The sequence below is a fragment of the Catenulispora sp. MAP12-49 genome (assembly GCF_041262705.1).
Classification (GTDB): Bacteria; Actinomycetota; Actinomycetes; order Streptomycetales; family Catenulisporaceae; genus Catenulispora.
The window spans coordinates 283793-340140 of the sequence record NZ_JBGCCP010000004.1; the positions used below are offsets into that span (position 1 = coordinate 283793).

Consider the following 56348-nt stretch of genomic DNA (forward strand, 5'->3'; position numbering starts at 1 on the left):
GAACCTGTCCTGGGCCTCGCAGCCGATACCGCCTGCCCTGTGGGGCCGACTGCGGGAGGAGGGTCTGCTGCCGACCGACGTCCCGGTGCCCTCGGCGGATCTGACGATTGTTTAGTTTGCAACAAGTCGATTACTAGTCGAACGGACTTGCTCGAAGCCGCGCTTCTCCCAGCATCAGGGGGCTAAATTAACTAAGAACTCTGCAACACAGCTCCAGCACCCACCCTGGCTCCGGCGCCACAGCCTCTCCCGGAGGACGGTTCTCGATGCGGACGCGGACAGGGCAGCCGCCCCAAGCGTTTCACCCCGCCCACATCGGGCCGTACGAGGTCTTGCGCCGCCTTGGCGCCGGGGCGATGGGCGAGGTGTTCCTCGCCCGTTCGGCCTCCTCGCGGCTCGTGGCGGTCAAGACCATCCGGTCCGGGCTGGCCGAGCACCCCGGCTACCGCCGCCGTTTCGCCCACGAGGTGGACGCGGCCAAGCGGGTCAGCGGCGCCTTCACCGCCGCGGTGGTGGGCGCCGATCCGCACGCCGACCTGCCGTGGCTGGCCACCGTCTACGTGCCCGCGCCCTCGCTGGAGGAGCTGGTCACCACCTGCGGGCCGATGGCCGTGTCGACGGTGCGCTGGCTGGCCGCCGGCTGCGCCGAGGCGCTGGAGTGCGTGCACCGGGCCGGGCTGGTCCACCGGGACTTCAAGCCGGCCAACGTGCTGGTCACCGCCGACGGCCCGCGCGTCATCGACTTCGGGCTGGCCCGCAGCGACGGGCTGCCGCAGGGCACCGCGGCCGGCATGGTGATGGGGACGCCGCTGTACATGGCGCCCGAGCAGGCGATGGGGGACCGGGCCGTCGGACCGGCCGCCGACGTGTTCGCCCTCGGCGCGACGCTGTACCACGCGGCCACCGGCGCGGCCCTGTATCAGGAGGAGAAGGCGGTCGGCGTCCTGCTGCAGAAGATGCGGCAGTCTGCGGACCTCACACCGGTGCCCAGGGAACTGCGCGGACTGATCGCCGGATGCCTGGCGCTGGAGCCGGACGACCGGCCCACGCCCGCCTCGCTGATCGCCGCCCTGGCGCCGCACCTGGCCGCGGCCGACACGGTGCACCCGCTGCCCGAGGCGGTGCTGGCGTACATCGAGGACTACCGCACCGCGCAGCTGGAGCTGACGCGGTCGCGGCGCTCCGCAGGGCCGGACGGGGCCGGCGCTGCCGCCGGGGCGGCGACGCATGTGACGGCGCGCGACGGCGATCTCGGCGATCCCGGCGACTCCGAGGAACTCGCCCTCGGGGGCGGCAGCGGGCGCGGTGACAGCGGGGATCGTGGCGGCGCCGCGGCTTTTGCCGGCGGCGCGCACTTCGCCCATGACGGGACCGTGGAGCAAGACCTGCGGCCCCGTCATCCGTCGCTGCCCCCGGACGAGGCATCGGCGAACCGCTCCACCGCCAACCGCCGGCGGTACCGGGCCCATTGGTGGGAGCGCGACCGCTTCGGGCGGCGCTCGCCGGTGGTGCCGACCGTGGTCGCGGTGTGCGTCCTGCTGGCCCTCGGCGGCGCGGCGATCAGCGGTCTGCTGCTGATCGGGTCGCTGAAGGACGGCAACAGCGGCGACTCGGCGCGTCCGGAGGCCGGCGGTCCCGCGGCCACGGTGACGACGACCGCGGGGCCGGGCCCCACGGGCTCGGCGCCCGGCTCGCCGCCCGGCTCCCCTCCTCCGACCAACTCCCCGCCGCCGCCGACCCGGGAGGGCGGGCCGCCGCTGGGTGGCGGGCCGCCGTTCGGCGGCGGTGGCGGCGGCCCGGCCAGCCCGCCGCCCGGCGCGGTCACCCAGGTCGGCGGCACCCAACTCGGGGTGCGGCCGCCGTTCGGCGACCCCCGGACCACCTACATCCTCAACGGCAACGGCTGGCCGGCCGGTCAGACCGTCACCATCACGTTCCTCGACGCCTCCGTGCCGCCGGTCAAGACCGTGGTGGACGGCAGCGGGATGTTCAGCGTCGCCCTGGACCAGGGCGCCGGCGCGGTGGTGCTGCCCGACGGGCGCTACCACGTGCGGGCCGCGCTGGGGAGCCGGTCGCTGGCGGTGTCGTTCGTGGTCGGGCCGCCGCTGGACTGAGGCTGGACTGAGGCTGGACTGATGGCGGGCCGGCGCAGGTCGGGAGGCTCTTGACTTCCCAAGACCACCGGATCAGATTCCTGATGCATCGTCAGGTTTCTGATTGGGAGGGTTCCGCATGCCTGAGCAGGGAACACCAGACCTCTCCCGCCGCCGTGTCCTCCAGGGCGCCGCCGCGGGGACCGCCGCTCTGATCGGCGCAGGGGCCTTCACCGCCGCCACCAGCGCCTACGCCGACGCCCCGGTGCTGGGCACGTACGACGTCGTCGTGGTCGGCTGCGGCGCCGCCGGGATGACCGCCGCCCTGACCGCCGCCGCCCGCGGGCTGTCCGTGGTCGTCGTGGAGAAGGCCCCGACCTTCGGCGGCTCGGCCGCGCGCTCCGGGGCCGGGATCTGGATCCCGAACAACTCGGTGATCCTGGCCGCCGGAGTCCCGGACACCCCGGCCCTGGCCGCCGAGTACCTGGCCGTCGTCGTCGGCGGCGGATCGACCCCGGCCCGGCAGAACGCCTTCCTGGCCAACGGCCCGGCGATGCTGTCGTTCGTCATGGCGCACAGCCCGTGCCGTTTCAAGTGGATGGACGGCTACTCCGACTACTATCCGGAACTGCCCGGCGGGATGCCGGGCGGCCGCTCCATCGAGCCGGACGTCATCGACGGCAACATCCTGGGCTCCGAACTCGCCAACCTCAACCCGGCCTACCTCCCGGTCCCGGCGGGCCTGGTGGTGTTCAGCCAGGACTACAAGTGGATCAACCTGGCCGCCGTCAACGCCAAGGGCACGGCCGTCGCCGCCGAGGCCGCCGCGCGCGGCGCCGCCGCGGCCCTGGCCGGCCAGAAGCCGCTGACCATGGGCCAGTCCCTGGCCACCGGGCTGCGGGCCGGGCTGATGCAGGCCGGCGTTCCGGTGCTGCTGAACACCCCGCTCACCGACCTGAACATCGTCAACGGCGCCGCGGCCGGCGTCGTGGTCACCCAGAACGGCAGCCCCGGCCTCATCAACGCCCGCCGCGGCGTGATCGTCGGCTCCGGCGGGTTCGAACACAACGCCGCGATGCGGGCCCAGTACCAGCAGCAGCCGATCGGCACGAGCTGGAGCGTCGGGGCCAAGGAGAACACCGGCGACGGCATCCTGGCCGGCCAGCGTGCCGGCGCCGCCCTGGCCCTGATGGACGACGCCTGGTGGGGTCCGACGATCCCCAGCGGCGACGGACCGTACTTCTGCCTGGCCGAGCGGACCCTGCCCGGCGGCCTGATCGTGAACCAGACCGGGCACCGGTTCGTCGACGAGGCGGCGCCGTACGTGGACGTGGTGCACACGATGTACCGGCAGAACGCCATCGCCCCGGACATCCCGGCCTGGCTGATCATCGACCAGAACTTCCGAGACCGCTACGTCTTCCGCGACATCCTGCCGACCCTGCCGTTCCCCGACTCCTGGTACCAGAACGGCTCGGTCTACAGGGACCTGACCCTGTGGGGCCTGGCCGGCCAGATCGGGGTCTCGCCGTCGGTCCTGACGAACACCGTCGCACACTTCAACGGCCTGGCGATCACCGGCAAGGACACGGACTTCGGCCGCGGGGTGAGCGTCTACGACCACTACTACACCGACCCCGCCATCATCCCGAACTCGTGCCTGGCACCGCTGTGGCTCGCCCCGTTCTACGCCCTGAGGATCGTCCCCGGCGACCTGGGCACCAAGGGCGGCATTGTCACCGACGAACGGGCCCGCGTCCTGCGCCCCGACGGCTCGGTCATCGGCGGCCTCTATGCCGCTGGAAACGCCAGTGCAGCCGTCATGGGACACAGTTACGCCGGCGCCGGGTCCACCATCGGCCCGGCGATGACGTTCGGCTACATCGCCGGCAACGACATCTGAGCGGCCAGCGCGGGCAACCTTTTCCCCGCCCAGCGAGTGTCAATGTCCACAAGCCGCGCGGCGACCGGACCGCGCGGGGCGGACCACGGCGAAGGCGGGGACGACAGATGGCGGGCAGCGAACCGGCCGGGTTCCGCGAGTACATCGCCGCCCGCAGGAAGGGGCTCCTGGCCACGGCCTACGTACTCACCGGTTCCCAGCACGGCGCCGAGGACCTGGTGCAGGCCACGCTGGTGAAGGTGTGGCCGCGCTGGAACCGGGTCGCCGCGGCCGGCGACCCGGACGCCTACGTCCGCAAGGCGCTGCTGAACACGTTCCTGTCCTGGCGGCGGCGCGACGGCGGCCGCGAGGTCCTGAGCCAGGACGTCGGTGCGGTCGCGGCGCCGCGAGCCGGCACCGGCGGTCTGGACGCCGATCCCGGCGCCGGCAACGCGCTCACCGGCGTGCTGGACCGGATGGTCGTCCGGGATCTGGTGCGTGCCTTGCCACGGCGCCAGCGCGCTGTCGTGGTGCTGCGTTACTTCGCCGACCTGTCCGAGGCGCAGATCGCCGAGACGCTGGACTGCTCGGTCGGCACCGTCAAGAGCCAGCACGCCAAAGCCCTGGCCACCCTCCGTCGCCGCACACCGGCCGAAGACCGATAGGAGCGGATCCGATGAAGCAGCAGAACGTGCCGGACTTCGACACCCGTCCGCTGGCCGAGGGCCTTCGCGAGCTGGCCGGCCAGGCCGCCGACACCCCGGGCCTGTTCGACGCCGTGGCCGCCGGCGCGCGCCGCCGGTCCGCCCGGCTGCGCGTGTCCGGCGCGGTCCTGGCGGTCGGCGGCGTGCTGGGGATCGCGGCGGGGGTGGCGGCGTGGCTGCCGGCGTCCGGGGCGGGCGACGCGATCTCCTCGGCGGCTGTCGCGCCGGCCCGGTGCCCGGAGCAGGCTCCCACCGGGGTCCGTTCCGACGGGCCCGCCAACCGTCTGTACTCCGGAACACCGGCCGCGGCGACCCTGTGCGTCTACGGGTACTCCGCCCGCCAAAGCGGAGCGTCGGTGCGAGCGGACCAGATCACCGGGTCCTCGTTCAAGACACTGATCCACGTTCTGACCCGCGCGCGGACACCCGGATCCCAGATGTGCACGGCCCAGGCCGTCAACCCCGAGCAGCTGTTGGTCGTCCAGTTCCCCGACGGCTCGTCGCAGGACCTGGTCATCAACCTGAGCGGATGCGGGACCGTGACGAACGGGGTTCGCACGGTCCTGCTTCCGAGGGAGCTGTTCGACCTGGTCAGGTACTGATCGTGGCGACGTTCTCCAGGCCGTAGGTCCGGGCGTAGCCGTTCTCGGTGCCGACCAGCAGGTCGACGACCTCGAAGTAGCGGTCCCAGAACGGGGTCTCGCGCAGGGCGTCGATGAGGAGCTGGTAGCCGTGGTGGTCCTCGGCCTCCCAGACCCAGACGTCGGTGACGCGCGCGGAGTAGAACTCCGTGTCGTAGAACCGTGACCGGACGCCGCTGGTCTTGGCCTGGATGGCCGGCAGGACCTGGGTGGTGAAGGCGTGCACGCGCTCGGCCACGGTCAGGGCCAGCCACTCGGGGGTGGTCTTCACCAGCATGAACGCGGTGACCGGCGGTTCGGTGCGAGTCTCAGTGCTCATCAGGACTCCACCGCCGGCTTGAGCGTCCGCGCGCACCACTGCTCGAAGGTGGTGGGGGAGGAGGTCTGCGGCGTGCGCTCGACGCCGGCGTCCAGGCCCTCGTCCTTGGCCCGCTTCATGTCCACGATGCCCTGGACGAACTCCGCGTTGAGGCCGTAGCCGACCAGCGTGGAGTGCGTCTCCTCCAACGGCTGGCGCTCGTAGCGGACCGGGCGGCCGAGCTGCTCGGTCATGATGCGCGCCAGGTCGTTGGCGGACAGGTCCTGCGGCCCGAGCACCGGCACGCTCCCGACGCCGGTCCACGACCGGTCCAGCAGCAGGCGCGCCGCGGCGGCCGCGATGTCGGCGACGGCGACCAGGGGCGCCTTGCGGTCGGGCTCGACGGTGTCGACGAAGACTCCCTTCTCGCGGATCGAATCGGCCTCCTCCAGGAAGTTCTCGAAGAAGGACGGGTTGGCCAGGGCCCGGTAGGCGACTCCGCTGTCGGCGATGAGGTCATCCATGGCCAGGGAGGCGGTGACCAGGCCGGCCCGGTCGGCCAGCGGGGTGCCGCGGCCGAGCGCGGAGACGCCGACGACGTGCCCGACGCCGTGCGCGGCGAGCGCCTTGGCGGCGGGGCGGGTGAACGCGGTCCAGGCCTCCAGCGGGGTCAGGGCGGAGTCCGGCGGCACGAGCCAGAACACCGCGTCGGCGCCCTCGAAGGCCCGGTCGACGACCTCGGCGTCGCCGTGCGAGCCGGTGACGATCTCGACGCGTCCGCGCGCCGCCTCCGCAAGCCTGGCCGGGTCGCGCACGATCACGCGCAGCGTCTCCTCGGCCGGGGCGGATTCCAGCAGAAGGCCGAGCAGCTGCCGGCCGATGTTCCCGGTGGGAGCAGTGATGACGATCATGAATTTCCCTGAAAGGTCGTCCGGTTGGGGTACGCCTCTCATCGTGCTGAGGAGCTCGGTGATGCCACAATGGGAACTTCGGCACGGAATACTTGACGGAAATGGAATAACCCAGGTGAGCAGTACAGGTCTGGCAAGCAGTACCGGTTTGGCAACCAGTACGGGTTTGGCAAGCAGTACCGGTTTGGCAAGCCGTACCGACCCGGCCACCATCGACGCCAATCTCGCCATCGCGCTGGACGCCCTGCTGGCCGAGAACAGCGTGACCCGGGCCGCCGCCCGGCTGCACACCTCGCCGGCGGCCATGAGCCGCACTCTGGCCCGCCTGCGCCGCATCCTGCAGGACCCGCTCCTGGTCCGGGCCGGGCAGACGATGGTCCCGACTCCGCGGGCCCAGGAGCTGCGTGAGGAGGCGGCTGGGGTGGTGCGCAGCCTCGGGGTGCTGCTGAGTCCCGGCGGGAGCGTCGATCTCGCGAGCCTGCGAAGCACCTTCACGCTCCAGGCCGCCGACCTGATCGGCGCGGCGCTGGCTCCCGGACTGTTGAACCTGGCGCGGCACGAGGCGCCGGGGGTCTCGTTCCGGATCCGCGCCGAGGACCTGGAGGCCGGCCCGGCTCTGCGCGACGGCCGGATCGACCTGGAGGTCGGCGCCATCGACCACGTGGACCCCGAGACGAAGGTCGAGGAACTGGTCTGGCTGCGCATGGTGCCGGCCGTGCGGCCCGGGCACCCGCTCGCGGACGGGGCGGTGACCCCGGCCCGGCTGGCCGCGGCCGAGCACGTCGTGGTCAGCCGCCGCGGCCGGTTCACCGGTCCGCTCGACGCCGCCCTGGCCCAGCGGGGTCTACAGCGGCGGGTGAACGTCGTGCTGCCCAGCCACCTGGCGGCGATGGCGCTGGCCGCGCACAGCGACGTGGTGTGCCTGGTCCCGGCGGCGCTGCCGGGCGCCGCGGCCTCGCCGCTGAGCCGGCAGGCCGTCGCGTTCGGACTGCGGCTGCTCGACATCCCGCTGGAGCTGCCGCCGTTGGCGATCGCGATGGCCTGGCATCCGCGGCATACGGCCGACGGCGCTCACCGCTGGCTGCGGGGCGCCGTCCGCCGGACGCTGGGTGCGACGGCTACTTGATGCCGTCCGCGGCGCACGCGGCCGCGAACTGGGGCGTGCAGACCTGGGCCTTGGTGACCGCGCCGGCCGTGATGACGTCCTCGATGTTGGACTTCACGATGGCCTCCGGGGTCAGCTCCACGGACTGCACCAGCTTGCCGGTGACGGTGTCGGCGACCATCGCGTTGGCCGCCGTCGCCGTCTGCCCCTTGGCGAGGTTGACGGCCAGTTCGGCGCCGGCCTGGGCCTCCTTCACGGAGTCCTTGAACACGGTCATGCACTGGTCGCCGGTCAGGACCGACTGCAGTCCCGCGACGGTCGCGTCCTGGCCGGTGACCGGGACCTTGCCGTTGAGGTGGTGCGCCTTCAGGACCGCGATGACCGCCTGGGCCATCCCGTCGTTGGCCACCAGGACGCCGCCGATGTTCGGGGCCTGGGCGAGCATCTTGGTGAAGTTCTTGCCGGCGGTGGTGTTGTCCCAGCCGTCCGTGGACTGGTTCGGGCCCCGCACGTAGGTGCCGTTGTTGTAGAGCTGGCCCAGGACCGAGTCGTAACCCTGCGCGAACAGGGTCGCGTTGTTGTCCGTGGGGGAGCCGTTCACCTCGGCCACGACCGGCTTGGTCTGGCCCTGCAGGCACTGCACCAGACCCTGGCCCTGGAGCTCGCCGACGTCCACGTTGTCGAAGCTGACGTAGTAGTCGGCGTGGCCGCCGAGAGTGAGGCGGTCGTAGTCGATGGTGGCCACGCCCTCCTGCCGGGCCTTGGTCAGCACCGCGATGCCCGAGGCGGCGTCGAGGTCCACGATCATCAGGACGTTGACGCCCTCTTTGAGCATGTGGTCCGCGATCGCGGCGAACTGAGCCTTGTCACCCTGGGCGTTCTGGATGTCGTACTTGACGCCCTTTGCCTTGAACGCCGCTTCCAGGGCGGGGTGGTCCTGGGTCTCCCAGCGGGCTGAGGACGTGGTGTCGGGCAGGATCACGCCGATGTACGGCGTCCGGCCCTTCGCCGACCCGTTGGAGGAGCTGCTGCTGCAACCCCCCAGGGCAAGGGTCGCGACGGTACCGGTCGCCATGGCGCGGATGATCAGTTGTCTCAACGTTGGTTCCTTTTAGTGTGCCGAAGGCGCACGCCGTTGTCTGTATGTCGTTCCGTTGGTTCCGTGACGGATTCCGCGGTTTGGCACGGGATCCGTACAGCAGGTGGCGTTGCGTACGGCGTTGACGCGGGACGGTCCTCACGCGTCACTGTCAGGGCGGCCAACGAAATGCTCTTTTGGAGAGTCGAAAACTATGGGGCGCGAAGGGGTCCGCGCCAGAGGGCTGTGGCCGGAATCTCGTCAAACCGCCGTAACGATTCGGACACACGAATTTGTTGTCTACGCACAAAGAGAAGGGGCCGCCCGAAGGCGGCCCCGGCGGGCTTCTCTCAGCTCGGTCTTCTCCATTAAGGGCTGGTCAGAAGTCGGAGTGCCGCTTCTGGTGGTGGTCGGTGGTGTCGCACGGCCGGGTTCGCAGGAGTGTGCCGTTCGCAACACTGTTTGTGATCAGGCACTGGGGGCGCACGGCCCCACGGCCACCGCGCCGTCGTCCCGGGCCGGCGCGCGCCGCCTTGCCCGGATCCACGATGGCCGGCAGCGCCATGACGGCCGAGGAGGTGAACAGGGCTGCGTGCTTGGTCGGGAATCGCACGGGTCTGCTCCGATCGGTGCTGGAATGCTTCGAAGGCAGTGCTTTCGAGGACCAGCGTGCTCGGAGAAGCCGTGGGTGTCGCGTTCCGTTCCGGTCACCGGAACGCAACGCGACACCCTTGGCCGGATCGGTGGTCGGTCTCAGTTCTTGGCGGGGTACGTGAACTCGTCGGCGGGGCTGGACGGGCTCGAGTATCCGTTCACGGCGACGGTGACGTTGAAGGTCTTGCCGTCGAGCCGCTGCTTGAGCACCTCGCCCGGGACCTCCACGGTGAGGTACGGCCCCTCGGGGTCCGTGAAGCCGAGCTTGACGCTCGGCGACGGGTGGGGGCCGAAGAACACCGCGGCGCCCTCCGCGAAGCCGTGGCCGTAGACCGAGATGGTCTCCCCGATGGCGGCGGTGGTCGGCGAGATGCTGGAGACCCACACCGGTTCCGGGCCGCCGACGGCGAACTTGGACAGCGGGGACGCGGCGGACGTCCCCAGCGGGGTGGTGACGCGGACGTCGACGACGCCGCAGACCGGCGGCATGCCGGTGATGGTGATCCGGGTGTCGTTCACGACGGTGATCGTCGAAGCCGGGCAGGCATAGGTGCCGAAGTCGACGCCGAGGTTCGTGGCGGGGTCGAAGCCCTTGAAGCCGGTGCCGGCGATCTCGACCGTCCCCGTGGTGGCCTGGATCGAGGTGGGGATCAGGCCGTCGACGGTGGGCGGGGTCAGGAGTTTCAGCGGCGAACCCAGCAGAGCCAGGTAGGTGGCGTTGTCGTGCTGGAACGCGATCTGGCCCATGAAGTCCTCGAGCGTGTTCGCCGTCAGTTTCTCGTCCCACAGGCCGTAGAGGGGGTTCAGGTTCAGGGTCTGCTGGTTGTTCGGTCCGGGCTGGTAGTAGGTGTTGTTCCCCGGGAGCGTCTCGATGATCTTGACGATGTCCGCCAACTCGCCGACCACCTGCGTGCCCTTCGGGTACCAGGGCGGGTTCTTGTTGTCGGAGCCCGGGTTGTTCGGGTCGCTCAGGACGTTGCCCAGCGTGGCCCAGGCCTGCGGCACGATGTCGTACACGTTCACGAAGAACTCGCACTGGACCAGTACCGATTTGCCGATCAAGGTGTCGGTGAAGTAGTCGGCGAAGTCCTTCAGCCCGGCGGTCGGCGCGGCGAAGGTCAGGATCCCGAACGACGGCGGCTTCGGCCATTTGTTCTGCGTGCACTGGGTGACCAGATACGGCGTGACCATGGTCGCTATACAGCCGCCGAGGCTGTGGCCGATCACGAAGACCGTCGCGTTCTCGGGCAGGGACGAGAGCGTGGCGACGAGCGCCTGCTCCATCGCTCCGCCGGCGAATCCGCCGACGGCGGCGGCCTCGGTGTTGACGAGTTCGGTGAACGCCGCCATGGCGCCGCTGGACACCGAGACCGTCGTCGTCGCCCCGCTCGCCGGGAACGGCACGGTCGTGCCGACGGCCAAGTCCTCCATCGTGTCGGTGACATTGGCGTTGGTGCCCCGCAGCACCACGGCGACCTGGTTCGAGGCGCTGTCGACCGCGATATAGGCCAGGTTCGCGTTGGTCGGGGTCATCAGGAGCCATGCGGCCTCCCACCCGGGTGCGTTGGCATCGAGCTGCAGCTTGATGCCGGCGGCGATCCGCTCGCACTGTTGCTGCTGGGTCTCCCCCGAGGGGCGCGTCGTCGCCCCCGTGGAGGCGGCCGCGGCCAGCACCATGGCCGTCGCTTTGTCGAGTTGTTGGGTGGCCGCCATCTCATGCTCCTCAGGTTTGGACGGGATTATGCGGTTTCGGACTGAGGTCCTCCGTCATCCTGGTTCTCGGCCTTCCGGTTTTCGCCCTTGGGACGCCGTTCGGGCGATGGGATAGCATCCAGCGCCGCTCAGGTCCGTCACCGACGGCGGCGTGTGGCTTCATCGGGCGATGGCGATGGCGATGGCGATGGCGATGGCGATGGCGAAGGCGATGGCGAAGGCGAAGGGCGGGGACGTGGCGGACCGGACGGCGACGTGGCGCCTGCTGGTGGTCGACGACGATGCCGCGCTGCGGCGCGGGCTGGGCCGGGCCCTGGGCCTGTCCGGCTTCGCCGTGGAGACCGCGGCCGATGGCGAGTCGGCGCTGGGGATCCTGGGCGGCGGCGGCATCGACGCGGTGGTCCTGGACGTCTCGATGCGCGGGATGTCAGGGGTCGATGTCGTGCGGCGGCTGCGGCAGCACGGCGACGACGTCCCGGTGCTGATGCTCTCGGCCCTGGACGACGTCACCGACCGGATCGCCGGCCTGGCCGCGGGAGCCGACGACTACGTGGTCAAGCCGTTCTCGACCGCCGAGCTGGAACTGCGGGTCCGGGCGCTGCTGCGGCGCGGGCGCCCGGTGCCGCACGGGGTGGTCGCGGCGTGCGGGATCGTGATGGACACCGACGCCCGCACGGTCACGGTCGCCGGCTGCCCGGTGGAGCTGACCCGGCGGGAGTTCGACGTGCTGGAGGTGCTGGCGCGCAACGCCGGGGCGGTGCTGACCCGCGACCAGCTGCTGGACCGGGTGTGGGGGTACGACTTCCAGGTGCGGTCCGACGCGGTGGACACCGTGGTCAGCTATCTGCGGCGCAAGCTGGAGGCCGACGGCCGGCCTCGGGTGCTGCACACGGTGCGCGGCGTCGGCTTCGCGGTGCGCGGGGGGCTGGAGGGCGGCGGCTTCGAGAGCGGCGGCTTGGGGAGCGGCTTGGAAGGCGGCGGCTTGGAGGGCGGCTTGGAGAGCGCTCCGGAGGAGGGTCGGCTGTGAGGCTCTCGACCCGCTTCGCCTGGGCCTCGGCGGCGCTGCTGCCGGTGCTGATCATCGCGGCCGGCGCCGCGCTGGTCCCGTGGGAGAGCGCGGACCTGCGCGCGGAGCGTGACACGTACCTCCGAACGCGCGCCGACACCCTTGCCCCGCAAGCGTCTTCGCTGGCCGCGCAGTCCTCGAACCCGGCGTCCCGGGTGCGGGAGGCGTTGCAGGCCCCGGACGACGCGGTCGTGCTCGCGGTGCGCGGCGCGGACGTCACGGTCGGCGACGCTCCCTCGGCCGGGCGGCTGCCGACGGTCGACGGCGCGTTCAGCGTGCACGAAGGACTGCGCCAGTGGCGCGGCTACTCGGCCTCGGACCAGGCGACCGGGGCGCGGGTATGGGTCGTGGAGCCGGAGTCGGTCCTGTCGGCCAAGGTGCGCCGGCTCCGGGGCCGGGTGTGGCTGATGGCCCTGATCGTCTCGCCGGTGGCGTTCGCGGTGGGCGGGCTGCTGGGGCGGCGCACCATCAGGCCCTTGACGGTGTTGCGGGAGCGGGCCCGCTTGGTGAGCTCGGGGACCGGGGCGCGGATCGCGCTGCGGACCGGCGTCGACGAGATCGACGACGTCGCCGGGATCCTGGACGCGGCCCTGGCCCACCGCGACGAGCAGGAGATGCGCATCGTCGAGGCCTGGCAGGCGGCGCGGTCGTTCGCGGCGACGGCGGCCCACGAGCTGCGCACGCCCCTGACCGGGATCCAGACGGCGCTGGACGTGCTGGAACACCCGGGCGCCGAGGCCGCGGACCGCCGTGAGGCGCTGGACGACCTGCGGGCGGCGCACACCCGGGTCCTGGGGCTGCTGGAGGTGCTGCGCGCGCTGTCGCGGGCCGAGCTGGCGCGTCCTGAGCAGTTCGCCGAGGTGGACGTCGCCGAGCTCGCCGAGACGGCGCTGTACGCGGCGCGCGGCCGGCATCCCGGCGTCCGGTACGACGCGCGCGTGGACGCCTCGGCCGAGGGCGGCGCGGGGGTGCTGGCGGGCTGGGCCGACGGGCTGCGGATGATCATGGACAATCTACTCGACAACGCTGCCGTCCACGGCGTTCCGGCACCCGGCCCAGGTTCGGGCCCGATAGTGCTCAGCCTCGCACGGGAGCCCGGGTCCCTCGTCCTGACGGTCGACGACCACGGTCCCGGAATCGCGCCGGAGCTGCGCGGACGTCTGTTCGACCGGTTCGTCGCCTCCGAGGCCAGCCCCGGTTTCGGCCTCGGGCTGACGATCGTGGCCCAGGTCGTCGGACTGCATCAGGGCACTGTCGAGGCGCTGTCGGGACCCGCCGGGCGCGGCACCCGGTTCCTGGTCCGGCTGCCGTCACCGTCGCCGTCACAAGGTTTTCCCAAAGAGCGCTTCTAACTTCGGTCACGAGCGGCCGCCGGACTCGGGCGGCCGCACCGACCGAAGGGGACACCCATGTCTCGCACGTCTCGCACCACCTGGGCGGCCGCGGTGCTGACCGCCGGACTGTTCGCGGGCTCGACCGGCGCGGCGTTCGCCGACAGCCCCACGTCCGCTCCCGGCTCGGGCAGCGGCGCGGCGGACCTCCGCACCGCGGCCACGCGGGATTGCGCGCTCATCAAGGACCTCGGGCCGACGGTCACCGACCTGCTGGCCATCGTCAACGGCGACGCCAGCACGCCGGGCTCGGTGGCGTGGCTCAACGCCGGGGCGGCGAAGGCGAAGGCCGCCGGTCGCGCGAACCTCGCCTCCTGGCTGACCACGCGTGCGACGCTGCGGCAGGAGCAGGGCGCGGTACTCCAGACGCGGCAGCAGCTGCTCACGACCGGGACGTCGTGGTGCCAGGCGCATGGGTTCGGGGCGGCGGCGTGAGGGGCGTGCGCGGTGTGCGGGCCATGAGCGGCATTGGCGGCGTTGGCGGCGTTGGCGCGCGGGGCGCGCGCTGGTGTGGTGTGCTGTGTGCGACGGTGGCCTTGGCCGCGGGCCTTTCCGGGTGCCGGCCGCGAGCGGTCGCCAACCAGAACATGCCGTCGATCCCACCATCGACGGCTGCGACCGATTCGGGCTCGGCAGCCGACTCGGGTACCGCGACCAGTTCTGGTCCCACTACCACCTCCGGAACAGGCCGGCTCGGCCAGCAGGACATCGACAGCCTCAACGGCATCATCGCCTCCGTCGGCGGCGCCGCGACCTCGGTCCGCTCGGCGCTCGGCGCCGACAGCCCGACCGCGAACGGGTGATGGAGCACCGTGAGAAGAGTCCCCTTCGCCACGGCCGTCGCCTCGATCTGCCTGATCCTGGCCACGGCCCTGTCCGGCTGCCAAAGCGACTCGGCGGCCTCGCCCGCCCCGTCCACCGCCCCGGTGGGCAAGTCCGCACAGAGCATCCAGATCGGCGGCGCCACCCGCACCTTCCACCTCTACCGGCCGCAGAACCTGCCGGCCCACGCACCCCTGGTCGTCATGCTCCACGGCGGCTTCGGCAGCGGCACCCAGGCCGAGCAGGCCTACGGATGGGACCAGGAAGCCGACCACAACGCCTTCGCCGTGGCCTACCCCGACGGCCTGAACCACGCCTGGAACACCGGAGGCGGCTGCTGCGGCACCCCGGCGAAACAGAACACCGACGACGTCGCCTTCATCAAGGCCATGCTGACGACCATCCAGGCCGAGATCCCGATCGACCCGGCCCGCATCTACGCCACCGGCATCTCCAACGGCGGCATCATGGCCTACCGCCTGGCCTGCGAAACCAACCTGTTCGCCGCCATCGGCCCCGACTCGGCAACCCTCCTGGGCACCTGCCCCACCCCGAAACCCCTGTCGGTCCTCCACATCCACGGCACCGCCGACACCCGCATCCCCTACGCAGGCGGCGAAGGCCAGGGCTACGCCCACATCAACGGCCCACCGGTCCAAACCGTGGTGGCGACCTGGCGCACCACCGACGCCTGCGCAGCACCGACACAGACCACCGCCGGCCCCCTCACCACCTCGACAGCATCCTGCCCGAACGGGCGCACCGTCGAGCTGATCAGCATCGCCGGCGCAGGCCACCAGTGGCCGGGAAGCGCGCAGAAGCCTGTGAAAGAGGCCTTGCTGGGGACCGATCCGCCCTCGAAGGCGCTGAACGCGACGGATGTGTTCTGGCAGTTCTTCGCGGCGCATCCGAAGGTGGGTTAGGGCGGCACTGCCGTGTATTCGCCGGACCGCCCCGGATCAGTGGCGGCTGAACGCTACGAACTTGCCGAAGTGATTGCCGCTGAAGGTGTTCCCGGACCCGCCGTCCCGGTCTGCGATGTCGGCGGGCTTGTTGCCGGTGATCTTGTTGCCGGTGACGGTGTTGTCGGTGTCGGGGCCGCCTTTGTAGCTGCGGAAGAGGACGACGCCGCCGGACATGGGGGAGGCGCCGACGTTGCCGTGGATGCGGTTGTGGGTCAGGACCGTCTTCTCCACGCCGGTGAGGACGATGCCGATGCCTTGCAGGTACGGCAGCCTGTCCTTCGGGGGGCAGTACTCGTTGTTCGTGCTCACCTGGTTGTTGCGGATGGTCAGGTCGCCGCCGCGGGGGACGCCGTCGTCGCCGACGACGAAGACCCCCGAGCAGTTGCCGGTGACGGTGTTGTTCTTGAACACCAGGTTGCGGGCCCGGCGCAGGTCCGCGCCGAACCGGTTCGCGGTCATCCGATTGCCGGCGATCACGGTGCCCTCCGTGTCGATCGCGCCGCCCTTGCCGTTGGCCATGTTCGTCACGAAGATCCCGGCCTGGCCGTTGCCGACGGCCTGGTTGCCGATCAGCCGGCCGCGTGTCGACTTCTCCTGGCTGATGCCTTCCGCGCCGTTGCCGTTGACCAGGACGTGGCGCACCGTCATCCGGTCGGTCCCGGAGCCCGAGACGCCGTTCTGGGGGAAGTCCGAGACGGTGAGGGACTCGATGCGTACGCCGGTCACCGGGTGGTCGGCCGTCCCGAGCACACAGATGCCGTTGCCGGGAGCCGAACAGTCGTCGCCCACGGGCTCGGCGCCGCCGACCCCCTGAGCCGATCCCGTGGCGGCACCGGCCGGGGCGGCCGGAGTGATCACGGTCGCGGCACCGGCGCCCCGGATGGTCAGGCCCGAGACGCCGACCAGGACGCTTCCGTGGTAGACGCCGGGCAGCAGCACGATCGTGTCGCCGGCATGCGCCGCGTCGACGGCCCGCTGGACCGACCCGCCGGGCCGGACGACGATCCGGGCGGACCTGGAGGCGGAAGCCGAAGCGGCCAGGGCGGGCAGCGCGGCGGCCACCATCGCCGTGCCGCTGGCGAGGACGCCCGCACCGGTGATCATCAGACTTCGGGCACGACGTGAGGGCATTGCTTCCCATCTCCTTGCCATAGGCGAGTTCGGCTGTTGAGACGACTCAGACTCCCTGACGTTATGGGCCAGCCGCGGCGCTCGCTAACGGACGTTGGGCCGGATGGGTCCGCATCCTCGTTCCCCGGCTCGGCAATCAGCCCGCCAACGCTCACTCACGCGGCGTTTCGGGCCTGTCGCTGCCGGGGTGCCGACGACGCCGACGGAGCGAGAGGTTGGCCTGCACCGAGGTGATCTGCAACTGTGCGGAATCGCGGTGGTGCTCGGCCCAGGCATCCCGCGTCGCGGGGTCCGCGAACTCCGCCCCGATCACGCCGTCGCCGTTGACGATGCCGAACGCCTCGAAGCCGCCGTGTTCGGCTGCGTAGTCTTGGGCAAGGGCGAGGAAGTCGGGGTCATGATGGTCGACGTGGATGTCGGCCGCGGTGACCACTGCGTCGGTGATCGCGCAGACCGCGGTCCCGTCCTCAGCCAGAGCCTCCTGTTTGAACGCCACGACTTGGTCCTTGACGGCGCGGCGCATTGCGGTCAGGACACGGTCCCTGTGTGTGGCCGGGGTGAGGCATCGCAGAAAGCTGAAGTCCGTGACGGTGCCGTCGACGCGGATGATGAAGAAGCCCGGCTGGTGGAACTCCTCGGTGAGCCGGACCTCGAAGTGGTCGATGCCGACGCCGCGCTTGCCTGCCGCGTCCTGATGCAGTTCCAGCAGGTCGTGGAGGAAGGCCTCATCAGACGGATCGTCGATGACCGAGCCTGGCGGGTAACGGTAGAGCAGATCACGGCAGGCCTGCTGGGCGTCTCCCTTGCGCGGAAAGTAGACGTCGCCGATGATCACGGGTTTGGCGACCATGGGTCCTCCTTCAACCGGAGTCCGCCGAAGCGATGCGTTGTCGGACGGGGGTCGGGAAGCCGGCGGGCGTTCGGTGCCCACGCAGCTTGAGCTGGAGCAAGCCGCGAAGGCTGGCCAGTGAGCGAGTGCAGCCCAACGATTGCAGGAACTCCTCGACGCTCCAGGTGATCATCGCGCCCTGGCGGGAGAGGTAGAGCCCGAGGCGGTTGATGCGATAGCGGTCGTCGTAGTCCAGGAGCAGGTATCCGGCGAGCTGGTAGATCTCCTCGCGCCCCAGCGAGCGGGGGTGCCGGGTGGCTTTGCAATCCAGGAGGAGTCCGTCGAGGATGAAGTCGGCATCGGCGCCTCCGAGATCGGCGCTTCCTGCGAAGGTGGGCCCGCAGACTTTCTTGCCGCTCGGCAGCGCGCGCAGCGCGGCGAAGGGATCGATCGAGAGTGCGAATTGGCGGGCCAGGTCTTCGATGGCGTACTCCGGTACCGCCGCGGTCAGCTTTGAGAGAGTGATCTGCGATGTGGCGCCCAGGAGCATGTTGCCGCGTTGAAGGCGTCCAGTGCGATAGATGGCTTCGTAGGAGGCCGCGACAAAGCACAGACGGCTGAGTTGTTCCTCATCCAGTGAGGATGTTCCGTCGAGGTGATGCCGTAGCAGGGTCTGTAGTTCCGTACCGGCGGCCTGGAGTGCGGTTCGGGTTGCGGTGTCCGGTGCGCCTGGCAACTGCACCCTCGTGCCGAGCGCAGTCACTCCGTGGGACACGGCGTCGCCGAGGCTGGATCCCAGGGACAGCCGTAGGCGGTAGTCGATCGCGTGGCCGAGGTCGGGCCAGGCGGGGGATCGGACGTCGATGGGCTGGACGGGGTGCGGGAGTGGCGCGGCGAACTTCAGGTACCGGACGTGCAGTGGGCCCACATGCGGAAGGTGCTCGGCCATGAAGCGCGAAACCGGGGATTCGGAGAACTTCAGCTGCCCGGTGAGCGGGAGTCCTGCGAGCGCTTCCGTGCTCGGCCGTGAGCCGGTCTCCACGGCCCGCTTCTCGTAGTCGCCGATCCAGGACAGAGATGACTGGTCGAGCACGTGGCGGGCGCGGGTGACCGCGACATAGATCAGCCGTGCCTCGTCGGCACGCAGCGGACGCTGCAGCCCGTTCTCGTCGAAGGACGGCGCGTGGAAGCCGGCACCGATGCGTACGGTGTTCCACTCACGCCCCTTGGACTTGTGCGCGGTGGAGATGATGACGCGGGCCTCCTGCTCGTCCGACAGCCGGCCCACCGCGTCGATGATGGTGTCGGGGCCGAAGCTGTCGATGAGGTTGACGATGGTGCGCAGGCTCTGGGCTTCCGGGTCGCTGTCGGCGTAGTCCTGGACTTCGCCCCAGTTCGCGAACAGGAACAGTTCCGGATGACTGGTCCGCCGCCCGGCCTTCAGGTCGATGGCTGCCTCGGCCAGGCGTCTGAGCTCTTTGCCGCCGCCGACGAGCGCGACGGGTATGCCCTGGTCCAGATGCGTGAGTACTTCGCGCATGGCGTCGGCGTTGCCCCGGCACAGCACCGCGTCGGGACGGTCGAGCGCGCGGACGGCACTGTCTCCCGGCCCTCGTCCTGTCAGGCGCATCTCGGAGCCGGCGTGGGCGAGCCAGCGGTTGGCCTCGTCGGCGATCGGGGGACCGAACCGAAAGGATTCGGTCAGGAAGAGGTGGTCGGCGGGGAAGCCGGTCATCACATCGCGTGCGTTGCGCCACGCGTAGATCTGCTGTGCTGGATCGCCGACGCACACGCGTTGGGCGTCCTGTGCCAGGAAGACCTCCTCGACCACGGGGTTGGTGTCCTGTGCCTCGTCGAGCAGGATGAAGTCGGCCGCGAGCACCGGGCGGGACAGCCCCCACATCTTCATGTAGTGCTCGTGGTCGAACTTCAGTACGCCGTCGAGCGCGCAGATGTCCTCCCATGCCTGGCGCGCGTACGGAAGGAGCTGCTGGGACAAGCGGTCTTGAGCGGCGGGGTCCAGGCCGTTGACGCGTGCCATGTGCCGAGCCGACACCTCTGGATCGGCGGTGCGGCAGTAGCGGGCGACCATCTCCATGACCAGGCGAGCCTGATGGGCCTGGGTGATCTGGATCGTTCCCTCTTGCACGGCATCGGTGAGTCCGAGAAGCCTCGCGGTCTCCTTCCCCGGACGGCGCGGCGAGTGTTCGAGCCTGTGTTTGTAGCGGACGCCCACCGCTTGGTAGGCGAGGGCGTGCGATGTACGACATTCGACGTTGCCGCCGAAACGGCGTCGGGCATCTTCGGCAGCGGCCTTGTTGTATGCCATGTACAGGCCGCGCTTCCTTGTGGCCGAACCCATCAGCACCAGAGTCGAGGTCTTGCCCGCTCCCGCACCCGCGATCAGCGCCAGATCGCCGCCCGAGGCGAACGCGTCGCGAGCCGCCTGTTGCTCCGCCGTGGCCTGAATCATCCCCACCCTGTCCTCAACGCCGACTGAATCAGAGGTCTACCATAGGCGCAACGCGCACATCGACGCTTATGTCAGAGTTCGTAGTTACTCTGGCAGTGTGACTCAGACTGTCTGGCACGCTGGGTACCGCATCGCCATCAACCTGTCACTGGACGACCTCGGACATCCTGACCGGCCGGGTCTGTGGGAAGAGATCTACAAGCCGGACCCGTCCCGGCCTCGTCTTCTGCGCTGCATGGCGATCGACGATGACGACGGCACGGAGTGCCCTGAGGCGATGTACATCCTGGTGCGAGACGGTCTCCGTATCGCCTCTCACTGGCGAAGCGGTGCGAAGCCGCATCGGAATGAGGGCCCCAAGCACAAGGCGCTCAAAGAGCGGATAGCGAACGTCGCGCAGCGTGCCGGCTTCGCCGCCGACGTCGAGGATGTCTCCGCGGACGGAACCCGGCGTACGGACGTCCTGGTCGGCGGGGGCGACGGCGGTCCCATCGGATGGGAGATCCAGTTCTCGCACATCACCGGCCCCGCGGCGATCAAGCGCACCGCGACTGCCAAGGTCCACGGCATCACGCCGATGTGGACGGTCGACCACGACCGGTCGCAGGTCATCGACCGGGGGCCGTGGAACCGTCTGGACAAGATCACGGACTGGCGGCAGATCGCGGGCAAGCAGCTGAACGTCCGAGGCGGCGTTCGCACCTTGCGCATGGAACGCTGCCAGAAGGGCTTCGGGCCGTGTCCGGTGAAGAAGCGCGGGTCGTGCGGAGACTGGCACGGCGTTTGGCTCGCGGCCAGAGGCGTGTACCTCGACAGCTTCGTGGCCGAGACCGCCGCGGGCGAGTACGTGCCGCTCTACCGGCCGGCCACCACACGCCGCGGCGGGAACTACATGTGGGTCACGCCGGTCGACAAGGCCGAGTTCCTTCAAGACCGCACTGAGGTGGACCCCTACGCCGGCGTCGGGACGCTGGAGACCGAGCCGGGTGACTGCCAGGTCCCCAAGCCCATCGACCCGCGGTGCCACTACGGCGAGCCCGGCAAACCGGCGACGAAGCGCGCGCCTCGCGATACCGGCGACCGGATAGCCGTCGGCGAGTGGCTCACGCGAGCCTTCGCGGACGGCCCCGGCGTGGGAGTGACCGACCCGGACCGTGTCCCCGACGAACTGGTGCGGCTCCAGCTGGCCTTCCTCCGGGCGGACGCGGAATGTGAGCGAATCAGCGCCGCGCTGCCGTCGAGCCTGGACGTCGTGGCAGGCCTGGCGGTCATCGACGCCCAGCAGCGTGTCGACCTGGAGGTGGCGCGGGCGGAGCGGCTCGAAGTCGTTCTGGCCAAGTATGAGCACCCTTGGTGGGGCGTTGTCGCCAACCGCTATGAGGCCGATGTGCGACTGCGTGCGGTAGTTCAAGAACGTGTGGACAGGGCACGGCGCCAGGTGTCATGACGACGCTGCCGCATTGTGCGATGACGGATAGCAGCAGGTCGGGGCCGCCCGAAGGCGGCCCCGACCCAAAGCGTCAGTCCCTCAGGACATCATCCCGATCCACTGCCCACCGGTAACGTTCAGCACCTGCCCCGAAACGTAGTTCGACCACGGCGAGCACAGGTAGAACACCCCGCCCGCCGCCTCCTCCGGGGTCCCCGGACGCCCGAGCGGGATCAGGAAGCTGGTCGCGCCGACCATGGCTTCGGGGATGCCCAGTTGGACGGTTTCGCCGCCGATCTCCATGGTGTTGTCGTCGCTCTTGGCGGCGGTGAGGCGGGTTTCGATGTGGCCGAAGGCTACTGCGTTGACGTTGACTTTGAACTGGCCCCATTCCTTGGCCAGGGTCTTTGTCAGGCCTACGACTGCTGACTTGCCGGAGCTGTAGTTCGCCTGGCCGGCGTTGCCCATGGTGCCGGAGACGGAGGAGATGTTCACGATCTTGCGGAAGACTTCGATGCCCTGTTCGCGCTCTTTCTTCGCGGGGTCGCGGAAGTAGGGGGCGGCTGCTCGGATGGTGCGGAAGGGGACGACGGTGTGGATGTCCAGCATGCGCTGGAACCAGTCGTCGGTCATCAGGTGGATCGGCTTGTCGAGGGTGTAGCCGGCGTTGTTGACCAGGATGTCGATCTTGCCGAAGCTGTCCGCCGCCTTGGCCACCAGGGCTTCCGGGATGCCTTCGGCGGTCAGGTCGCCGGCGAAGACGGCGGTGTCGGTGCCGTGGGCCTTGGCGATCTCGGCCGCGGTCTCGGCGGCGGCGTCGCCGTCGAGGTCGTTGATCAGGACGCCGGCGCCCTGCGAGGCCAGCAGGTCGGCGGTGGCGCGTCCGATGCCGCGCGCCGATCCGGTGACGATCGCGACCTTGCCGTCCAGGACTCCCATGTACGCTCCTTGGCTCTGGTGGTGGTGCCGGTGGTGGCTCTGTTGGCGGTGCTGGTGATGCTGCTGGTGAGTGCGACTACGACTGGCGGAAGACCGCGAGGCCGTCCTTGATCACGACCAGGTCGGTGTCCGAGGACGTCTCGAAGGCGAAGCCGCCGGGGCTCCCGGCCGCCCATACCCGGGTGCTGATGTCCTGCCCGGGCAGGACCGGCTTGGCGAAACGTACAGCCAGCCGCTCCAGGTTGCGAGGGTCCTTTTCGGCCATGCCGAGCACCGCGTGCGAGGCGAACGCCATCGTGCTCAGGCCGTGGTTGATGATGCCGGGCAGGCCCACGGCCCGGGCGAAGTCCGGGTCCAGGTGGATCGGGTTGTGGTCGCCGGAGGGCTCGGCGTAGCGGGCCGTCTGGTCGGCGTCGACGTGCTGCTTGGCCTCGCCGACGGGGTCGGTGGCGCGGACCGCCTCCTGCAGTGCGTGGCCCGGTGCCTGTTCGCCGCCGCCGGGTTCGTCCTGCGCGCCGCGGAAGAAGGTGGACATCCACTGCTCGTTGACCAGTTCGCCGTCGGCGGTGCGGGTCTCGGACTTCACCGCGACCACGACGCCGGCCGAGGTCTGGCGGACGCCCAGCGGCGCCGAGCGCGTCACCAGCTCCAGGCCCGGGGTGATCGGCCGGTGGTAGAAGAAGTCCTGCTCGCCGTGGACCAGCATCATCAGCAGCTCCGGCGGGGCCACCGCCAGGACCGCCTCGGCGCTGGACTCGAAGGCCGGGACCACCGCGAAGACCGGCGGGGCCAGGTCGCCGGAGCGGTGCTCGGGGATCGGGTCGTTGGTCGCCGCGGCGTAGGCGGCGACCCGCTCTTGCCCGACGGTGAAGTGCTTCGGCTCGGTCCAGACGCCGAGCGCCTCCAGGTTGAAGCTCATTGCCGTTGCCCCCTTGCGGACGCCGCGTTGCCGGAGAACACTGTGACGCAACTGAACGTACCGTAGAATGATGTAACGATCCAGAGGGGAACCCACCCGCCATGACCGACGCCCATGCCTCCACCGATGGCCATGCCTCTACCGGTGCCCAGACCTCCGGCCTGCCCATCGAGCTGGCCGGCTCCGACCCGAACCAGCTCGCCGGCATGGTCGGCCAGCTCTCCGACGCCGAGCTGCGCGAGGTGCTGTCCGACGGCGCGCTGCGCGGCCAGGTGCTGGACGAGATCTTCCGCCGCATGGGCGACCACTTCCGCGCCGACAAGGCCAAGGGCCAGACCGTCGCCGTGCACTTCGTCATCACCGGCGGCCCGGACGGCACCAAGGACACCTACCAGGCGTCCATCAAGGACGGCGTGTGCACGACGTCCAAGGAGCTCACCGAGCACCCCCGCGCCACCATCACCGCCGACGGCGTGCCGTTCCTGCGCCTGGTCACCGGTGCCGCCGGCGGCGTCGAGCTGTTCTTGAAGGGCAAGCTGAAGGTCGGCGGCGACATGATGTTCGCCGCGAACGTGGCGGGGTGGTTCGCCATTCCGGGCGGCAAGTAGTCGATCATGGATGAGCGCTGATGAGTACCGATGAGTGCTGATGAGCGTGACGGCGCGCGGAGGGCCTCGGGGGGCCGTCCGCGCGCCGAAGGCGTGGGTCCACTTATATGGCCGTCATACCTATATGACAGTCACCCCGCCGGCTTGATGTTCGCGTTGTGCCGGAACACGTTCTCCGGGTCGTACTCCCGCTTGATCGCCGCCAGCCGCCGGTATTTGTCCGGCCCGTACGCGGCGACGACCCGCTCCTGGTCGGGCTCGACCATGAAGTTCACGTAGCTGCCGGCGCCGCGGGAGTACGGCAGCAGCGCCTCCCAGTACGCCCTGACCCACGCCGTGTCCGCGTTCAGCAGTTCCGGGGACGGAGCGATACCGGCCAGGTTCACGGCATAGGTGGGACGTCGCAGTCCACTGAAGGCCGTCGCGTCGTCGTCGACCTCGGCGAAGGCGCCGCTCAGGGTGAACACCGGGGCGAAGGACATGGGAGAGCTCTTCCTCCCGGCGAACTCCGTCATCACGGCGATCACGTCGTCGTCGAGCCCGTCGAAGTACAGCGCCCGCTCGTAGCCGAGGATCCCGGGCGGCGCGGCGTCGTCGAGCAACGACTGCAGCGCGGTGTAGGGCATCGGCGTGGCCAGGTCGAACAGCGGCGGCAGTTGCTCGCGGACGCTGTCGACGACCTTCTCGTGCACGTCCGCGCCGCCGAAGCCGACGATGATCAGCGCGTGTCCGGGCGCCAGGTGGAACTGCTCCGGGACGAACGGCGCGGGCGGCGCGTTCATCCCGACCCCCAGCATCCCGGAGAAGCCGGCGGGCAGGCCGTCCAGCGTGTCGCGCATGGTGCGCAGCGCCTCGGCGCCCTGGTCGATCGGCCAGAACAGCAGCCCGACCTGCACGATCGGCCCGACCGGGTGCAGGTCGAACCGGAACTCGGTGACCACGCCGAAGTTGCCGCCGCCGCCCCGGATCGCCCAGAACAGGTCCGGGTGGGAGTCCGCCGAGGCCTCGACGATCCGGCCGTTGGCCAGCACCACCTCGGCCGAGCGCAGGTTGTCGATGCTCAGGCCGTGCTCGCGGGTCAGCCAGCCGAAGCCGCCGCCGAGGGTCAGGCCGCCGACGCCGGTGTGGCTGACCGTGCCGGCCGGCACCGCCAGGCCGTGTTCCTGGGTGGCGGCGTCCAGGTCGGACAGCAGAGCGCCGCCCTGGCAGTACGCCGTTCGTGTGACGGGGTCGACCCGCACCGCGGACATCGCCCGCAGATCGATGGTCAGCGAGTCCGGCCAGACGGCGTTGCCGCCGAAGTTGTGCCCGCCGCCGCGTACCGACACGTCCAGGCCGCGGATGCGGGCCGCGATCAGCGCCGCGGCCACGTCCTGCGTGCTCCGGCACTGCGCGATCGCCGCGGGCCGGTGGTCGATCGCCCCGTTCCAGACCATGCGGACGCTGTCGTAGTCGGGATCGGCCGCGGTGACGACCCGTCCCGAGAAGTTGGGGTACACGCCGTCGGTGTGACCGGACATCGTCGTGTCCTTACTCTTGGCACTCTTGGCTGTCCTTATTCTTCGAGCACCGCCAGCCAGTTCCCTGCCGGGTCCTTGAACCAGGCGATCAACGGCCCGCCCAGCCGGCTGATCCCGTCCTCGTCGACGCCGGGCAGCCGCTCGAACTCCACGCCGCGGTCGCCCAGGCTCTTCACCGCCGCCTCGATGTCGTCGACGGGGAAGTTCAGGATGGTGAAGTCGGCGGGCGTGTGTGCCGCGCCTTTGGGATAGACCAGGATCTCGGTGTCGCCCCCGACGTGCAGGCGGAGCATGCCGTTGGCCTCGGTGACCGGGATGCCCAGGATTTCGCCGTAGAACTTCTTGGCGGCGGGGATGTCGTCCACGGAGAAGCCGCTGAAGGCCTTCGTGTTTTCGAACATGGTTGGGACGCTACCCGCTGCCGCCCGGCGCTGCCTGTCCTGAGCACGTGCCGAAGCCCGGCGCCAGGGAGTACCTGCCGCCGGGCTTCGTCCTGTCTGACCAGCAGTCCGACCAGCTGTCCGACCGTTCCTGCCGTGCCTGCCTGACCGTGCCTACCGCGCCTGCCTCACGCGTCGGCGTGCACCGGCAGGATCGCGACGTGGTCGGTCTCCTCGGCGAGCTCGATCGCGTGCTCGTCGACCTTCGGCATCGCGTTCTTGCCGGGCAGCAGGAACAGCGTCGCGAGCGCGGCCAGCAGGCCCAGGCCCGCGCCGACCAGCAGCGCCGTGCCGAAGCCGCCGGACAGGGCCTGCGCGGCGTTGTCGCCGGTGCCGAGCAGGTGCGAGGTGCGGGCCGAGGCCACCGCGGCCAGGACCGCCAGGCCCAGGGCGCCGCCGACCTGCTGGGCGGTGTTCAGCAGGCCCGAGGCCAGGCCGGACTCCTCCTCCGAGGCGCCGGCGGTGCCGGCCACGGTCAGCGCGACCCAGGCCATGCCGCCGCCCAGGCCGATCACGATCTGGGGGAGCAGCAGGTCGGTGACGTAGCTGCCGTTGGCCGGCATCCCGCTGACCCACAGCAGGCCGGCGGCCATCACGACCATGCCCGCCACCGTGGTGGCCTTGATCCCGACCTTGGCCACCAGCTGACCGGCGGCGGTGGCGGCGATCATGATCGACACCGCGATCGGGACCAGCGACAGGCCCGACTTCAGCGGCGAGTAGCCCAGGACCTGCTGGGTGTACAGGGTCATGAAGAAGAACGCCGGCATCAGGCCCATGACCTGCAGCATCGAGGCCACGTTCGCCCCGCGCAGCACCGGGCGCCGGAAGATCGACAGCGGGACCAGCGGCTGCTTGGTGCGCTGCTCGATGACCACGAAGGCGGCCAGCAGCAACACGCCGACCGCGCCCAGGCCCAGGGTCTCCGGCGAGGTCCAGCCCACCTTCTGGGCGTTGACGAGCACGAACACGATCCCGGCCAGGCCCGCGGTGACGGTGAAGGCGCCGGCCAGGTCGAACCCGGAGCGCTGGCCGCTGGGCGCGCCCACCGGCAGGATGCGCGGCGCGAGCAGCGCGGCGGCCACGCCGATCGGGACGTTCACCCAGAAGCAGGCCTGCCAGCCGAACCAGTCGGTGAGCATGCCGCCCAGGATCAGGCCGACGGCGCCGCCGGCCCCGGCCACGGCGCCCCACACGCCCAGGGCCTTGTTGCGCTCGGCCTTCTCCTCGTCGGTGTTGTCCGGGAAGGAGATCAGCAGCAGGGACAGCGCGGCGGGGGAGACCACGGCGGCGGCGAAGCCCTGCACGGCGCGGGCGCCGATCAGGAAGCCGGGGTCCGGGGACAGCGAGCCGGCCAGCGAGGCCACCGAGAACAGGATCAGGCCGCCCATGAACATCCGGCGGCGGCCCAGGTAGTCGGCCAGCCGCCCGCCCAGCAGCAGGAAGCCGCCGAACATCAAGGTGTAGGCGTTGGTGACCCAGGACAAGTCGGCCTGTGCGAAGCCCAGTCCCTTGACCAGGGACGGCAGCGCGACGCCGACGATGCCGGCGTCCAGGATCAGGACGAACTGCGTGACCGCGAGCAGCGTGAGCGCCGTGCCGCGGTTGATCGCACGGCCGCCGAGCGGGGCCGGGGCTGCGTTCGCAGCAGCTGCTGACATGGAGACATCCCCTAAAAACGGAAGGTGAATTACGGTTCCGGTTAACAGGTGAGACAGTAGCGGAACCGTCCCTCCGGTTGTCAAGTGGAACCGGAGGTCAGCTTCCGGTTAATCCGGGGAAGGTGTACCGTTCAACCATGGTCCTGTCGCAGACGCCGCCCACGAGCCGTCCCCTGCGCGCCGACGCCCGGCGCAACCGTGAGGCGATCGTCGCCGCCGCCGACGACCTGTTCCGCGTGGACGGCATGTCGCTGCAGATGGACGAGGTGGCCCAGCGCGCCGGGCTCGGCGTCGGCACCGTCTACCGGCACTTCCCGACCAAGGAGGCGCTGACCGTCGAGCTGGTCCAGCACCGCGTGGAGACCACGATCAACCGGGCCGAGCAGACCATGCAGGACTGCGACCCGGCCAGCGCGCTGCGCCGCTTCATCCGGGACATGGCCACGGTGATGGGCGAGGACATCGGGCTGCGCGAGTCGTTCCAGATGCAGGTGCTGGCCGACAACCAGCTCGACGAGTGCGTGTACTACCGCCAGGACCTGCACGAGCGGAAGCTGTCGATGGTCAAGCGGGCCCAGGAGGCCGGCGTGGTGCGCGGCGACCTGGCGCTGGAGGACTTCGACGCCCTGATGTGCGGGATGGGGCAGGCGATCGTGGCCGGCGGGAACCCGGCGCTGATGGCCGATGTGCTGCTGGAGGGGCTGCGGGTGCCGCGGGCCCTGGACGCCGACGAAGCTGAGTGAACCGCGGGGGAGCAGCCCTCGGAAGGACTGTCGGTGCGGTGGTCTATCGTCGCCCACAATGGAAGACGTGTCCGCGAATCCGAACCCTGTCTCAGTCCCCGCACCCTCCCCGGCGCCTGATCGCCTTTGTACCGGCCTGAGCTGGTTCGAGGAGAAGCCCGCCCTGACCTCGGTCGAGGGCGGTGATCTGCGTCTGAAGGCACTGAGTCCGGGCACGCGCCTGGCCCTGAGCTGGTCCGGCCGCCGCCGCTGCGTCGGCTGGACGGCGCCGGGAAAAGGCCGCACCGCGTGTGCCGATGACGCGGAGATCGACGGCGGGGCGACCCTGGCGCAGTGCCCGGCCTGCCAGAACCGCGACCACGGCCTGGCTGTCGCGCGCGACCGGATCACCGACGACGGCCGCTCCTACCAGCTGTACCTGGCGTGGTTCGCGCCCGGCATGCTGAAGGTCGGGATCACCGGCGTGCAGCGCGGCGTGGCCCGACTGCTGGAGCAGGGCGCGATCGGCTACACGGTGATCGCCACCGGCACCCTCCCGGCCGCTCGCCGCGCCGAACTCACGGTCTCGGCCTCCGGGCTGGCCAAGGAGCGGTACCGCTCGCGGGCGAAGGTCGAGGCGTGGTGGGGGCTGCCGGAGACCGAAGGGCTGCGCTCGGCGCTGACGGAGGGTCGGATCAAGGCGCTGCGGATGCTGGCCGACCACACGCTCGACACCTTCCCCGACGGTTCGCTGGTCGACAACACCGCCTTCTTCGGGCTCGGCGACGGGGCTCCGGCGGCGTACCGCGAGGTCGAGGCGCTGGAGGACAGCGGCAGCCTGGCCGGCGAGGTGCGCTCGGTGATCGGCAAGCACCTGTTCCTGGCGACCGAGGGCGGCGGCGCGCCGCTGCTGCTCGACACGCGGCTGCTCGCCGGACGGCACACGGTGCCGATGGCGGGGGCGAACGCGGCGGCGGATGCGGCCGGTGCCGGTTCGGGACCGACCGGGATGCGGACGGTGGAGCGTTGGCGGCCGCTGCTGTACGACACGCCGACGCTGTTCTAGGCGTACTGGTTCGCGCTGGATGTCATCCGCGACGCGCTGGACCAGGTCCGGAGCGGCTGATAGAGATATGAGAGTCCTGCGATCCTCGAACGGGGGCGGCTGATGGGTCAGGCGCGGAACTGGGAGGCGATCGGGGCCGTCGCCGGCATCGCCGGGGTGTTGATCGCCCTGGTCGCGTTGGTGGCGCCGAACGACTCCTCCTCGCAGGCGGGAACGGCGCCGTCTACGCCGGAGAACACGTCGACGGTGCGTGTCAGCCCGACCTTTTACTCGCCGCCGCCGGTCACGACCGCGCCGCCCAGCACGTCGCCGCCGTCGTCATCGACATCGACATCGACGCAGCCACCGACCCAGCCATCTACGCAGCCGACGACGCAGCCGCCGCCGGCCCCGCCTTCCTCCGTGCCGGCGGTCCGGCCCCTCGGCTGTGACGAATCCTTCGACGCCATCAACACCTTCGACCAAGCCTGGGCGGCGGCCACGACGCCGGGGGCTCGCTACATAGCCGCGAACAACGGCTACAAGGCGATGTCGGGCATCGTGCTCTACGCCGACGACCCGCCGAAGTCGCAGGACAATGTCCTGTCCGGGGACTTCGTGGGCATCGTGGGGCCGTTGATGGACGACGAGCCTGTCCCGCCCGCCCAGATCAGCCGGCTCAACGCCGACATCGGCGGCCTGCGGGCCGCGTGCGGCGCCTCCTGAGCTCGGCCGCTGCCCTGCCCGCTGCCTGCTGAGTTCTGCACAACCACGCCCGTATTGCCCGCGATCGTCCCGTCGCCTAGACTGAATGAACGTTCATTCGGAGGTACGAGATGAGCTGGACCGCGAACGACATCCCCGACCTGCACGGCCGCACGGCCGTCGTCACCGGCGCCAACGGCGGGCTCGGGCTCGTGACCGCCAGGGACCTGGCGGCGAAGGGCGCGCACGTCGTGATGGCCATGCGCAACCAGGCCAAGGCCGCGGCCGCGCTCGACCAGATCCGGGCCGCCGTGCCGGACGCCGCCCTGGAGCCGGTCGTGCTCGACCTGTCCTCGCAGGCGTCGGTGAAGGAGGCCGCCGCGCGGATCCTGGACGCGCACGAGCGCCTCGACCTCCTGGTCAACAACGCGGGCGTGATGGCGATCGCCGAGACGCGCAGCGTCGACGGCTTCGAGATGCAGTTCGCCGTGGATCACCTGGGCCACTGGACGCTGACCGCGCTCCTGCTGCCCGCCCTGCTGCGCACGCCCGGTTCCCGCGTCGTGACCGTGACCAGCACGGCCCATCACCAGGGGCGTCCGGTCGACGTCAGCAATCCGCACCTGCACGGCCGCTACGGGCCCTGGCGTGCTTATGGCCAGGCGAAGCTGGCCAACTTCCACTTCGGGCTGGGGCTCCAGCGCGACCTGGAGCGGGCCGGCGCGCGCACCGCCAGCCTCATCGCGCATCCGGGCCTGTCCGACACCGACCTGCAGGCCGTCAGTGTGCAGGGCTCCGGCGGCGGCGCCTCGCAGCGCTTCTTCCACGCTCTGGCCCAGCGCACCGGCATGTCCCCGGACAAGGGTGCGCTGCCCCAGCTGCGCGCGGCCACCGATCCGGCGGCCAAGGGCGGCGAGTTCTACGGCCCGATGTTCGTGAACAACGGGTCCCCGATCCGTAAGCCGATCCTGCGCAGGTTCGGGATGGACCGGGCGATCGCGAAACTCTGGGAGGTCTCCGAGCGGGAAACCGGAGTCGCGCTCGACCTGCGAACCCCGGCCGGCGCGTGATGGCGGCACCTGCTTCCGGGGCGCCGGCCGACCGGATGCCGGCCGACCGGATGCCGACCGACCGGGCGGCGGCGGTCCGCGCGGCGCTGCGCACCCTGGTCGCGCGCAACGGCTTCCACGGCGCCTCCATGAGCGCCGTCGCCCGCGAGGCCGGCGTGGCCACCGGCACCGCCTACACCCACTACGCGTCCAAGGACGACCTGGTGCTGGCCGCGTACCGGGAGACCAAGACCGCGCTCGGCGCCGCCGTCACGGCGGGCCTGAAGCAGGACGTCCCGGCCGCCGAGCGCTTCCGCACGCTGTGGCTGGCCTGCTACCGCTACCTGGAGGCGAACCCGGAGAACGCGCAGTTCCTTCTCCAGGTGGAGCACTCCCCGTACCGCGCCGCCGCCCACGGCTCCGTGCTCGCCGACGGGAACGACCCGCTCGTGGCACAGGCGGCCGTGCCCGAGATCGCCGCGCGCCTGCTCCCGCTGCCCCTCGACGTCATCTACGAGCTCTCCTTCAGCCCGGCCGTCCGCCTCGCCGCGGGCGGTGCCGAGCTGACCGGGGATCAGCTCGATGAGATAGCCGATGCTTGTTGGCGTGCTGTCAGCCGGCCGGGTGTCGACCCGGCGTTCCACCGCACCACGGCGGTCCGGTCCACGGGCCACTGGAACCTGGTGTAGGCCGGCAGCCGGCCGAACCCGGCCTCCATCCGACGTACCACGACACCGACGTCGAACCGCTCCAGAACGCGCCGCAGTTCACCGCCTACCCGACCTGTGCCGGATGGAGAAGAAGCCGTACTCACGGGCTTGATCTTTCCGCGCCCCGGGGCGCGACGACCGTCTCCGGGCCGCGCCGGTGCTCCCACTTGAACAGCTCATAGCTCCGCCCCTTGTCGGTGACCGTGCTGGACTCGGCGTCGCAGGGCTCGAAGCCGGCGGCTCGTGCGACGGCGGCGCTGGCGTCGTTGTCGGCCTCGATCTCCAGGTACACCACCGGCAGGTTGAGGCTGGTGTGTGCGTACTCGGTCAGCACCAGCAGGGAGCGCGTCGCCAGCCGCTGTCCGCGGTGGGCCGTGCCGACGGCGTATCCGAGGCTGGGGGCCTTCATACCGATCATGATCTCGCCGAGAGGGTTCCGTCCGTCGAGGGTGATCGCCAGGTGCAGGCGTTTGCCCTCCTTCCGTGCCGCCTGCGCGCCGCGCACGTAGCGCAGCGCGGCGGCCTCGTCGAACGGCGACTCCAGCGGTGTCCGGTACGCCACGTCGGGATCGTCGAAGAGTTCGGGCATCGCGGGCACGTCGTCATCGGTCCACTCCCGCAGGGTCAGGCCGTGGCCGGTGATGACGATCGGATCGGTCTGCATGCCCGCAATCCTGTCAGTCCGGCTCAGCCGAAGTAGCGCTCGATGTCGGCGTGCGGGAGCACTCTGCTCTTGCCGAACTCGAACGTCCCGTGCTCCGCGATCTCCCTCGCCGCGCCGATGGCGGCGCTCATCGCGGTGCGCGCGAGGTTCGAGCCGAGGCTGATGCGGCGCACGCCCCATTCGCCGAGCTGCTCGACGGTCGCGTTCAGGCGCGCGCCGCCGGCCAGGACGTTGACCGGCTTGCCGACCTCGGAGGTGATCGTGCGGATCTGCTCCTCGGTGGTCAGGCCCGGGGCGAACAGGACGTCGGCGCCGGCGGCCTCGAAGGCCTGCAGGCGGGCGACGGTGTCCTTCAGGTCCTCGTGGCCGTAGAGGAAGTTCTCGGCGCGCGCCGTCACGGCGAAGGGGAAGGGGAGTGCGCGTGCTGCCTCGATGGCGGCGGTCAGGCGGTCCAGGGCCTGCGGCAGCGGGATGATCGCGTCGTCCACGGCGTCCTCGATCGAGCCGCCGACCAGGCCGGCCTCGGCGGCCAGGCCGATGGTCTCGGCGATCTGCTCCGCGGTGGTGCCGAAGCCGTTCTCCAGGTCGCCGGCGACCGGCAGGTGGGTCGCGCCGACCAGGGTGCGGGCGTTGGCCAGGCTGGCCTCCCGGGTGATGTCCCCGTCGCCCAGGCCCAGGCTGTGCGCGATGCCGGCGCTGGTGGTGGCCAGGGCCTTGAAGCCCAGGGCGGTGAGGATCTTCGCGGTGCCGGCGTCCCAGGCGTTGGCGATCACGAATACGTCGGGGCCGGCGTGCAGGGAGGCCAAGGTCTCGGCGCGGCGGTACTGGTCTTCGGGGGTCAGCAGGCTCATACACCGAACCCTACGCGGTGAACACTTCGGCGAGCGCCGAAATCTTCGGGAGCAGGCGGTCGTGGCCGGGGAAGGAGGTGTCGAGCTCGTGGTGCGGAACCGGCGGGGGAGTGTCGGGGCGGATGGCGGCGGCCCAGGCGTCGAAGCCCGCGAGTTTCGCAGCGTCCTCAGCCCGGCCGCGCGCCGAGATCCGGGACCTCAACGCATTGATGTCGCAGCGGACCCAGACCAGGTGCACCGTCCCGCCGCCGAGCTCGGCGCACCACCGCGACCAGCGCGCGGGGTCCCGGATCTGCGAGGTGAACGGCGCCACCAGCATCACCGGGCAGCCGGCGGAGTGGATCTCCCGCGCGGTCGCCGTCATCCCGCCGTATTCGTGGACCTTCACGTGCTCGTCGTACCAGGCGCCCTCGCGCTCGCCGAAAGGGCGCCCGGCCGCCGTCAGCACCTCCGAGGCGAAGCCGCGGTACATGGTGTCCTTGTCCAGGACGGCCGGGACCGGCGCCAACCGCGCGGCGAGCAGCCCGGCCACCGTCGACTTCCCGACGCCGGGTGCCCCCGCGACCACCCACACGTCGGCCATAGGCATGCGGTGCAGCCTAAACCAGAGGACCTACCGGACCGGTCAGCAGATCCGCGCAGGTCGTCGGCGTCGCCTCCGCCGGGTCCAGCGCGTTCGCCGCCTCGTGGAACGCGACGCCGTCGACCGTCCCGACCAGGACGTGGTCCGGGACGTCCAGCGGGCACAGGTCCTGCACCACGACGTTGTGCACGTCCGGTCCGTTCAGGAACTGGTTCGTGTACGGCGTCACCAGCTCGTCGTTGCGCGTCACGATCGTCGTGTACTGAACGCCGGGCACGGTGTCCCCGCCGGCGTCGAGCCGCCGGTTGAACGCCGACCCTGCGAACTGCTCCACGCACGCCGGACACGCCGTCCCGATCACCGACGTCGCCCCGGGGATCTGCTGCGCGACGGTGAACAGCCCCGACGCGGTCCCGCCGTGGTTGGTCGGCGCGATCCCGACCAGCGTGTGCACCTTCGGCGCGCCCCCGAGGAACTTCAGGTAGTACCGCGGCAATGCTCCGCCGCCCTGGGAGTGCCCGACGATGTCCACCTGGTTCGCGCCGGTCGCGGCCAGGACCCGGTCCACATACGCCGACAGTTGCCGGCCGGATTGTTCGATCGGCGCGATTCCGTGCACGAGCGGGATTCCGTCGTACTGGCCGTAGTCGAGCTCGAACACGCAGTAGCCGAGGTCGGCGAAGTAAGGACCGCCGATCGGCCATTGTTCGGCGGGGTTGAGGAAGGTTCCGTGCAGCAGAACCAGGGGCCGGGATGCTCGGTGCTCGGTCTGCATCCGAAGTCGTTGATACCGGAGGAGAAGGCCGGGGCCTCGTCCGCGTGCGCCGGGGTGGCGGCCAGGGCCGCGGGGCCGGCGAGCAGGGCGGCGGCCAGGAACCGGGCCGTACGGTGTCGCAGGGTTCGAGGGCGGGAGGAAGCCGGTCGCATGACTCCTTTCTAGGCGCGTGGCGCGCTTGCGTACATTCTCAACCCCATGACATTCACCCGTCTGGCCCCAAGGCCGCCCGACCACGGGCGGGGTATTGACGCGGGCTCCAATTTACCGGAGGGTAACTTTCAGCGAGCAGCACCCGAAGTACCCGCAGCACCCGCAGCACCCAGCGTCCACGGACGAAAGCACGGACGAAAGCAGGTACCGACCATGCCCGGCCCGGCAGGCGCGACCATCGACGGCGGCGGCTCCCACCTGGCGGTGGCCGCGACCCTGGTACGGGCCGGCGTGATCCGTCCCGGACCCCCGCACCGCAGCGTCGGCCAGTTGCGCGCGCTGGCCTCCTGGGGCGCGACGATCGCCGGCGGCTTCCGGGCCGCCGCGAAGCGGACCCCGAACGCCGAGGCCGTGATCGACGAGCGCGTCGTGCTGACCTACAAGCAGCTCACCACCCGGGCCACCCGCCTGGCCAACGGCCTGCAGGCGCGCGGCGTCGCCCCCGGGGACAAGGTCGCGCTGCTGTGCCGCAACCACGCCGGCATGGTGATCTGCTTCATCGCCTGCGCCGAGCTCGGCGTGGACGCGGTGCTGCTCAACACCGGCCTGTCCGCCGGCCAGATGACCCAGGTCATCACCGAGCAGCAGCCCAAGGCGGTGATCGCGGACTCGGAGTTCGACGCCGTGCTCGGCGACTGTCCCGACGGCGTCCTGCGGATCAACGCCTGGCCCGAGCCCGGCGCCGGGGTCGCGCTGAGTCTGGACGAGGTCATCGACGCCGCCGCGGCCACGCCGCGCAAGCCCCCGGCCAAGCCCGGCCGCATCATCGTGCTCACCTCCGGCACCACCGGCGCCCCCAAGGGCGCGCGCCGCCCCAACCCGCCGGGCATCGGCGCCGCGGCCTCGATCCTGAGCCGGATCCCGCTGCACGCCGGCGAGCGGATCCTGGTCCCGGCCCCGATGTTCCACTCCTGGGGCCTGGCCGCGCTGCAGATCAGCATGCCGCTGAGGGCCACGCTGATCATGCAGCGGCGCTTCGATCCGGAGTCCACGCTCAAGGCGATCCAGACCAAGCGGCCCACGGCGATGTTCGCGGTGCCGGTGATGGTGCAGCGGATGCTGGACCTCGGCGAGGACGTGATCAAGAAGTACGACACCTCGACGCTGCGCATCGTCGCGCTGTCCGGCTCGGCGATCCCGGCCGCGGCGGTGACCAGGTTCCTGGACACCTTCGGGCCGGTGCTCTACAACTTCTACGGCTCCACCGAGGTCTCCTGGGCCTCCATCGCCGACCCCAAGGACCTGCGCCAGGCCCCGACCACGGCCGGCCGCCCGCCGCTGGGCTCCAAGATCGTGATCCGCGACGTGGCCACCGGCGACCCGGTGCCCACCGGCACGGTCGGGCGCATCTTCGTCTGGAACGACATGCTCTTCGAGGGCTACACCAACGGCGCCAACAAGGAGACCGCCGACGGCTACATGGCCACCGGCGACCGCGGCTACGTCGACACCCACGGCCTGCTGTTCGTCTCCGGCCGCGACGACGACATGATCGTCTCCGGCGGCGAGAACGTCTTCCCGCGCGAGGTCGAGGAGCTCATCGCGGCCCAGCCCGGGGTGCGCGAGTGCGCGGTGGTCGGGGTGCCCGACGCCGAGTGGGGGCAGCGCTTCGCCGCCTACATCGCGCTGCTGCCGGGCGCCGCGATGACCGAGGAAGAGGTCAAGGCCTTGGTGAAGGCGGGCCTGGCGCGCTTCTCGGTGCCCCGGGACGTGCACTTCGTGGACGAACTGCCGCGCAACGCCACCGGCAAGGTCGTGAACCGGCTGCTCGCCGACTGAACCGTGATCGCGCGCCGTGAATGAAGTCCGGCCGCCGGGATAACGGCGGTCCGTCCTCATCACGATCCGCGGGCTCGTGCCGCCACCGGCACGGGCCCGTGCCGCCAGCCATCGCCCGGCTGGTGCACCTGAACGGAACCGGAACACTGCACGCCCACACGCACAGCCATCCGTCACCCCGACAGGAGGGCACCGCCGCCATGTCCGCAAACCGCGCCGAACCCAGTGAGATCACCGGCCCCAAGGGCACCTCCCTGCGGGTCCTTCGGATTCTGATGCGTTCGGGGATCCTGCGCCCGGCGCGCCCGGACCGCACCGTGCGCCAGCTGCTGAGCCTGGGGCGCTGGGGCGCCACCGTGGCCGGCGGCTACCGGGCCGCCGAGGCCCGCTCGCCGCGCCGGGTCGCCGTCATCGACGAGCGGCGCGCCGTGAGCTACCGCGAGGTGCACCGCCGCGCGGTCCGGCTGGCCAACGGCCTGGAGAAGCTGGGCGCGGTGCCCGGCAGCCGGGTGGCCGTGCTGTGCCGGAACCACGCCTGGTTCGTCGAGGCGGTGGTGGCCGCCGCCGAGCTCGGCGCGGACGTGGTCCTGGTCAACACCGGCCTGACCGTGCGCGCCACCGCCGAGGTGCTGCGCGCGCACGAGCCGGCCGTGGTGATCGCCGACGCCGAGTTCGCCGACCACGTGGCCGCCGCGCGGCTCGGCGTGCCGTTCCTGATCGCCTGGCCCGACGCCACCGGACCCGGTTCGGGGCGCCCCTTCGACTCGCCCGCGCACCGCCGGGCCGCCACGGCGACCGTGGACGACGTCATCGCCACCGCCAGCGCCGCCAAGCGCCGCCCGCCCAAGCGGCCCGGCCGCATCATCGTCCTGACCTCCGGAACCACCGGCGCGCCCAAGGGCGCACAGCGTGCGAACCCGCCGGGGCTGTCCGCCGCGGCCGGCCTGATCTCCCGAATACCGCTGCGCAGCTGCGAATCGGTGCTCGTGGCCACGCCGCTGTTCCACATGTGGGGCCTGGCCGGGCTGCAGATCAGCATGGCGCTGCGCAACACCCTGGTGTTGCAGCGGCGTTTCGAGCCCAAGGCCGCGCTGCAGGCGATCGACGAGCAGCGCTGCTCGGTCGTGTTCGGCGTCCCGGTGGTGCTGCAGCGGATCCTGGAGCTGCCGCCGGAGCTGCGCGACTCCTACGACGCCTCGTCGCTGCGGATCGTGGCCACCTCCGGCTCGGCGATCCCGACGCCGGTGGTCACCACGTTCATGGATGTCTTCGGCGACGTCCTCTACAACTTCTACGGCTCCACCGAGGTCTCCTGGGCGGCCGTCGCCGAGCCCGCGGACCTGCGCATCGCCCCGAACACCGCGGGCCGTCCGCCGCTGGACTCGCGGCTGAAGGTGCTCGACGACCGCGGCGAGGTGGTGCCGCGCGGCGTCACCGGCCGGATCTTCGTCTGGAACACGCTGCTGTTCGAGGGCTACACCAACGGCGGGACCAAGGAGCACCGCGCCGGGTACATGGCCACCAACGACCGCGGGCACCTGGACTCCTCCGGGCGGCTGTTCGTGCACGGCCGCGACGCCGACATGATCGTGTGCGCCGGGGAGCAGCTGTTCCCGCGCGAGGTCGAGGACCTGCTGGCCTCGGTGCAGGACATCCGCGAGGCCGCGGTGGTCGGCGTGCCGGACGCCGACCAGGGGCAGCGGTTCGCCGCCTACGTCGTGGTGCGGCCCGGGGCCGAGATGTCCGCGCCGCAGGTGCGCGGCGTCGTGGCGCGCTACCTGCCGGGCAACGCGGTGCCGCGCGATGTCGTGTTCGTCGACGCCCTGCCCCGCAACGCCACCGGCAAGGTGGTCGTGCGGGATCTGCCGCCGTCACTGGCCGGCGCCTGAGCGACACTGTCGGTGGTGAAACCGGATGGCGCGCCCGCCAGGCGCGCGCCATCCGGCCGCTCTCCAATTGCCCGCGCGGGGCCCCTGCTATCCCCGTCGTCGCCGAATCTCTACCTTCGAGCGTGTCACCAGGACCGCTCCGATCCCGGCGAGCATCGGAACGATCACGATCGTCCCGAGCAGGAACCACCACGGGATCGCCAGGTAGCTCTGGGCGTGGACGCCGGGACCGGATCTGCCTTCGAGCGCGGACTGCACGAAGCTGTGCGACCGGGCCTCGACCACCGCCACCGCCGGCACCAGCCCGGTGGCCGAGCCCAGGACGGCGCCCATCGCGGCGGTGATCGTGGCCTGCGATCCGGCCAGGGTGCGGCGCACGCGCGGGCGCGCGCCGACCGCCGCGAGGGTCTCCAGGTCGGCCTGGCCGTCGGTGATGGCAAGGCCCGTGGAGATGGCCGCGGCGCCGAGCGTCACGAACGCCGCGACGGCGGCCAGGGCCAGCATCGTGGTGTCGTCGCCGCCCTGATAGCCGCGCTCGACCTTCAGCAGCGCCGTGGTGCCCAGCGTCTCGGCGGCGGCGTTGGCACGTTCCTCCTCGGCCTTGGTCGGCATGCGCGTGGTGTCGAACAGGATCATCGAGGGCTGGTACTTCACGCCGTAGCGGGTCGCCGCCGACTGCGGGATCAGGGCCCGGACGCCGTTGACGGCGCTGCCGTCCTTGGTTTTGGCCACGGCCGCGGGCAGGGTCAGCGGGGCCGGCGGCGGTCCGCTGCAGAAGGGCGCGAACTGCTGGCGGACGACGTCCGGCAGCTGCGCGTCGGACGGCGGGCAGCTGCGCTGCAGGGCGATGGTCGCGGTCGCCGTGCCGGTGGCCGGATCCGTGCCGGTCAGGTCGTAGGGGCTGAACACGACCATGCCCCCGGCCGCCAGCACTTTCTCGGCCTGCGGGTCGACGGTGCCGGTGAGGGCGCGCAGGGTGGCGGCGTCCCCGGGCACGACCTGGCCGCCGCTGAACGCCGCGACGCAGCGCGGGTCCGCTTGGATCATCGATTCGCTGTCGCCGCCGGAGGGGAGCGTGACGAGGCCTTGGCCGCCGTTGAAGAACGGGCAGTCGTTGGCCACGGTGCGCTTGATGACGATGTCCTGCGGCACGAAGCCGGAGAAGTCCTGGGTGGGGATCACGGCGGCCGATCGCACCGGCAGCGTGGCGCTGATCGCGGAGATCGCCTTGCCCGTGTCCACCGGCGCGGTGTTCGGCCCGTTCGAGTCGCCGTACCCGCCGTACCCGCTTAGCCCGCCGTATCCCATGCCGAAGGCGGGCTGCATCCCGGCCTGCTGGGCGGCGGCGGGACCGAACATCAGCGCCACCTGCCCGGGCCGCAGGGTGCTGTGATACTGCGCGCGGCCGCGGGCGTCGTCGGTGGTCAGCAGCGTGGCCACCGCGGTCGAGCCGGCGACGGCGGCCAGGATCGCCGCGACGGCCGGCGCCGTGCGGCCCCGGTTGCGCGCGCTGTCGCGCAGCGCCATCCGGCCGGTCAGCGGCAGCAGCCGGCCCGCCTTGCCGGTCAGCGCCACCAGCAGCGGGGTACAGGCCACCACGCCGAGCTCGCAGACCGCGATGCCCGCGACCAGCGGCACGGTGTGGATGCCGGGCTTGTAGACGGCGTAGCCGGTGGCGGCCATCCCGGCGGCCAGGATCACGACACCGAGCAGCGCCAGCTTCCACGGCACGCCGCGCGCCCCGCGCCGTCCGCCGGTCAGTGCTTGCAGCACATGTTGCCGCCCGGTGATGACCGCGGGGATCAGCGCCGCGATGAGCCCGGTCACCACCCCGATCAGCGCCGCCCCGGCCAGGTCGCCCGGCGCGATCCGGAACGCGCCGGGCTCGCGGTGCGTGAGGGTCACCGCCTCCGGCAGGGCCAGCCGCCCCAGCCCGATCCCGGCCACCGCCCCGACCACGCCGCCGACGGCGCCCAGCACCAGCCCGTCGGCCAGCACCACGGCCCGCACCATGCGCTGGTCGGCCCCGGCCGCGCCCATCAGCCCGAAGTCGCGCCGCCGCTTGCGCGCCCCGACCGCGAACGCGGGCCCGGCCAGCAGCACCACCTCCAGCAGCGCCATGACGATGCCCAGGGCGCCGACCGCGACCAGTGCCTGGGTCAGCCTGCTGCTGCCGACCGAAGCCGCCTGGTAGTGCTGCATCAGCGGCACCGCGGAGTCCGGCGGCGGGTTCTCGGCGACCAGCAGGGACTCCGCGGAGTAGCCGCTCTGGTTCAGCTTGAGCACCTGGGCCCAGCTCAGGCCGCCGGGGACCTGCGCGAGCCACTGGGTCGGGCCCGGATCGCCCTGGGCGTCCGGGGATGCCTGGCTGTTCTGGGCATCTTGGCTGTTTTGGGCATCTTGGCCGTCCTGCGCGGCGGGCAGCGTGCCGGGGTAGGCGAGGAGCCGGTCGGCGTCCAGGTGCGCGGGGTCGTCGTACTCGCCGACGATGGTCAGCTGGTGCTCGGGCAGCCGGCCGTCCGCCCCGGGATGCTCCCCGGCGCTGAGGAACTCCGCGCTCACCTGGTCGCCGACGCGCTTGTCCAGGGCGGAGAGCAGCGAGGTGGACAGCGTCACCTCGCCCTTGGCGTGCGGTGCGCGGCCCGCCTTTTTCACGTAGAGACCGTCGAGCAGCGGATCGCCCAGATCCCGCTCGGCCCCCTGCACCGAATACGCACCCTGCGGTGAGCTCACCCGCAGTTCCTGCGCGGCCGGCAAGGGCACGACCCGCGACCCCGGCGGCAGCACCCCGGCGTCCACCGGCGAGGCCACCTGCGTGCCCTGCAACGCCCCGGCCAGCATCCCGGCGGCCTGCGGCGGGGTGGGCACGCTCCCGTCCGGCAGCTGTTCGATCGGCGCCGGCGCCACGAAGGAGACCAGCGCGTCGGCGTGCCCGATGTCCCGCCGCACCTGCTCCACGGTGGTGAGCTTGGTGGTGTGGTAGAGCGTGTCGGCCGCGCTCGCGCCGGCCACCGGCAGCGCGAGCATCGCCGCCACCAGCGCGGAGCGGCCCTTGTGGCGCAGGGCTTCGCGGCGCGCGATGCGGACGGCGACCTTCCAGATCATGGGATCCAGGACTACCGCGTATGTTCGAGCCCTGCATCGTGCGGAATGCGTAGATCGTTTGATGCGGGGCGGGGCGGGGCGCCGCGTCCAGCCGTCCCGGCCGCCGTCAGGAGACGGCGGCCGGGACGCGCGTGCCGGGTGTCAGCCGACGGCGTGGTCGAAGCGCAGCGAGGTGTAGCCCTGCCCGTCGGAGTAGATCTGCGCGATGGAGGCCGCGCCGGCGGCGTCGACGCGCCTGGCCTGGAGGCGGATGGTGGTCGGCTTGTCGACCGTGACCAGCTCGTCGATCGGCGCGGTGTTGTTGCCGCCGGCCTGCGCCGTCCCGGCGTTGAGGTCGATGATCTGGTAGACGAGGCGCTCGCTCTGCGGGAGCTCCGCATTGGCCGTGACGTTCCACAGCCGTGCGGTGATGTACGCGTTGACCGCGGGATTGCCCGCGAGCCGGCCGCGGACGTTCGCGTCGAGGTCATAGGTGCCCGCATGGGGCAGGTTGACCTCCACCGGGGTGTCGGTCCAGACGCCGTTGGGCAGGTTGACCTGCGTGTTCAGGTAGGCGATGCCGTGCGTCACCGGCTTGGCGTGCTGCGGCGACGTCGCAGCCTGGGTGACGCCGACCGACGCGCAGAGGGCGAGCGCGGCGGCACCGGCCGCCGCGAGGGGGCGGTATGTACGGGCAGGGATGGTCACTGACCTGTTTCCTTTCCAGCGGGTGGGTATTGCGCGCGATAACTCCCCGCGGAAGGGTGCCTTATACCCTTTTGTCACGAAGGTGTGAAAGGTGTGACGAGCGACGAGGATCTTTCTTCGCGTCGTGGTCTCAGTGGACTGTCGGTCCGCCGGCACCCGCTAGGTCAGCTCCACGGCACCTCGGGCGACTTGTAGTAGGCGATCCCCAGCTTGTCCCACAGCGGCCCCTGGTCGGCCAGCCGGTGGGAGAACTTCGCCCAGTCGTGCGTGTTCGGCGCCGACCAGCCGATCTCGGCGATCGCGGGCAGCCTGGGGAAGGCCAGCGTCTCGGCGTCCGCCAGGCTCTTCACCGTCTCGCTCCACAGCGGGGCCTCGACGCCGAGGACCGATGAGGGCCCGATGCCCGGCAGCACCGTCACCGGATCCCAGTCGTAGGCCTTGGACACCGGGATGTACCCGGCCCAGTGCAGGCCGAGGCGGAAGCCGGCGACCGGCTGCTGGTCCAGGTAGGCGTGGCTGCCCGGCGCCATGATCAGCTTGGTGCCCTTGGCGGCGGCCTGCAGGACGTAGGACTGCGGCTGCGCGGTGTTCCAGTACTCCAGCACCGTCTGCGGGAGCAGGGGTGCGGTGCCGGCCTCGGCCCAGGCGATCGGGGTGCGGCCGTGGCCGGCCACCAGGTTCTGGGCCTTCTGGACGAAGGCGTTGTACTGCGTCAGGTTCAGGGCCTGGGCCTCGTCGCCGCCCATGTGCAGGTAGGTGCCGCCGGGGGTGGCGTCGGCCGCCGCCTTCGTCGCCGAATCGACAAATCTGTATGTTGATGTACTGCTCGTGCACAGCGCGTCGTAGGCGGGGGACAGGCTGGTCACCGGGCCGTGGTGCCGTCCGTCGCAGGCCAGCGACGTGTCGGCGTAGACGGCCGCGCCGACGTGCCCGGGCATGTCGATCTCCGGGATCACGGTCATGTAGCGCGAGGCCGCGTAGTCGACGATCTCCTTCAGGTCCGCCGGCGAGTACGAGCCGCCGGGGCCGCCGCCGACCTGCGTGGAGGCGCCGAGGGTGGTCAGCTTCGGGTAGCCCGGGACGGCGAAGCGCCAGCCCTGGTCGTCGGTCAGGTGCAGGTGGAACTCGTTGACCTTGTACAGCGCGGCGGCGTCGATGTACGCCTTGACGTCGGCCACGCTGTAGAAGTGCCGCGCGACGTCGAGCATGACGCCTCGGTAGGCGAAACGCGGATGGTCGGTGACGGTGCCGTCCTGGAGCTTGGTGCCGACCAGCAGCTGCCGCAGGGTCTGCACGCCGTGGAAGAGCCCTGCGTCGGCGGCGGCCGTGATCTTGACCGAGTCCGGCGCGATCGCCAGGGTGTAGCCCTCGGTGCCCAGCGACGGGTCGCCGCCGGTGGGTTGCAGGGTGAGCTGGATCGCGGCGTCAGCGTTCTGCGTTGTTTGTGGCGCCCGGCCCGTCTGCTGCTGGAGATAGGCGGCGAGATCCGCCGCGACCGCCTCGGCGCCGGCCGAGGCGTGGATCGCGGTGGCACTCGTGAGGGTGAAGGTCCCGGCGGCCGCGGTGATGGCGGCCGGTTCCGGGACGACCCGTTCCAGCGCCGCCGGGTCGGCGGGGGACAACGGCTCCGACGGCGTCGGCGTGCTGCTGTTCGCGCTGGTCGGCGGCGCAGAGCTCTGAGCTTCGCTGCTGCCGCCGGTGCACGCGGACAGGCTGAGGAAGGCGGCGCAGGTGCTGATCGCCGCGATGGTCCGGAGCGTGGGGGGTCGGCCGGTCACTCCGCGAGGGTAGACCACCGGCGCCCGCGCGAGCGCCCCGTTGCCGCGAGCCAGCCGAGCGCCCCGCACGCGACCAGGGCCGCGACCGTGAACATCTTGGCCGCCCCGGAGGCCACCAACAGACCGCCGGCGGCGGTCCCGATGCCGATGCCGACGTAGATCGCCGACGCGTTGAGCGCCATCAGCAGCGGCGCCTCGGCGGGCGCGGCGCTGAACAGCCGGTGCTGCTGGGGAGGGGTCTGACACCAGGTCGAGGCGCCCCAGACGACCGCGAGCAGCACGACCAACAGCGGCGCGTGCACCCCTGTCGCGGCCAGCACCGCGAAGGCCGCCATGCTCGCGGCCATGAGCGTGTACCCGGCGGCCAGGACCCGCGTCGGGCCGAGCCGGTCGGCGGCGATCCCGGCGGCCAGGTTCCCGGCCACCGCGCCGACGCCGTACGCCGACAGGATCCACGCGGTCGCGCCGTCGGCGATGCCGAGGGCGTGCAGGGCCGGGATGGCGTAGGCGTACACGGTGTAGGCCGCCGCCATGCCCAGCGCGGTCAACGGCAGCACGGTGGCCACACCGGGGCGGCGCAGGGCGGCCACGCGCGCCGCCAGCGGGACCGGCGCCGAGCCCGGCGGCGTCGGCATCAGGGCGGCCGCGGCGATCGCGGTGAGCAGGCATAGGCCCGCGACCAGGCCGAGCGCGGCGCGCCAGCCCATGACCGAGCCGACCGCGTCGCCCAAGGGCACGCCGAGCGCGGTCGCCACGGTCAACCCGGCGACGACCACCGACAGCGCGCGGCCGCGCATCTCCGGGCGCACCAACGCCGCCGAGACCGCGCCGGCGGTCGGCGTGTAGCCCGCCGCGCCCGCCGCCGCGAGCACCCGGGCGGCCAGCAGGAAGGGCAGGTTCGGCGCGAGGGCCGAGGCCGCGTTGGCGGCGGCCAGCACCACCAGCGCCGCGACCAGCAGCAGGCGGCGCGGGAAGCGGGCGGTGAGCGTCGCGACCACCGGGGAGGCGACGGCGTAGGCGGCGGCGAAGACGGTCACGGCCTGGCCCGCGCCGGCGGTGCTGGTGTGCAGGGACTTGGCGACGTCGGGGAGGAAGCCGGCGAGGACGAAGGCGTCGGTGCCCACTGCGAAGGTACCGAGGGCGAGGATGAGGGTGCGGCCCAGGCCTCCAGAGGAGGGCTTGTCTCGGCTTCCTTGTCGTTGCTGCTCGGCGGAGTCTTCGCGCGGTATCGAGATACTCGACATCCCGAATTACCTTTCCCGAGAGCCCGGCCGGGTGGCCGGGCGGACGTTTTGGTTGCTAGAGCGTGATGTCCTGATAGAAGCGGCGCACGCGGGCCGGCGCGGTGCCTGAAGCCAGTCCCATGAGATCGGCGAGCGTCTGCGCGGCCAGCTCCCGCCGCCACGCCATCTCCGCGCGCCGCATGGCCTTCGCGATCCCGCACGGCTCGCCGAACTCGTCCGCCGCCGCGAGCGTGCCGGCCCCCTGCTGCCGGATCTCGGTGCAGCGGAACGCCTCGTCGCGTCCCTCGACGGCGGCCACGACGTCCATGAGCGTGATCTGCTCAGGGCTCCGCGCCAGCGCGTAGCCGCCCCGGGCGCCGGGGGAGGAGCTGAGGATGCCGACCCTGACCAGCGGTTGCAGGCGCTTCTTCAGGTACTCCGGCGGCAGATCGAAGATCTCCGCCAGCCGCCCCGTCGCCACCGGCGCGTGGTCCTCCAACCAGGCCAGCGCCAGCAGGCAGTGCAGGCCCCATTCGACGCCCTCGCCCATCTGCATAATCGGGATGTTACACGTCTCGATTGCCGGGCGCACCCCCGGCTGTCGTCGGCAAGGACTACATTCGCGGCCATGACCGACAACGACAGCCACGTCTTGCGGGAGCACTTCCGGGACACGACCCGCTGGGTGATCGGCGACGCGGTGGGCGACGGACTGTCGGCCGAGCAAAGCGACGCCCTGGCCGAGGAGATCGCGGTGATCCTGTCCTCCGGCCTGGCCCCGATGCTGCGTCGCGAGACGGAGCACCAGGCCGAGAAAGCGATCGCGGAGCTGCAGAAGGGCCCGGTGTCCTTCAGCTACGAGCACGAGCTGCTGGTCGACGGATTCACCGTGCCGGACCTGGTGAAGCTGCTCGACGCGGTCGGCCGGCTGGTCGACGGCGACGGCGACGGCGACGTCCGCCGGACCATCAGCGGGCTGCACGACACGCATCAGCGGATGCTGTACCGCGCGCACGATCACTGGCGTGCGAAGAACGGTTTGGCGGACGGGTCGCCCGAGCTGTGATGCCCGATTCCGGTGCCCGCCGACGGCAGGTGGTCGATGCCCTGGTGATGCTGGCTGCCGAGGCGACCGGGCAACACGCCTGGGTCGAGAAGCACGGCGTGGCGGCGGACGAGCTTGCCTTGACCTTCGACGACGCGTTCAGGCTGGTCCCCGTCCTGGTGGCAGAGGGTCATCTCGACGCGAGCGTCTGTCCGGATCTGCAGGCGATCGACGAGATGTTCCGCGCCATGAGCGGCCGGCAGAACGCCGGCCGCTGGTCGGTCGGCGCACTGGCCGACGATGCGGGGTGGATCATGGTTCGGGAGACGGCGCGGCGGGTTCTGGCCGTGGTCGGGTAACGGCCGCCGCCTTGCCTGGCCGCCTGTATACCGGGTAGGTATAGCTGACATGTCCGTCAAACACTCCCTGCTGGCCGGCCTCGCCGGCGGCGAGCGCTACGGCTACCAGCTGCGCGCCGAGTTCGAGGAGCGCACCGGGGCCACGTGGCCGCTCAACATCGGGCAGGTGTACACCACCCTGAACCGGCTGGAGCGCGACGGGCTTGTGGAGGCGGCCGGGGAGGACGTGCAGGGGCACGTCTTCTACCGGATCACCGACGCCGGGCGCGAGGAGCTGCTCGGGTGGTTCGCGCGGCCGGTGACCCGGGCCGAGCGGCCGCGGGACGAGCTCGCGGTGAAGCTGGCGCTGGCCGTCACCGTCGAGGGCGTCGATGTGGCCGGGATCGTGCACGCGCAGCGCAAGCACGCGTTGGCGGCGTTGCAGGACTACACGCGGGTCAAGGCGCGCCTGGACCCGGAGGAGCTGGCTGCGGGGCTGGTGGTCGAGTCGGTGATCTTCCAGTGCGAGGCCGAGATCCGGTGGCTGGACCATGTCGAGGCCCGGGTGGCGCGGCAGGCGCGGGCTCAGCGGTCAGCGGGCGCGGCAACCCCTGCGGGCCCCGCGGCGTCACTACCTGTGGAACCATCCAAGGCCGATGCCGCCGCCAGGGAGGGCACAGCGCGATGAGCGGGGACCCGACGTCCGAAACCGGGGCACATACACAGACCGGGGCACATACACAGACCGGGGCACAGCGACAGACCGACCCGGTGCTGCACATGCGCGCCGTCGCCCGCGTCCACGGCAAGGGTGCCGCCGAGGTCCACGCGCTGCGCGGCGTCGACCTCGCCGTGGCGGCCGGCGAGCTGGTGGCGGTGATGGGCCCGTCGGGCTCGGGCAAGTCCACGCTGTTGTCGCTGGCCGGCGGTCTGGACATGCCGACCAGCGGCGAGGTGGTCATCGAGGGCACCACGCTGGCCTCGCAGAGCAAGGCGCAGCTTGCTGCGATCCGGCGGCGCTCGGTCGGCTACGTGTTCCAGGACTACAACCTGATTCCGGCGTTGACCGCCGCCGAGAACGTTGCCCTGCCTCGGGAACTGGACGGCATGTCGGCCCGCAAGGCGCGGCAGGAAGCGCTGACAGCGCTCGAAGAGGTGAATCTGCGTGCTGAGGCCGATCGCTTCCCGGATGAGATGTCCGGCGGTCAGCAGCAGCGGGTGGCGATCGCCAGGGCCCTGATCGGCGAGCGCCGGCTGATCCTCACCGACGAGCCGACCGGCGCGCTGGACACCGAGACCGGTGAGGCGGTGCTGCGTCTGCTGCGCAAGCGCTGCGACGAGGGCGCCGCCGGGGTGCTGGTCACGCATGAGGCCCGGCATGCCGCCTGGGCCGACCGCATCGTCTTCATCCGCGACGGATTGATCGTCGACGAATCCGCGCCCTCCCAGCGCGCCGAGGACCTGCTGGTGGCGGGCGGGACCGACCTGTAGGAGGGCGGTCCCGCCCGCACCGAGGAAAGAGCGGGAGAGACCTCAGCTGGCCGAGTCCTCGGCCGGGTCGCCGCCGCCGGACTCGAACATCGAGAAGTACCCGCCCTGCGGGTCCTGGCAGACCGCGAAGCGGCCCATCGGGATCGGCGTCGTGGGCACCACGACCGTGCCGCCGAGCTCGCCGACCTTCTTCACCGAGGCTTCGCAGTCGTCCACGCCGAAGTACACGGCCCAGTGCGGGGGCGTCTCCTTGGGGAAATGCGCGTCGTCCATCACCATCATCCCGGCCACCGTGCGGCCGTTCACCTTGAGCTCGGTGTACTCCATTCCGTCCATCTGGGCGGTCGAGGAGTCCCAGCCGAAGGTCGCGGCGTAGAAGGCCTTGGCCGCCTCGGCGTCCCGGGTGTTCAGCTCGTCCCAGGTCAGCGAGCCGGGCTCGTTGACCAGGGCGGCGCCCTTCATCGACTTGGGCTGCCACAGGCCCAGGACCGCGCCGGTGGGGTCGGCGAACATCGCCATGCGGCCGACGTCGGTGACGTCCATCGGGGGCATGATGGTCTGCGCGCCGGCCTGTTGGGCCTTGGTCATGGTGGCGTCGGCGTCGGTCACGGCCACGTAGGTGCTCCAGGCCACCGGCTGCTCCGGCGACATCGTGGTCATGGCGCCGGCCACCTGCTCACCGCCGCGCAGGAACATGGTGTAGCCGCCGGCCGCCGGGTCCTCGGCGACCTGCGACGTCCAGCCGAACAGGCCGCCGTAGAACTTCTTGGCGCCTTCCAGGTCGGTGGTCCCCAGGTCCACCCAGCACGGGGTGCCGGGGACGTACTCTGTCATCTTCATCGCGGGGCTCCTTCGACCCGGCCATGATCGGCCTGATGTGGTTTGGGCTGATTCGCCTTCCGAACGTACCCGGGCCCGACCCGTTCCGCCCCCGGAATGCGGCACCCCGCGCCCGGCGAGTCGGCGGGGCGCTACGTTGGGAGCGTGCCCGACCGATCTTCCTTCGCCAAGCCCGCGGGCCTCAGCCTCGGCGGTAGCCCTGACCTGGCCGAACGTCGCTGGCGGCAGGCGCTGGCCGACGCCGGCCTGGACGTCGGCTTCGGCGCGCGGCGGCGTGCCGAGTACAGCGCCGACGCCTCCAACTACCGGCACGTGCCCCGCGGCGTCGGCTTCCCGCGCGACGCCGACCAGGTCGCCGCGGCCGTCCGGATCTGCCGCGCGCACGGCGTGCCGGTGACGCTGCGCGGCGGCGGCACCTCGGTGGCCGGGAACGCCATCGGCGAAGGGCTGGTACTGGACTGTTCGCGGTACTTCGGGCGGGTGCCGGAGGTGGACCCGCACGCCCGGACGGCGCGGGTGGAGCCCGGAGTCGTCCTGGAGGCGCTGCAGGCCGCCGCGGCCCCGCACGGGCTGCGCTTCGGCCCCGACCCCTCGACGGCCTCACGCTGCACGGTCGGCGGCATGATCGGCAACAACGCCTGCGGGGCCCGCTCGCTGGCCTTCGGCACCACCTCGGACAACGTGCTGGCCCTGGACCTGCTGCTCGCCGACGGCACGCGGACCACCGCGCGCCGCGGCACCAGCGGCGTGGCAGCCCTCGACGACCGGCTGCGGGTCCTGGTCGGCAAGCACGGCGAGGCCGTCCGCCGCGAGCTGGGCCGCTTCCCGCGCCAGGTGTCCGGCTACGCGTTGCAGCACCTGCTGCCCGAGAACGGGTTCGACGTCGCCAAGGCGCTGGTCGGCTCCGAGGGCACGCTGGCCGCGGTGCTCGGCGCCGAGCTGCGGCTGGTGCCGGTGCTGCGGGACCGGGTGCTGGTCGTGGCCGCGTACCCGGACATGGTCACGGCGGCCGCCGACGTGCCGCGCGCGCTGCCGCATCAGCCCTCGGCGATCGAGGGCCTGGGCTCGGAGCTGGCCGACGTGTGGGCCGCGCGGCGCAAGCGGGCGCTGCCCGCCTCGCTGCCGGCCGGCGGCGGCTGGCTGTTCATCGAGACGACCGCGCGGCAGGCGCCGGCGGTGGTCGCGGACCTGGCCGGGGCGCACGCCACCCGGGTGGTTGCCGACGAGGCCGGGCAGCGCGAGCTGTGGCGCATCCGGGAGGACGGCGCGGGCCTGGCCACGCGGACGGCCGAGGGCTCCGAGGCGTGGCCGGGCTTCGAGGACGCGGCGGTGCCGCCGGAGCGGCTGGCGGACTACCTGCGCGGGTTCGAGGCCTTGATGCAGAGCGCGGGACGCAAGGGGACGGTGTTCGGGCACTTCGGCGAGGGGTGTCTGCACGTCCGGATCGACCACGATCTGCAGACCGTCTCCGGACGCCAGCAGTTCGCGGAGTTCACCGCCGCCGCGACCGAACTGGTCGTCACGCACGGCGGCTCGGTGTCCGGCGAGCACGGCGACGGACAGGCGCGCTCGGCCTTGCTGGCCGCGATGTACAGCCCTGAGCTGCTGCACGCGTTCTCGGAGTTCAAGGCGGCCTTCGACCCCGGCGCGGTCCTGAACCCCGCGATCCTGGTCGCGCCGCGCGACTTCGCCGCGGACCTGCGCGCGCCCGGGGTGACGCAGGCGGCGCCCCCGGAGCTGGCACTGGCGGCCGACGACGGGGACTTCGGGCGCGCGGTACGGCGGTGCGTGGGCGTGGGCAAGTGCCGCAGCGCGGCGGGCGGGGTGATGTGCCCGTCGTTCCGCGCCACCGGGGACGAGAAGGACTCCACGCGCGGGCGTGCCAGGGTGCTGCAGGAGATGCTCGACGGCCGCACGGTCGGCGGCGGGTACCGGGCCCCGGAGGTACTGGACGCGCTGGACCTGTGCCTGGCGTGCAAGGGCTGCAAGACGGACTGTCCGGTCGGGGTCGACATGGCCGCGTACAAGACGGAGGTGCTGGCGAAGCACTACCGGGGGCGGCTGCGGCCGGCGGCGCACTACTCGCTGGGGTGGCTGCCGGTGTGGGCGCGGCTGGCGGGCTTCGCGCCGCGGGTGGTGAACCGGGTGATGGCCTCGTCGCTGGCGCCGGCGCTGAAGCGGGCCGGGGGGATCGCCGCGGAGCGGGCGCTGCCGCGGTTCGCGGTGCGGTCTTTCTCGCGGCGGCGGAGCGATGCGGCTGCGGCGGGGCGGCGGTTCGGCGGGGTGGGAGGTTCGCGGCCGGGTGCCGGCGGACCGGCGCCGGTGGGCTCGCAGGTTGGCGGCGACGCGGGGTTGCGAGCCGGCGGCGAGGCGGCTCCGGCGCCGGAAAACGGTGTGGGCTCAGGGCCCGGCGCGTGGTCGGCGTCGGGGCTGTGGGAGCTGGCCGGCACGCGCACCGTGGTCCTGTGGGCCGACACCTTCACCGAGAACTTCACTCCGGCGGTCGGCGAGGCGTTGATCGCGGTCCTGCGCGCGGCGGGCTTCCGGGTGCTGCTGCCGCCGCGTACCGGGTGTTGCGGGCTCACGTGGATCTCGACCGGCCAGCTCGGGACCGCGCGCCGCGTCATGGCCCGGACGCTGGAGGCGATGCGCCCGGCGGTGGAGGCGGGGCTGCCGATCGTGGTGCCCGAACCCAGCTGCGCGGCGACCCTGCGCGAGGAGCTGACCGAGCTGCTGCCCGCGCACCCGCTCGCGGCGAGCGCCGCGGAGCTGGTGACCGGCCCGGCGCAGTTCCTGGCCCGGCACGCGCCGGAGTGGCGCCCGCCGGCGTCGCCCTGGCGCGGGCACAAGGCCCTGATCCAGATCCACTGCCACCAGTACGCCTCCGGCGCGACCGGCGAGGCCGAGGTCGAGCTGCTGGCGCGCGCCGGTGTGGACGCACACGTCGTGTCCGGGTGCTGCGGACTGGCGGGCGACTTCGGCGTGACCGACGGCCACTACGAGGTGTCGATGGCCGTGGCCGAGCTGAACCTGCTGCCCGCGATCCGCTCGGCCGCGAGCGACACCCTGCTCATCGCCGACGGGTTCAGCTGCCGCACGCAGATCGAGCAAGCCGTGGCCGAGCGCCGGGTGTGGCATGTCGCGGAGGTGCTGGCGGCGGGGCTGCCGACGGCTGAGGGGTGAGAGGGCGCCTCACTTACTGATCGGCGCGCCCCACCCGTCGTAGTACCCCCCGAGCCGCTCGGCCATCTCGTGCAGCTCCCACACCACCCCGTGGATGTAGTCCAGCTCGACCGCGTCCTCGCGCTCGACGTGCACCATCCACTGCCCGTTCCGCTCCTCCACCTCGCCGGTGAACCCCGCGTTCTGCGCGTCGGCCAGCAGGGTCCGGGCGCGCGCCTCGTCCGGGACGCCCATGTAGTGGTCCACCGGGCGGGGCATGTCGTGCCGGTCGCCGTGTTCGGCCAGTGACTGCACGACACGGCGGTCCATCAGGTACTGCATGCTGCGCACGTCCGGCCACAGGAACTCGTGGTAGTACCGCCACTCCGGGTCTTCCTCGGCGAAGGTCTCCAGCTCGTAGTCGCCCGACTCGCTGTCCACCTTCGCCACCACGGCGCGGCCGTCGGCGTGCGCGGGCAGGTGGAAGAAGTGCTCGCGGTAGCCGCCGTTGGTCAGGCAGGCCAGGTAGATCGCGCGCGTCTGGTCGCCGAGGGCCTGGACCAGGGCGTCCTGGAGGGCGTACATCGCCTCGTTCTCGGTGCCGTCGGGCAGGCCGTTCTCGCGCGGGGCGCGCAGGGCGTGGCGGACGTGCAGGCGCTGGGGGTGGGTGCCGCTGTCGGCGACGTCCTGCAGGTCCAGGTCCAGGCTGATCACCGCCGGCGTGCCGTCGACCCGGCAGGTGTAGACATCCCAGCCCAGACTCACGAGAACCCCCTCGGCGTGGCCGGCATGATCCCGGCGGCGTGCCGATTTTCGCACGCCGCGGGCGCCGGCGAGGGCCGTTCTCGCCGATCAGACGATCAGCCCGTCGGGCCGCCGGTCGGGGTGGCGTTGCCCAGGCCGTTGGCCGAGGAGCTCTGCGTCGGCGGGTTCGGGGTGCTCGGCACGCTCGAAGGGCTCCCGCTGCCGCTCGGCGACGAGGTCGGACCCGTCGGGGAGCTGCTGGACCCGGTCGAGGCGCCCGTCGAGGGCGTGTCCGGCGTGGTCGGCGCGGAGTCGGAGCTCTGCGGCGTCGAGGGCGTGGTACCCGGGTCGCTGGAGCCGGACGAGGCCGGGGAGGAGGAGTCCGGTTTCTGCGACGGGGTCGAGCTCTCGTGCGTGCCGCCGCCGGGGTTCTGCTCGCCGGGCTGGTTGGTGGAGCCACCGCTGTGACCGGGGTCGTTGGTGAACACATTGCTGTGGTAGCCGGGGAACTCGCCCTTGCGCGCCACTTCCAGCGCCGTCACCGCGCCGGTGCCGATCATGAAGCTCGCGATCGCCGCCGCCAGCAGTGGCTTGCGGCCCGGGAGGCGGTCCTTCCAGCTGCGCGGAGTGTCCGATATGTCTGAAGTATCCGAAAGATCCGGAATGACCGTCGGGAGCACCACGGTCTGCGCGTGCGGCCCCATGGCCGGGTACGGCTTGGCGTCGAGCACGACCGTCTCGTCCAGAGCGCTGTCGGTGAGCGCCCGATCGGCCAGGGACGGCAGAGCCTGCGTCTGGTCCAGGGCCGTCAGCGCCACCGGCTCGTCGCTGTGGGTCGGCATGAAGCGCGTTTCCGGCGCCTGCGTGCTGTGCACCCGCGCGCTCCGTGAGCGCGACAGGATCGCCGTCTCCAGCTGCTCCGGATCCAGCGCCGGCATCGCCTTGCGCGCCGCGGTCGTCCCGCGCTCCAGCGAGTGCCCGATGACCGCGCTGGCCGACGTGGCCACCGCGCTGGCGACCGCCGCGCCCACGATCGTGCCGGCCACGCCGAGCTTGGAACCCACGGCGGCGGCCAGGGCGGCCGCGCACGCGCCGGCGGCGATCTTGGTGACGGACAGGTCGATTCTGTGCCGCGTCGCGGGCTCGTGGTCGGCGCGGTCTGGGTCCCGGGTCTCATCCGTCGGCGTAGTCATACGCTCATCAGTTTTCCAAGCCGCACCACGGTTTTTCGAATCAACCCCCGCTTATTGTGACCGGATTCACGTGGCGGCGGGAGTTTGCACCTGGGCCCCGCGCCTAGTTCTCCACAGAGCGCACGCGGTCGGCCACGGCGCGCGCCAACTCCACCGGCGCCTGGTCCGGGATCCAGTGGCTGATGCCGTTCAGCTCGACGAACCGGTAGGGCCCCTCCACGCACTGCGCGCAGTTCTCCGCGACCGCGCGTCCGATCGCGACGTCCTCGGTGGACCACACGAACGTGGTCGGGATCCGCACGTTCGGCAGCGCCGCCGACTGCTTCACGTTGATCGCGCGGTACCAGTTCAGCGCCGCGGTCAGCGCCGGGCGCTGCCCGAGCACCGCGTAGTGCGGCAGGATCGCCGATTCCGGCAGCGGGGAGAACAGGTCGTGCAGCGCGCGGGCGCTGTTGGCCAGCAGCACGTCCTCGGGCTTGTCGTCCATCCGGAACAGCTGCACGTAGGCCGAGCGCTCCCACTGGTCCTCGCCCTCCGGGCCGGGGTCGGCCAGCACCTCGTAGAAGCCGCGCAGGTGCGGCACCGAGACGGCCGTCAGGGTCTTGAAACGGTCCGGGTGCGCCACCGCGGCGTGCCAGGCGACGATCGCGCCCCAGTCGTGCCCGACCAGGTGCGCGCTGGGCAGGTGCAGCGCGTCCAGCAGGCCGACGACGTCCTCGACCAGCCGGTCCACGTGGTAGGCGGAGACCTCCGCGGGCCGGGCGCCGGGGGAGTAGCCGCGCTGGTCCAGCGCGATGGTGCGCATCCCGTCGGCGGCCAGCAGCCGGCTGGTGGCCTGCCAGCTCGCCGAGGTCTGCGGGAAACCGTGCAGCAGCACCACCGGCGGGCCGCTCTGCGGGCCCTCCTCGGTGGCGGCGAACTCGTACGCGCCGATGGTCACGTGATACGCGCGCATGTGCGCCCCCTGCCGTTCGTCCGGCGGCCCGGCGGACCGCCTCGCCTGCCGCGACGCTACCGAGCCGCCGCCGTGGCGTCCATGGTTCGGACCCGGCCCGGACCGGCCGGCGCCGCGCGTCGTCCATGGGACTGACAAGTCCATGCCTTCTTGCGGGCGTGCACGCCGGTATTGCGAGCCGACACGGCCAAGACCGGATACCGTCTACCTCATGCCTGAACCGACCGCCCCCACCGCCGCCGACGTCCGCTCGGCCGCCGACGCCCTCAAAGCCGCGATCGACGCCCACCTGGCCGCGGTGCAGAGCCGGTCGGACGAGAGCGACCCGGCCGTGCGCACCGCCTTCCTGGCCATGGCCGCCGCCGCCGAGTCCTACGACGATGCGCTGTACGACGCCTACAACGAGGTCACGCCGTTCGAGATCCCGAGCCAGTACCCCGAGGTGGCCGCGGACCCGGACAACCCGGAGGCGATCAGTGTGCTGATCCGCCGCGACTACCAGATCGAGCACCCCGGGCGCCTGCTCGGCGCGGCGCGCGGCCTGGCCGCCGGCGCGGTGGACCCCGAGGTGGACATCAGCACGGTCTCCGGCTCGCTGGCGGCGCTGTTCGACGTGTTCGACCCGGACGAGATCCACAACCGCTCCGACGAGCTCGGCCTGCTCCCCGGCGACGGCACCACCTGGGTCCTGGCCACCGACCCCGAGGCGATCGCCGACGAGCAGTGGTTCGAGGACCCGTTCTCCGACACCGACCCCGAGCGCATCGTCTGCCGCTTCGACGTGATCGGCGACGAGGAGGACGACGAGTACTTCGACACGTTCGCCGAGGACGGTGCCGAGGACGAGATCGACGGGATCGAGGTCGTCTAGGCGGCGACGGTCTTCACGAAGCGACCCCTGACCTGCGAAGACTCCCGCAAGGGAGTGACCGTGGGACAGGGGTCGCGGCGTGAGGACAACGGGCGGCAGATCCTCCGGTCTAGGATCAGCGAACTCAAGAGGAAGGGAAGCGCATGAGGGTGGACGGTAGTCGGATCTTCCGCGAGGCCTGGATCGCAGGCGTCCAGAAGTACTACCCGGGCGAGCCCAAGGCGGCATACGTCGCGCCATACGAGGAGACTCCGGAGTGGGAGCGCGCCGCCGCGGCATCAGTCTTTGAACTCGTGCGATTTTTCATCGAATCGACGGGCGACGGGGTGAAGAAGCTCAGCCGGGAGAACAAGGGCCGCTACGTCGCGCTCTGCTGGACAGCACAGATCTTCAAGCGCGTCGAGGACCCGAAGCCCGCCTACGTTGCCGGTTGGGAAGACCTGCCGCAATGGCAGCAGGAAACAGACTCCGACATCTTCGAGCGGATCGAGGACTATCTCAACGGCTCATAGCCGCCCGCAGAAGCCCTGTTGCGCCCGTCGCGTCGCCGTACATCCCGGTTTGGTGACGATGTTTAGGCCCACAAACGCTGTCCGTCCCAAACCCTAGACTTCCGCACATGACCGGAGGGGACCAGGGCGGATACGTGATCGACGGGC

At 71.5% G+C, this 56348-nt stretch carries 53 protein-coding genes and 1 pseudogene (2 of these 54 running past the window's edge); 28 read left to right on the plus strand and 26 right to left on the minus strand.

What is annotated here, in order from left to right; genetic code table 11:
- The 5 genes from ABIA35_RS11410 to ABIA35_RS11430 form a co-directional block, all read left to right on the plus strand.
- A protein-coding gene (locus tag ABIA35_RS11410; RefSeq protein ID WP_370334331.1) for an aldo/keto reductase crosses the window boundary here: on the plus strand, positions 1-115 show its 3' portion. Its footprint begins 827 nt before the window's first position; the window shows 115 of its 942 coding nt (coding positions 828-942); its start codon lies off the left edge, out of view; its stop codon occupies positions 113-115.
- Between the two features lie 151 nt (positions 116-266).
- On the plus strand, positions 267-2114 hold the full coding sequence (locus tag ABIA35_RS11415) for a serine/threonine-protein kinase (protein ID WP_370357810.1): 1848 nt from the start codon (positions 267-269) through the stop codon (positions 2112-2114).
- 118 nt (positions 2115-2232) lie between these two features.
- A complete protein-coding gene (gene kstD / locus ABIA35_RS11420; protein ID WP_370357811.1) occupies positions 2233-3996 on the plus strand; it encodes a 3-oxosteroid 1-dehydrogenase in 1764 nt (587 codons plus the stop codon).
- 107 nt (positions 3997-4103) lie between these two features.
- Positions 4104-4640 (plus strand): SigE family RNA polymerase sigma factor, encoded by a 537-nt coding sequence (locus tag ABIA35_RS11425; protein ID WP_370357812.1) that lies wholly within the window; start codon positions 4104-4106, stop codon positions 4638-4640.
- Positions 4641-4651: 11 nt separating this feature from the next.
- Entirely contained in the window at positions 4652-5281 is a 630-nt protein-coding gene (locus tag ABIA35_RS11430; RefSeq protein ID WP_370357813.1) for a hypothetical protein, read from the plus strand.
- Here ABIA35_RS11430 and ABIA35_RS11435 read toward each other — a convergent pair.
- Together ABIA35_RS11435 and ABIA35_RS11440 are read right to left on the minus strand one after the other, a co-directional pair.
- Complete coding sequence (locus ABIA35_RS11435; RefSeq protein WP_370357814.1) at positions 5271-5639, minus strand: darcynin family protein; 369 nt, start codon at positions 5637-5639, stop codon at positions 5271-5273. The two genes, ABIA35_RS11430 and ABIA35_RS11435, sit on opposite strands and share 11 nt — an antisense overlap.
- On the minus strand, positions 5639-6529 hold the full coding sequence (locus tag ABIA35_RS11440; protein WP_370357815.1) for an NAD(P)H-binding protein: 891 nt from the start codon (positions 6527-6529) through the stop codon (positions 5639-5641). Before ABIA35_RS11440 ends, ABIA35_RS11435 begins: the two co-directional genes overlap by 1 nt.
- 184 nt (positions 6530-6713) lie before the next feature.
- Between ABIA35_RS11440 and ABIA35_RS11445 the strand changes: the two genes are divergently transcribed.
- Entirely contained in the window at positions 6714-7655 is a 942-nt protein-coding gene (locus ABIA35_RS11445) for a LysR family transcriptional regulator (RefSeq protein WP_370357816.1), read from the plus strand.
- Here the strand turns inward: ABIA35_RS11445 and ABIA35_RS11450 are convergent.
- From ABIA35_RS11450 to ABIA35_RS11460, 3 genes are all read right to left on the minus strand, one after another.
- On the minus strand, positions 7648-8733 hold the full coding sequence (locus ABIA35_RS11450) for a sugar ABC transporter substrate-binding protein (RefSeq protein ID WP_370334339.1): 1086 nt from the start codon (positions 8731-8733) through the stop codon (positions 7648-7650). The genes ABIA35_RS11445 and ABIA35_RS11450 overlap by 8 nt on opposite strands.
- Before the next feature lie 358 nt (positions 8734-9091).
- Positions 9092-9325 (minus strand): hypothetical protein, encoded by a 234-nt coding sequence (locus tag ABIA35_RS11455; RefSeq protein WP_370357817.1) that lies wholly within the window; start codon positions 9323-9325, stop codon positions 9092-9094.
- Positions 9326-9465: 140 nt separating this feature from the next.
- Positions 9466-11079 carry an IPT/TIG domain-containing protein gene (locus ABIA35_RS11460; protein ID WP_370357818.1) on the minus strand — a complete coding sequence of 538 codons (1614 nt, stop codon included), beginning with the start codon at positions 11077-11079 and terminating at the stop codon, positions 9466-9468.
- Between the two features lie 211 nt (positions 11080-11290).
- Between ABIA35_RS11460 and ABIA35_RS11465 the strand changes: the two genes are divergently transcribed.
- From ABIA35_RS11465 to ABIA35_RS11485, 5 genes are all read left to right on the plus strand, one after another.
- A complete protein-coding gene (locus ABIA35_RS11465) occupies positions 11291-12106 on the plus strand; it encodes a response regulator transcription factor (RefSeq protein ID WP_370357970.1) in 816 nt (271 codons plus the stop codon).
- On the plus strand, positions 12103-13497 hold the full coding sequence (locus ABIA35_RS11470) for a sensor histidine kinase (protein WP_370357819.1): 1395 nt from the start codon (positions 12103-12105) through the stop codon (positions 13495-13497). Before ABIA35_RS11465 ends, ABIA35_RS11470 begins: the two co-directional genes overlap by 4 nt.
- Positions 13498-13554: 57 nt before the next feature.
- Complete coding sequence (locus ABIA35_RS11475) at positions 13555-13971, plus strand: hypothetical protein (RefSeq protein WP_370334344.1); 417 nt, start codon at positions 13555-13557, stop codon at positions 13969-13971.
- Positions 13972-14123: 152 nt separating this feature from the next.
- Positions 14124-14339, plus strand: coding sequence for a hypothetical protein (locus ABIA35_RS11480; protein ID WP_370357820.1), 216 nt, complete (start codon positions 14124-14126; stop codon positions 14337-14339).
- A 9-nt stretch (positions 14340-14348) separates the two neighbouring features.
- Positions 14349-15281, plus strand: coding sequence for a PHB depolymerase family esterase (locus ABIA35_RS11485; protein ID WP_370357821.1), 933 nt, complete (start codon positions 14349-14351; stop codon positions 15279-15281).
- A 36-nt stretch (positions 15282-15317) separates the two neighbouring features.
- On the opposite strand, the gene ABIA35_RS11490 is transcribed toward ABIA35_RS11485, so the two are convergent.
- The 3 genes from ABIA35_RS11490 to ABIA35_RS11500 all read right to left on the minus strand — a co-directional run bounded on the left by ABIA35_RS11490 (position 15318) and on the right by ABIA35_RS11500 (position 19756).
- Complete coding sequence (locus ABIA35_RS11490; protein WP_370334346.1) at positions 15318-16454, minus strand: nitrous oxide reductase family maturation protein NosD; 1137 nt, start codon at positions 16452-16454, stop codon at positions 15318-15320.
- A 151-nt stretch (positions 16455-16605) separates the two neighbouring features.
- Positions 16606-17289, minus strand: a complete 684-nt coding sequence (locus tag ABIA35_RS11495; RefSeq protein ID WP_370357822.1) for a DCL family protein — start codon at positions 17287-17289, stop codon at positions 16606-16608.
- 25 nt (positions 17290-17314) lie between these two features.
- Positions 17315-19756, minus strand: coding sequence for a UvrD-helicase domain-containing protein (locus tag ABIA35_RS11500; protein WP_370357823.1), 2442 nt, complete (start codon positions 19754-19756; stop codon positions 17315-17317).
- Positions 19757-19853: 97 nt separating this feature from the next.
- On the opposite strand from ABIA35_RS11500, the gene ABIA35_RS11505 reads away from it, so the two are divergent.
- Positions 19854-21203 (plus strand): hypothetical protein, encoded by a 1350-nt coding sequence (locus ABIA35_RS11505; RefSeq protein WP_370357824.1) that lies wholly within the window; start codon positions 19854-19856, stop codon positions 21201-21203.
- Positions 21204-21284: 81 nt separating this feature from the next.
- Here ABIA35_RS11505 and ABIA35_RS11510 read toward each other — a convergent pair whose 3' ends face one another.
- A complete protein-coding gene (locus ABIA35_RS11510; protein WP_370334350.1) occupies positions 21285-22124 on the minus strand; it encodes an SDR family NAD(P)-dependent oxidoreductase in 840 nt (279 codons plus the stop codon).
- 76 nt (positions 22125-22200) lie between these two features.
- Complete coding sequence (locus tag ABIA35_RS11515; protein ID WP_370357825.1) at positions 22201-23043, minus strand: MaoC/PaaZ C-terminal domain-containing protein; 843 nt, start codon at positions 23041-23043, stop codon at positions 22201-22203.
- A 101-nt stretch (positions 23044-23144) separates the two neighbouring features.
- Here ABIA35_RS11515 and ABIA35_RS11520 point away from each other — a divergent pair, with 101 nt between their 5' ends.
- Positions 23145-23651: an SCP2 sterol-binding domain-containing protein gene (locus ABIA35_RS11520; RefSeq protein WP_370334352.1), complete on the plus strand. Its 507-nt coding sequence runs from the start codon at positions 23145-23147 to the stop codon at positions 23649-23651.
- A gap of 131 nt (positions 23652-23782) precedes the next feature.
- Here ABIA35_RS11520 and ABIA35_RS11525 read toward each other — a convergent pair whose 3' ends face one another.
- From ABIA35_RS11525 to ABIA35_RS11535, 3 genes are all read right to left on the minus strand, one after another.
- Entirely contained in the window at positions 23783-25171 is a 1389-nt protein-coding gene (locus tag ABIA35_RS11525) for an FAD-binding oxidoreductase (RefSeq protein ID WP_370357826.1), read from the minus strand.
- Positions 25172-25206: 35 nt separating this feature from the next.
- Positions 25207-25572 (minus strand): VOC family protein, encoded by a 366-nt coding sequence (locus tag ABIA35_RS11530; protein ID WP_370334354.1) that lies wholly within the window; start codon positions 25570-25572, stop codon positions 25207-25209.
- Positions 25573-25739: 167 nt separating this feature from the next.
- On the minus strand, positions 25740-27272 hold the full coding sequence (locus ABIA35_RS11535) for an MFS transporter (protein WP_370334355.1): 1533 nt from the start codon (positions 27270-27272) through the stop codon (positions 25740-25742).
- A 137-nt stretch (positions 27273-27409) separates the two neighbouring features.
- Between ABIA35_RS11535 and ABIA35_RS11540 the strand changes: the two genes are divergently transcribed.
- The 5 genes from ABIA35_RS11540 (at position 27410) to ABIA35_RS11560 (ending at position 31482) form a co-directional block, all read left to right on the plus strand.
- A complete protein-coding gene (locus ABIA35_RS11540; RefSeq protein WP_370334356.1) occupies positions 27410-28015 on the plus strand; it encodes a TetR/AcrR family transcriptional regulator in 606 nt (201 codons plus the stop codon).
- A 67-nt stretch (positions 28016-28082) separates the two neighbouring features.
- A complete protein-coding gene (locus ABIA35_RS11545) occupies positions 28083-29060 on the plus strand; it encodes a DUF2797 domain-containing protein (RefSeq protein ID WP_370357827.1) in 978 nt (325 codons plus the stop codon).
- Between the two features lie 102 nt (positions 29061-29162).
- Positions 29163-29765, plus strand: coding sequence for a hypothetical protein (locus ABIA35_RS11550; RefSeq protein WP_370357828.1), 603 nt, complete (start codon positions 29163-29165; stop codon positions 29763-29765).
- Positions 29766-29875: 110 nt separating this feature from the next.
- Positions 29876-30814 (plus strand): oxidoreductase, encoded by a 939-nt coding sequence (locus ABIA35_RS11555; RefSeq protein ID WP_370357829.1) that lies wholly within the window; start codon positions 29876-29878, stop codon positions 30812-30814.
- A complete protein-coding gene (locus tag ABIA35_RS11560) occupies positions 30814-31482 on the plus strand; it encodes a TetR/AcrR family transcriptional regulator (RefSeq protein WP_370357831.1) in 669 nt (222 codons plus the stop codon). Before ABIA35_RS11555 ends, ABIA35_RS11560 begins: the two co-directional genes overlap by 1 nt.
- A 121-nt stretch (positions 31483-31603) precedes the next feature.
- Here the strand turns inward: ABIA35_RS11560 and ABIA35_RS11565 are convergent, their stop codons facing one another.
- The 4 genes and pseudogenes from ABIA35_RS11565 to ABIA35_RS11580 form a co-directional block, all read right to left on the minus strand.
- The gene (locus ABIA35_RS11565; protein ID WP_370357832.1) at positions 31604-32167 is read right to left on the minus strand and encodes a GNAT family N-acetyltransferase; all 564 of its coding nucleotides are present in this window, start codon (positions 32165-32167) and stop codon (positions 31604-31606) included.
- Positions 32168-32190: 23 nt separating this feature from the next.
- Positions 32191-33018: an isocitrate lyase/phosphoenolpyruvate mutase family protein gene (locus ABIA35_RS11570; protein ID WP_370357833.1), complete on the minus strand. Its 828-nt coding sequence runs from the start codon at positions 33016-33018 to the stop codon at positions 32191-32193.
- 10 nt (positions 33019-33028) lie between these two features.
- Positions 33029-33607, minus strand: coding sequence for an AAA family ATPase (locus ABIA35_RS11575; RefSeq protein ID WP_370357834.1), 579 nt, complete (start codon positions 33605-33607; stop codon positions 33029-33031).
- A 10-nt stretch (positions 33608-33617) separates the two neighbouring features.
- Positions 33618-34528 (minus strand): annotated as a pseudogene (locus ABIA35_RS11580) (esterase/lipase family protein).
- Between the two features lie 214 nt (positions 34529-34742).
- On the opposite strand from ABIA35_RS11580, the gene ABIA35_RS11585 reads away from it, so the two are divergent.
- Both ABIA35_RS11585 and ABIA35_RS11590 read left to right on the plus strand, forming a co-directional pair.
- Positions 34743-36368: an AMP-binding protein gene (locus tag ABIA35_RS11585; protein ID WP_370334364.1), complete on the plus strand. Its 1626-nt coding sequence runs from the start codon at positions 34743-34745 to the stop codon at positions 36366-36368.
- Between the two features lie 200 nt (positions 36369-36568).
- A complete protein-coding gene (locus ABIA35_RS11590) occupies positions 36569-38257 on the plus strand; it encodes an AMP-binding protein (protein ID WP_370357835.1) in 1689 nt (562 codons plus the stop codon).
- An 87-nt stretch (positions 38258-38344) separates the two neighbouring features.
- Here the strand turns inward: ABIA35_RS11590 and ABIA35_RS11595 are convergent, their stop codons facing one another.
- From ABIA35_RS11595 to ABIA35_RS11615, 5 genes are all read right to left on the minus strand, one after another.
- Positions 38345-41362, minus strand: coding sequence for an FtsX-like permease family protein (locus tag ABIA35_RS11595; protein ID WP_370357836.1), 3018 nt, complete (start codon positions 41360-41362; stop codon positions 38345-38347).
- A gap of 141 nt (positions 41363-41503) precedes the next feature.
- Positions 41504-42049 carry a hypothetical protein gene (locus tag ABIA35_RS11600; RefSeq protein WP_370334367.1) on the minus strand — a complete coding sequence of 182 codons (546 nt, stop codon included), beginning with the start codon at positions 42047-42049 and terminating at the stop codon, positions 41504-41506.
- A gap of 164 nt (positions 42050-42213) precedes the next feature.
- The gene (locus ABIA35_RS11605) at positions 42214-43827 is read right to left on the minus strand and encodes a beta-N-acetylhexosaminidase (protein WP_370357837.1); all 1614 of its coding nucleotides are present in this window, start codon (positions 43825-43827) and stop codon (positions 42214-42216) included.
- A complete protein-coding gene (locus ABIA35_RS11610) occupies positions 43824-45071 on the minus strand; it encodes an MFS transporter (protein ID WP_370357838.1) in 1248 nt (415 codons plus the stop codon). Before ABIA35_RS11610 ends, ABIA35_RS11605 begins: the two co-directional genes overlap by 4 nt.
- A 55-nt stretch (positions 45072-45126) precedes the next feature.
- Complete coding sequence (locus tag ABIA35_RS11615; RefSeq protein WP_370357839.1) at positions 45127-45606, minus strand: Rrf2 family transcriptional regulator; 480 nt, start codon at positions 45604-45606, stop codon at positions 45127-45129.
- Positions 45607-45678: 72 nt separating this feature from the next.
- Here ABIA35_RS11615 and ABIA35_RS11620 point away from each other — a divergent pair, with 72 nt between their 5' ends.
- The 4 genes from ABIA35_RS11620 (at position 45679) to ABIA35_RS11635 (ending at position 47924) form a co-directional block, all read left to right on the plus strand.
- Positions 45679-46116: a hypothetical protein gene (locus ABIA35_RS11620; RefSeq protein ID WP_370357840.1), complete on the plus strand. Its 438-nt coding sequence runs from the start codon at positions 45679-45681 to the stop codon at positions 46114-46116.
- A complete protein-coding gene (locus ABIA35_RS11625) occupies positions 46116-46454 on the plus strand; it encodes a hypothetical protein (RefSeq protein WP_370357841.1) in 339 nt (112 codons plus the stop codon). Before ABIA35_RS11620 ends, ABIA35_RS11625 begins: the two co-directional genes overlap by 1 nt.
- Positions 46455-46503: 49 nt before the next feature.
- Positions 46504-47121 (plus strand): PadR family transcriptional regulator, encoded by a 618-nt coding sequence (locus ABIA35_RS11630; protein ID WP_370357842.1) that lies wholly within the window; start codon positions 46504-46506, stop codon positions 47119-47121.
- Positions 47122-47213: 92 nt separating this feature from the next.
- Positions 47214-47924 carry an ABC transporter ATP-binding protein gene (locus ABIA35_RS11635; protein ID WP_370334374.1) on the plus strand — a complete coding sequence of 237 codons (711 nt, stop codon included), beginning with the start codon at positions 47214-47216 and terminating at the stop codon, positions 47922-47924.
- A 42-nt stretch (positions 47925-47966) separates the two neighbouring features.
- On the opposite strand, the gene ABIA35_RS11640 is transcribed toward ABIA35_RS11635, so the two are convergent.
- Positions 47967-48764 (minus strand): VOC family protein, encoded by a 798-nt coding sequence (locus ABIA35_RS11640; RefSeq protein WP_370357843.1) that lies wholly within the window; start codon positions 48762-48764, stop codon positions 47967-47969.
- A 144-nt stretch (positions 48765-48908) separates the two neighbouring features.
- Between ABIA35_RS11640 and ABIA35_RS11645 the strand changes: the two genes are divergently transcribed.
- Positions 48909-51947 (plus strand): FAD-binding and (Fe-S)-binding domain-containing protein, encoded by a 3039-nt coding sequence (locus ABIA35_RS11645; RefSeq protein WP_370357844.1) that lies wholly within the window; start codon positions 48909-48911, stop codon positions 51945-51947.
- Between the two features lie 9 nt (positions 51948-51956).
- Here the strand turns inward: ABIA35_RS11645 and ABIA35_RS11650 are convergent, their stop codons facing one another.
- The 3 genes from ABIA35_RS11650 to ABIA35_RS11660 all read right to left on the minus strand — a co-directional run bounded on the left by ABIA35_RS11650 (position 51957) and on the right by ABIA35_RS11660 (position 54818).
- On the minus strand, positions 51957-52691 hold the full coding sequence (locus tag ABIA35_RS11650; protein WP_370357845.1) for a DUF695 domain-containing protein: 735 nt from the start codon (positions 52689-52691) through the stop codon (positions 51957-51959).
- A gap of 95 nt (positions 52692-52786) precedes the next feature.
- Positions 52787-53863 carry a hypothetical protein gene (locus ABIA35_RS11655; protein WP_370357846.1) on the minus strand — a complete coding sequence of 359 codons (1077 nt, stop codon included), beginning with the start codon at positions 53861-53863 and terminating at the stop codon, positions 52787-52789.
- Between the two features lie 103 nt (positions 53864-53966).
- Positions 53967-54818: an alpha/beta fold hydrolase gene (locus ABIA35_RS11660; RefSeq protein ID WP_370357847.1), complete on the minus strand. Its 852-nt coding sequence runs from the start codon at positions 54816-54818 to the stop codon at positions 53967-53969.
- A 211-nt stretch (positions 54819-55029) separates the two neighbouring features.
- Between ABIA35_RS11660 and ABIA35_RS11665 the strand changes: the two genes are divergently transcribed.
- From ABIA35_RS11665 to ABIA35_RS11675, 3 genes are all read left to right on the plus strand, one after another.
- Positions 55030-55689: a hypothetical protein gene (locus tag ABIA35_RS11665; RefSeq protein WP_370334380.1), complete on the plus strand. Its 660-nt coding sequence runs from the start codon at positions 55030-55032 to the stop codon at positions 55687-55689.
- Positions 55690-55832: 143 nt separating this feature from the next.
- Positions 55833-56201, plus strand: coding sequence for a hypothetical protein (locus ABIA35_RS11670; protein WP_370357848.1), 369 nt, complete (start codon positions 55833-55835; stop codon positions 56199-56201).
- 107 nt (positions 56202-56308) lie between these two features.
- Positions 56309-56348, plus strand: the 5' portion of a protein-coding gene (locus ABIA35_RS11675) for a serine/threonine-protein kinase (RefSeq protein WP_370357849.1). The gene runs 1748 nt beyond the window's last position; only the first 40 of its 1788 coding nucleotides appear in the window; its start codon is at positions 56309-56311; the stop codon falls past the right edge of the window.

Coding starts and splice junctions, on each gene's coding strand:
- ABIA35_RS11415 (WP_370357810.1), top strand. CDS start 267: ATGCGGACGCGGACAGGGCAGCCGCCCCAAGCGTTTCACCCCGCCCAC.
- kstD (WP_370357811.1), top strand. CDS start 2,233: ATGCCTGAGCAGGGAACACCAGACCTCTCCCGCCGCCGTGTCCTCCAG.
- ABIA35_RS11425 (WP_370357812.1), top strand. CDS start 4,104: ATGGCGGGCAGCGAACCGGCCGGGTTCCGCGAGTACATCGCCGCCCGC.
- ABIA35_RS11430 (WP_370357813.1), top strand. CDS start 4,652: ATGAAGCAGCAGAACGTGCCGGACTTCGACACCCGTCCGCTGGCCGAG.
- ABIA35_RS11435 (WP_370357814.1), bottom strand. CDS start 5,639: ATGAGCACTGAGACTCGCACCGAACCGCCGGTCACCGCGTTCATGCTG.
- ABIA35_RS11440 (WP_370357815.1), bottom strand. CDS start 6,529: ATGATCGTCATCACTGCTCCCACCGGGAACATCGGCCGGCAGCTGCTC.
- ABIA35_RS11460 (WP_370357818.1), bottom strand. CDS start 11,079: ATGGCGGCCACCCAACAACTCGACAAAGCGACGGCCATGGTGCTGGCC.
- ABIA35_RS11465 (WP_370357970.1), top strand. CDS start 11,291: ATGGCGAAGGCGAAGGGCGGGGACGTGGCGGACCGGACGGCGACGTGG.
- ABIA35_RS11475 (WP_370334344.1), top strand. CDS start 13,555: ATGTCTCGCACGTCTCGCACCACCTGGGCGGCCGCGGTGCTGACCGCC.
- ABIA35_RS11480 (WP_370357820.1), top strand. CDS start 14,124: ATGCCGTCGATCCCACCATCGACGGCTGCGACCGATTCGGGCTCGGCA.
- ABIA35_RS11490 (WP_370334346.1), bottom strand. CDS start 16,454: ATGCCCTCACGTCGTGCCCGAAGTCTGATGATCACCGGTGCGGGCGTC.
- ABIA35_RS11500 (WP_370357823.1), bottom strand. CDS start 19,756: ATGATTCAGGCCACGGCGGAGCAACAGGCGGCTCGCGACGCGTTCGCC.
- ABIA35_RS11510 (WP_370334350.1), bottom strand. CDS start 22,124: ATGGGAGTCCTGGACGGCAAGGTCGCGATCGTCACCGGATCGGCGCGC.
- ABIA35_RS11515 (WP_370357825.1), bottom strand. CDS start 23,043: ATGAGCTTCAACCTGGAGGCGCTCGGCGTCTGGACCGAGCCGAAGCAC.
- ABIA35_RS11520 (WP_370334352.1), top strand. CDS start 23,145: ATGACCGACGCCCATGCCTCCACCGATGGCCATGCCTCTACCGGTGCC.
- ABIA35_RS11525 (WP_370357826.1), bottom strand. CDS start 25,171: ATGTCCGGTCACACCGACGGCGTGTACCCCAACTTCTCGGGACGGGTC.
- ABIA35_RS11530 (WP_370334354.1), bottom strand. CDS start 25,572: ATGTTCGAAAACACGAAGGCCTTCAGCGGCTTCTCCGTGGACGACATC.
- ABIA35_RS11535 (WP_370334355.1), bottom strand. CDS start 27,272: ATGTCAGCAGCTGCTGCGAACGCAGCCCCGGCCCCGCTCGGCGGCCGT.
- ABIA35_RS11540 (WP_370334356.1), top strand. CDS start 27,410: ATGGTCCTGTCGCAGACGCCGCCCACGAGCCGTCCCCTGCGCGCCGAC.
- ABIA35_RS11550 (WP_370357828.1), top strand. CDS start 29,163: ATGGGTCAGGCGCGGAACTGGGAGGCGATCGGGGCCGTCGCCGGCATC.
- ABIA35_RS11555 (WP_370357829.1), top strand. CDS start 29,876: ATGAGCTGGACCGCGAACGACATCCCCGACCTGCACGGCCGCACGGCC.
- ABIA35_RS11560 (WP_370357831.1), top strand. CDS start 30,814: ATGGCGGCACCTGCTTCCGGGGCGCCGGCCGACCGGATGCCGGCCGAC.
- ABIA35_RS11565 (WP_370357832.1), bottom strand. CDS start 32,167: ATGCAGACCGATCCGATCGTCATCACCGGCCACGGCCTGACCCTGCGG.
- ABIA35_RS11570 (WP_370357833.1), bottom strand. CDS start 33,018: ATGAGCCTGCTGACCCCCGAAGACCAGTACCGCCGCGCCGAGACCTTG.
- ABIA35_RS11575 (WP_370357834.1), bottom strand. CDS start 33,607: ATGCCTATGGCCGACGTGTGGGTGGTCGCGGGGGCACCCGGCGTCGGG.
- ABIA35_RS11585 (WP_370334364.1), top strand. CDS start 34,743: ATGCCCGGCCCGGCAGGCGCGACCATCGACGGCGGCGGCTCCCACCTG.
- ABIA35_RS11590 (WP_370357835.1), top strand. CDS start 36,569: ATGTCCGCAAACCGCGCCGAACCCAGTGAGATCACCGGCCCCAAGGGC.
- ABIA35_RS11595 (WP_370357836.1), bottom strand. CDS start 41,362: ATGATCTGGAAGGTCGCCGTCCGCATCGCGCGCCGCGAAGCCCTGCGC.
- ABIA35_RS11610 (WP_370357838.1), bottom strand. CDS start 45,071: ATGTCGAGTATCTCGATACCGCGCGAAGACTCCGCCGAGCAGCAACGA.
- ABIA35_RS11615 (WP_370357839.1), bottom strand. CDS start 45,606: ATGCAGATGGGCGAGGGCGTCGAATGGGGCCTGCACTGCCTGCTGGCG.
- ABIA35_RS11620 (WP_370357840.1), top strand. CDS start 45,679: ATGACCGACAACGACAGCCACGTCTTGCGGGAGCACTTCCGGGACACG.
- ABIA35_RS11625 (WP_370357841.1), top strand. CDS start 46,116: ATGCCCGATTCCGGTGCCCGCCGACGGCAGGTGGTCGATGCCCTGGTG.
- ABIA35_RS11630 (WP_370357842.1), top strand. CDS start 46,504: ATGTCCGTCAAACACTCCCTGCTGGCCGGCCTCGCCGGCGGCGAGCGC.
- ABIA35_RS11635 (WP_370334374.1), top strand. CDS start 47,214: ATGCGCGCCGTCGCCCGCGTCCACGGCAAGGGTGCCGCCGAGGTCCAC.
- ABIA35_RS11640 (WP_370357843.1), bottom strand. CDS start 48,764: ATGAAGATGACAGAGTACGTCCCCGGCACCCCGTGCTGGGTGGACCTG.
- ABIA35_RS11655 (WP_370357846.1), bottom strand. CDS start 53,863: ATGACTACGCCGACGGATGAGACCCGGGACCCAGACCGCGCCGACCAC.
- ABIA35_RS11660 (WP_370357847.1), bottom strand. CDS start 54,818: ATGCGCGCGTATCACGTGACCATCGGCGCGTACGAGTTCGCCGCCACC.
- ABIA35_RS11665 (WP_370334380.1), top strand. CDS start 55,030: ATGCCTGAACCGACCGCCCCCACCGCCGCCGACGTCCGCTCGGCCGCC.
- ABIA35_RS11670 (WP_370357848.1), top strand. CDS start 55,833: ATGAGGGTGGACGGTAGTCGGATCTTCCGCGAGGCCTGGATCGCAGGC.